This is a genomic window from Blautia sp. Marseille-P2398 (assembly GCF_964240315.1).
GTDB classification, from domain to species: Bacteria; Bacillota; Clostridia; order Lachnospirales; family Lachnospiraceae; genus Blautia_A; species Blautia_A wexlerae.
Map to the genome: position 1 here is coordinate 57,672 of NZ_CAXSTD010000013.1, position 57,671 is coordinate 115,342.

At 41.7% G+C, this 57,671-nt stretch carries 56 protein-coding genes, 1 pseudogene and 3 riboswitches (1 of these 60 only partly in view); of the genes and pseudogenes, 21 read left to right on the forward strand and 36 right to left on the reverse strand.

Annotated elements, in window-relative coordinates:
- Window positions 1-211 precede the first annotated feature (211 nt).
- A complete protein-coding gene (yicI, locus tag ACESZG_RS14440; RefSeq protein WP_008706990.1) occupies window positions 212-2,566 on the reverse strand; it encodes an alpha-xylosidase in 2,355 nt (784 codons plus the stop codon).
- A gap of 268 nt (window positions 2,567-2,834) precedes the next feature.
- Between yicI and bsh the strand changes: the two genes are divergently transcribed.
- Window positions 2,835-3,812, forward strand: coding sequence for a choloylglycine hydrolase (bsh, locus tag ACESZG_RS14445; protein WP_008706993.1), 978 nt, complete (start codon window positions 2,835-2,837; stop codon window positions 3,810-3,812).
- A gap of 122 nt (window positions 3,813-3,934) precedes the next feature.
- Window positions 3,935-5,446 carry an ATP-binding protein gene (locus ACESZG_RS14450; RefSeq protein ID WP_008706995.1) on the forward strand — a complete coding sequence of 504 codons (1,512 nt, stop codon included), beginning with the start codon at window positions 3,935-3,937 and terminating at the stop codon, window positions 5,444-5,446.
- Between the two features lie 111 nt (window positions 5,447-5,557).
- On the opposite strand, the gene atpC is transcribed toward ACESZG_RS14450, so the two are convergent.
- The 8 genes from atpC to ACESZG_RS14490 form a co-directional block, all read right to left on the reverse strand.
- Entirely contained in the window at window positions 5,558-5,971 is a 414-nt protein-coding gene (gene atpC, locus ACESZG_RS14455) for an ATP synthase F1 subunit epsilon (RefSeq protein WP_008706997.1), read from the reverse strand.
- Between the two features lie 12 nt (window positions 5,972-5,983).
- Window positions 5,984-7,381: a F0F1 ATP synthase subunit beta gene (atpD, locus tag ACESZG_RS14460; RefSeq protein WP_008706999.1), complete on the reverse strand. Its 1,398-nt coding sequence runs from the start codon at window positions 7,379-7,381 to the stop codon at window positions 5,984-5,986.
- A 5-nt stretch (window positions 7,382-7,386) separates the two neighbouring features.
- Window positions 7,387-8,277, reverse strand: a complete 891-nt coding sequence (atpG, locus tag ACESZG_RS14465) for an ATP synthase F1 subunit gamma (RefSeq protein WP_008707001.1) — start codon at window positions 8,275-8,277, stop codon at window positions 7,387-7,389.
- Window positions 8,278-8,285: 8 nt separating this feature from the next.
- Entirely contained in the window at window positions 8,286-9,785 is a 1,500-nt protein-coding gene (gene atpA / locus ACESZG_RS14470) for a F0F1 ATP synthase subunit alpha (RefSeq protein WP_044951755.1), read from the reverse strand.
- Between the two features lie 16 nt (window positions 9,786-9,801).
- A complete protein-coding gene (gene atpH, locus ACESZG_RS14475; protein WP_008707004.1) occupies window positions 9,802-10,305 on the reverse strand; it encodes an ATP synthase F1 subunit delta in 504 nt (167 codons plus the stop codon).
- Complete coding sequence (atpF, locus tag ACESZG_RS14480) at window positions 10,286-10,786, reverse strand: F0F1 ATP synthase subunit B (protein ID WP_020993266.1); 501 nt, start codon at window positions 10,784-10,786, stop codon at window positions 10,286-10,288. Before atpF ends, atpH begins: the two co-directional genes overlap by 20 nt.
- 40 nt (window positions 10,787-10,826) lie before the next feature.
- Window positions 10,827-11,045, reverse strand: coding sequence for an ATP synthase F0 subunit C (gene atpE, locus ACESZG_RS14485; RefSeq protein ID WP_008707007.1), 219 nt, complete (start codon window positions 11,043-11,045; stop codon window positions 10,827-10,829).
- A gap of 262 nt (window positions 11,046-11,307) precedes the next feature.
- Window positions 11,308-11,970: a F0F1 ATP synthase subunit A gene (locus ACESZG_RS14490; RefSeq protein ID WP_008707008.1), complete on the reverse strand. Its 663-nt coding sequence runs from the start codon at window positions 11,968-11,970 to the stop codon at window positions 11,308-11,310.
- A 431-nt stretch (window positions 11,971-12,401) separates the two neighbouring features.
- Between ACESZG_RS14490 and ACESZG_RS14495 the strand changes: the two genes are divergently transcribed.
- Both ACESZG_RS14495 and ACESZG_RS14500 read left to right on the forward strand, forming a co-directional pair.
- The gene (locus tag ACESZG_RS14495; RefSeq protein WP_008707009.1) at window positions 12,402-13,100 is read left to right on the forward strand and encodes a GDSL-type esterase/lipase family protein; all 699 of its coding nucleotides are present in this window, start codon (window positions 12,402-12,404) and stop codon (window positions 13,098-13,100) included.
- A 100-nt stretch (window positions 13,101-13,200) separates the two neighbouring features.
- Complete coding sequence (locus ACESZG_RS14500) at window positions 13,201-13,977, forward strand: GNAT family N-acetyltransferase (protein ID WP_055150171.1); 777 nt, start codon at window positions 13,201-13,203, stop codon at window positions 13,975-13,977.
- Window positions 13,978-14,306: 329 nt separating this feature from the next.
- Here ACESZG_RS14500 and ACESZG_RS14505 read toward each other — a convergent pair whose 3' ends face one another.
- The gene (locus ACESZG_RS14505) at window positions 14,307-14,867 is read right to left on the reverse strand and encodes a folate family ECF transporter S component (protein ID WP_118571672.1); all 561 of its coding nucleotides are present in this window, start codon (window positions 14,865-14,867) and stop codon (window positions 14,307-14,309) included.
- 86 nt (window positions 14,868-14,953) lie between these two features.
- Window positions 14,954-15,058: riboswitch (THF riboswitch) on the reverse strand.
- A gap of 537 nt (window positions 15,059-15,595) precedes the next feature.
- Between ACESZG_RS14505 and ACESZG_RS14510 the strand changes: the two genes are divergently transcribed.
- A complete protein-coding gene (locus ACESZG_RS14510; RefSeq protein ID WP_008707014.1) occupies window positions 15,596-16,774 on the forward strand; it encodes a hypothetical protein in 1,179 nt (392 codons plus the stop codon).
- Window positions 16,775-16,957: 183 nt separating this feature from the next.
- Here ACESZG_RS14510 and ACESZG_RS14515 read toward each other — a convergent pair whose 3' ends face one another.
- Window positions 16,958-17,836, reverse strand: coding sequence for an amidohydrolase family protein (locus ACESZG_RS14515; RefSeq protein WP_008707016.1), 879 nt, complete (start codon window positions 17,834-17,836; stop codon window positions 16,958-16,960).
- 138 nt (window positions 17,837-17,974) lie between these two features.
- Complete coding sequence (locus tag ACESZG_RS14520; protein ID WP_020993267.1) at window positions 17,975-19,126, reverse strand: alanine--tRNA ligase-related protein; 1,152 nt, start codon at window positions 19,124-19,126, stop codon at window positions 17,975-17,977.
- Between the two features lie 473 nt (window positions 19,127-19,599).
- On the opposite strand from ACESZG_RS14520, the gene ACESZG_RS14525 reads away from it, so the two are divergent.
- From ACESZG_RS14525 to ACESZG_RS14535, 3 genes are read left to right on the forward strand one after another with little or no spacing between them, the layout of a single operon-like run.
- Window positions 19,600-20,106 (forward strand): RNA polymerase sigma factor, encoded by a 507-nt coding sequence (locus tag ACESZG_RS14525; RefSeq protein WP_161331677.1) that lies wholly within the window; start codon window positions 19,600-19,602, stop codon window positions 20,104-20,106.
- Window positions 20,107-20,601: a hypothetical protein gene (locus ACESZG_RS14530; protein WP_008707022.1), complete on the forward strand. Its 495-nt coding sequence runs from the start codon at window positions 20,107-20,109 to the stop codon at window positions 20,599-20,601.
- Between the two features lie 4 nt (window positions 20,602-20,605).
- The gene (locus ACESZG_RS14535; RefSeq protein ID WP_118614070.1) at window positions 20,606-21,370 is read left to right on the forward strand and encodes a hypothetical protein; all 765 of its coding nucleotides are present in this window, start codon (window positions 20,606-20,608) and stop codon (window positions 21,368-21,370) included.
- A 63-nt stretch (window positions 21,371-21,433) separates the two neighbouring features.
- Here ACESZG_RS14535 and ACESZG_RS14540 read toward each other — a convergent pair whose 3' ends face one another.
- The 11 genes and pseudogenes from ACESZG_RS14540 to ACESZG_RS14590 form a co-directional block, all read right to left on the reverse strand.
- Complete coding sequence (locus tag ACESZG_RS14540; protein WP_118614072.1) at window positions 21,434-22,402, reverse strand: biotin--[acetyl-CoA-carboxylase] ligase; 969 nt, start codon at window positions 22,400-22,402, stop codon at window positions 21,434-21,436.
- Between the two features lie 177 nt (window positions 22,403-22,579).
- Entirely contained in the window at window positions 22,580-22,801 is a 222-nt protein-coding gene (locus ACESZG_RS14545) for a hypothetical protein (RefSeq protein ID WP_118614074.1), read from the reverse strand.
- A 406-nt stretch (window positions 22,802-23,207) separates the two neighbouring features.
- Window positions 23,208-23,900 (reverse strand): LrgB family protein, encoded by a 693-nt coding sequence (locus ACESZG_RS14550; protein ID WP_022380929.1) that lies wholly within the window; start codon window positions 23,898-23,900, stop codon window positions 23,208-23,210.
- Window positions 23,897-24,265 carry a CidA/LrgA family protein gene (locus tag ACESZG_RS14555; protein ID WP_020993269.1) on the reverse strand — a complete coding sequence of 123 codons (369 nt, stop codon included), beginning with the start codon at window positions 24,263-24,265 and terminating at the stop codon, window positions 23,897-23,899. The genes ACESZG_RS14550 and ACESZG_RS14555 overlap by 4 nt, the downstream gene beginning before the upstream one ends.
- 19 nt (window positions 24,266-24,284) lie before the next feature.
- A complete protein-coding gene (locus ACESZG_RS14560) occupies window positions 24,285-24,752 on the reverse strand; it encodes a hypothetical protein (RefSeq protein WP_020993270.1) in 468 nt (155 codons plus the stop codon).
- Between the two features lie 328 nt (window positions 24,753-25,080).
- The gene (locus ACESZG_RS14565) at window positions 25,081-25,512 is read right to left on the reverse strand and encodes a hypothetical protein (protein WP_008707032.1); all 432 of its coding nucleotides are present in this window, start codon (window positions 25,510-25,512) and stop codon (window positions 25,081-25,083) included.
- Window positions 25,513-25,577: 65 nt separating this feature from the next.
- A complete protein-coding gene (locus ACESZG_RS14570) occupies window positions 25,578-26,036 on the reverse strand; it encodes a metallophosphoesterase (protein WP_161233258.1) in 459 nt (152 codons plus the stop codon).
- Between the two features lie 69 nt (window positions 26,037-26,105).
- Window positions 26,106-27,332: pseudogene (locus ACESZG_RS14575) on the reverse strand (endonuclease Q family protein); the annotation flags it as partial.
- 76 nt (window positions 27,333-27,408) lie between these two features.
- Entirely contained in the window at window positions 27,409-27,996 is a 588-nt protein-coding gene (locus tag ACESZG_RS14580; protein ID WP_177964551.1) for a YgjP-like metallopeptidase domain-containing protein, read from the reverse strand.
- Window positions 27,971-28,774, reverse strand: coding sequence for an HD domain-containing protein (locus ACESZG_RS14585; protein WP_227295593.1), 804 nt, complete (start codon window positions 28,772-28,774; stop codon window positions 27,971-27,973). The genes ACESZG_RS14580 and ACESZG_RS14585 overlap by 26 nt, the downstream gene beginning before the upstream one ends.
- A 39-nt stretch (window positions 28,775-28,813) precedes the next feature.
- Window positions 28,814-29,797 (reverse strand): DUF3878 family protein, encoded by a 984-nt coding sequence (locus tag ACESZG_RS14590; protein ID WP_062807091.1) that lies wholly within the window; start codon window positions 29,795-29,797, stop codon window positions 28,814-28,816.
- A gap of 327 nt (window positions 29,798-30,124) precedes the next feature.
- On the opposite strand from ACESZG_RS14590, the gene ACESZG_RS14595 reads away from it, so the two are divergent.
- From ACESZG_RS14595 to ACESZG_RS14630, 8 genes are all read left to right on the forward strand, one after another.
- Window positions 30,125-30,511, forward strand: a complete 387-nt coding sequence (locus ACESZG_RS14595; RefSeq protein ID WP_044996646.1) for an AbrB family transcriptional regulator — start codon at window positions 30,125-30,127, stop codon at window positions 30,509-30,511.
- On the forward strand, window positions 30,508-30,804 hold the full coding sequence (locus tag ACESZG_RS14600; RefSeq protein ID WP_008707048.1) for a type II toxin-antitoxin system RelE/ParE family toxin: 297 nt from the start codon (window positions 30,508-30,510) through the stop codon (window positions 30,802-30,804). The genes ACESZG_RS14595 and ACESZG_RS14600 overlap by 4 nt, the downstream gene beginning before the upstream one ends.
- Window positions 30,805-31,019: 215 nt before the next feature.
- The gene (locus ACESZG_RS14605) at window positions 31,020-32,609 is read left to right on the forward strand and encodes an AAA family ATPase (RefSeq protein WP_055059458.1); all 1,590 of its coding nucleotides are present in this window, start codon (window positions 31,020-31,022) and stop codon (window positions 32,607-32,609) included.
- Between the two features lie 565 nt (window positions 32,610-33,174).
- On the forward strand, window positions 33,175-33,897 hold the full coding sequence (locus ACESZG_RS14610) for a LytTR family DNA-binding domain-containing protein (RefSeq protein WP_055053386.1): 723 nt from the start codon (window positions 33,175-33,177) through the stop codon (window positions 33,895-33,897).
- Between the two features lie 249 nt (window positions 33,898-34,146).
- Window positions 34,147-34,830 (forward strand): hypothetical protein, encoded by a 684-nt coding sequence (locus ACESZG_RS14615; protein WP_147418846.1) that lies wholly within the window; start codon window positions 34,147-34,149, stop codon window positions 34,828-34,830.
- Window positions 34,814-35,644 (forward strand): sensor histidine kinase, encoded by an 831-nt coding sequence (locus ACESZG_RS14620; protein ID WP_055053339.1) that lies wholly within the window; start codon window positions 34,814-34,816, stop codon window positions 35,642-35,644. The genes ACESZG_RS14615 and ACESZG_RS14620 overlap by 17 nt, the downstream gene beginning before the upstream one ends.
- Before the next feature lie 18 nt (window positions 35,645-35,662).
- Window positions 35,663-36,550, forward strand: coding sequence for an AraC family transcriptional regulator (locus ACESZG_RS14625; protein ID WP_022380938.1), 888 nt, complete (start codon window positions 35,663-35,665; stop codon window positions 36,548-36,550).
- A 170-nt stretch (window positions 36,551-36,720) separates the two neighbouring features.
- Window positions 36,721-38,988: a glycogen/starch/alpha-glucan phosphorylase gene (locus ACESZG_RS14630; protein ID WP_144136898.1), complete on the forward strand. Its 2,268-nt coding sequence runs from the start codon at window positions 36,721-36,723 to the stop codon at window positions 38,986-38,988.
- A 177-nt stretch (window positions 38,989-39,165) separates the two neighbouring features.
- On the opposite strand, the gene ACESZG_RS14635 is transcribed toward ACESZG_RS14630, so the two are convergent.
- The gene (locus ACESZG_RS14635; protein WP_373218621.1) at window positions 39,166-40,377 is read right to left on the reverse strand and encodes an MBL fold metallo-hydrolase; all 1,212 of its coding nucleotides are present in this window, start codon (window positions 40,375-40,377) and stop codon (window positions 39,166-39,168) included.
- A 378-nt stretch (window positions 40,378-40,755) separates the two neighbouring features.
- Here ACESZG_RS14635 and nth point away from each other — a divergent pair, with 378 nt between their 5' ends.
- Window positions 40,756-41,403 (forward strand): endonuclease III, encoded by a 648-nt coding sequence (gene nth, locus ACESZG_RS14640; protein WP_025579857.1) that lies wholly within the window; start codon window positions 40,756-40,758, stop codon window positions 41,401-41,403.
- A gap of 139 nt (window positions 41,404-41,542) precedes the next feature.
- On the opposite strand, the gene ACESZG_RS14645 is transcribed toward nth, so the two are convergent.
- The gene (locus tag ACESZG_RS14645) at window positions 41,543-41,833 is read right to left on the reverse strand and encodes a hypothetical protein (RefSeq protein WP_022380138.1); all 291 of its coding nucleotides are present in this window, start codon (window positions 41,831-41,833) and stop codon (window positions 41,543-41,545) included.
- A 68-nt stretch (window positions 41,834-41,901) separates the two neighbouring features.
- On the reverse strand, window positions 41,902-42,708 hold the full coding sequence (locus tag ACESZG_RS14650) for a DNA-3-methyladenine glycosylase (RefSeq protein WP_008707063.1): 807 nt from the start codon (window positions 42,706-42,708) through the stop codon (window positions 41,902-41,904).
- Window positions 42,709-42,832: 124 nt separating this feature from the next.
- Here ACESZG_RS14650 and ACESZG_RS14655 point away from each other — a divergent pair, with 124 nt between their 5' ends.
- The 3 genes from ACESZG_RS14655 to thiC all read left to right on the forward strand — a co-directional run bounded on the left by ACESZG_RS14655 (window position 42,833) and on the right by thiC (window position 46,120).
- Window positions 42,833-43,111 carry a type II toxin-antitoxin system HicB family antitoxin gene (locus ACESZG_RS14655; RefSeq protein WP_008707065.1) on the forward strand — a complete coding sequence of 93 codons (279 nt, stop codon included), beginning with the start codon at window positions 42,833-42,835 and terminating at the stop codon, window positions 43,109-43,111.
- Between the two features lie 166 nt (window positions 43,112-43,277).
- Window positions 43,278-44,285 (forward strand): fibronectin type III domain-containing protein, encoded by a 1,008-nt coding sequence (locus tag ACESZG_RS14660; RefSeq protein WP_195480835.1) that lies wholly within the window; start codon window positions 43,278-43,280, stop codon window positions 44,283-44,285.
- A 101-nt stretch (window positions 44,286-44,386) separates the two neighbouring features.
- Window positions 44,387-44,495: riboswitch (TPP riboswitch) on the forward strand.
- Window positions 44,496-44,809: 314 nt separating this feature from the next.
- The gene (gene thiC, locus ACESZG_RS14665) at window positions 44,810-46,120 is read left to right on the forward strand and encodes a phosphomethylpyrimidine synthase ThiC (protein WP_008707069.1); all 1,311 of its coding nucleotides are present in this window, start codon (window positions 44,810-44,812) and stop codon (window positions 46,118-46,120) included.
- Window positions 46,121-46,179: 59 nt separating this feature from the next.
- Here the strand turns inward: thiC and ACESZG_RS14670 are convergent, their stop codons facing one another.
- The 10 genes from ACESZG_RS14670 to nagB all read right to left on the reverse strand — a co-directional run bounded on the left by ACESZG_RS14670 (window position 46,180) and on the right by nagB (window position 56,614).
- Window positions 46,180-46,755: a thiamine phosphate synthase gene (locus ACESZG_RS14670; RefSeq protein ID WP_373218624.1), complete on the reverse strand. Its 576-nt coding sequence runs from the start codon at window positions 46,753-46,755 to the stop codon at window positions 46,180-46,182.
- A 1-nt stretch (window position 46,756) separates the two neighbouring features.
- Window positions 46,757-47,998 (reverse strand): 2-iminoacetate synthase ThiH, encoded by a 1,242-nt coding sequence (thiH, locus tag ACESZG_RS14675; RefSeq protein WP_008707072.1) that lies wholly within the window; start codon window positions 47,996-47,998, stop codon window positions 46,757-46,759.
- 266 nt (window positions 47,999-48,264) lie between these two features.
- On the reverse strand, window positions 48,265-49,044 hold the full coding sequence (locus tag ACESZG_RS14680) for a thiazole synthase (RefSeq protein WP_008707074.1): 780 nt from the start codon (window positions 49,042-49,044) through the stop codon (window positions 48,265-48,267).
- A 51-nt stretch (window positions 49,045-49,095) separates the two neighbouring features.
- Window positions 49,096-49,299 (reverse strand): sulfur carrier protein ThiS, encoded by a 204-nt coding sequence (thiS, locus tag ACESZG_RS14685; protein ID WP_008707075.1) that lies wholly within the window; start codon window positions 49,297-49,299, stop codon window positions 49,096-49,098.
- 253 nt (window positions 49,300-49,552) lie between these two features.
- A riboswitch (TPP riboswitch) is annotated at window positions 49,553-49,661 on the reverse strand.
- A 45-nt stretch (window positions 49,662-49,706) separates the two neighbouring features.
- Window positions 49,707-51,527, reverse strand: a complete 1,821-nt coding sequence (locus ACESZG_RS14690) for a DUF6320 domain-containing protein (RefSeq protein WP_373218627.1) — start codon at window positions 51,525-51,527, stop codon at window positions 49,707-49,709.
- A gap of 63 nt (window positions 51,528-51,590) precedes the next feature.
- Window positions 51,591-52,529, reverse strand: a complete 939-nt coding sequence (locus ACESZG_RS14695) for an alpha/beta hydrolase (RefSeq protein ID WP_055057705.1) — start codon at window positions 52,527-52,529, stop codon at window positions 51,591-51,593.
- A gap of 104 nt (window positions 52,530-52,633) precedes the next feature.
- Window positions 52,634-53,365 (reverse strand): histidine phosphatase family protein, encoded by a 732-nt coding sequence (locus ACESZG_RS14700; RefSeq protein WP_055057683.1) that lies wholly within the window; start codon window positions 53,363-53,365, stop codon window positions 52,634-52,636.
- A gap of 500 nt (window positions 53,366-53,865) precedes the next feature.
- A complete protein-coding gene (locus ACESZG_RS14705) occupies window positions 53,866-54,570 on the reverse strand; it encodes an N-acetylmannosamine-6-phosphate 2-epimerase (protein WP_373218629.1) in 705 nt (234 codons plus the stop codon).
- 85 nt (window positions 54,571-54,655) lie between these two features.
- Complete coding sequence (gene nagA / locus ACESZG_RS14710; RefSeq protein WP_118338965.1) at window positions 54,656-55,759, reverse strand: N-acetylglucosamine-6-phosphate deacetylase; 1,104 nt, start codon at window positions 55,757-55,759, stop codon at window positions 54,656-54,658.
- A gap of 111 nt (window positions 55,760-55,870) precedes the next feature.
- Window positions 55,871-56,614, reverse strand: a complete 744-nt coding sequence (gene nagB / locus ACESZG_RS14715; protein WP_055053331.1) for a glucosamine-6-phosphate deaminase — start codon at window positions 56,612-56,614, stop codon at window positions 55,871-55,873.
- 274 nt (window positions 56,615-56,888) lie between these two features.
- Here nagB and ACESZG_RS14720 point away from each other — a divergent pair, with 274 nt between their 5' ends.
- Window positions 56,889-57,671, forward strand: the 5' portion of a protein-coding gene (locus ACESZG_RS14720; RefSeq protein WP_026649752.1) for a MurR/RpiR family transcriptional regulator. The gene runs 45 nt beyond the window's last position; 783 of the gene's 828 nt are visible here — the first part of the coding sequence; its start codon is at window positions 56,889-56,891; its stop codon lies off the right edge, out of view.

The following is a 57,671-nucleotide window of genomic DNA, read 5'->3' on the forward strand; positions in this document are numbered from 1 at the left end:
GAACTCTGGTGAGTATTATTATAGGACCGGACAATTGATTTGTCCAGTCCTATTTTTTGTCGAATTTCTAAAATATTTATAAACTTGTTACCTGTCCACACGCTGCTATCCCGAAATATACTATGCGAAGTGTATTACTGAGAACAAATTGAACAGTAACATAAACCCGGCTATAATGCACTTCACAGAAAGAATATCATGCACCTGTCAATTAGAGTTCTATTTCCTGTCTGCATCCTTCCGGTACAATGATAATACCATTTTCTGTATCTTTCACTATGCTTCCACCAGTAACATTGGCTATTTCATGAATATTTCTCAGCAGATAGGTCATACCTCCATTTTCTGCTGAAGCTTCCAGAGTGAGTTTATTTCCCTGTCTTACAGCTTTTACTGTAAAAGCTGTCTCTCCTTTACGCGTCACTACCTCACAGGATGCAGTTTCATTTACTTCATAAACCTGAATCTGTACATCTTTCTCCAGTTCATAATCAACGGTAGTATCTACAGCACCAATCGGAAGCAGAGTATTCTCTCTTACAAATACAGGCAGTGAAGAAAAATCATAATCTTCTTCATACCATCTTCCGCCTTCTTTGACTTCTCCGCTTAAAAGATGAGTCCATTTTCCTGCCGGCAGATAATATTCTGCATGACCTTCTTTGTTGAAGATTGGTGCAACCAGAATACTGTCGCCTAACATATACTGCATATCCAGATATTTGGTTGCAGGATCATCGTTAAATTCCATGATCATTGCACGCATGGACGGAATACCTGTCTTGTGTGATTTTACGGCCATAGAATACAGATATGGGAGTAATCTTAATTTCAGCTTTGTAAACTTACGGCATACATCTACAGCTTCTTCATCAAACAGCCACGGTACACGATAACTCTTGGAACCATGGAGACGGCTGTGTGTGGAAAGAAGACCAAACTGCAGCCAGCGTTTGTATACATCCGGTGCTGCTGTCATTTCAAATCCGCCCATATCATGACTCCAGAAAGAGAATCCTGATAAAGTAAAGGACAGACCACCTCTTAAGCTCTCAGCCATGGAAGCATAGGTTGCAGAACAGTCACCACCCCAGTGAACCGGGAACTGCTGTCCGCCTGCTGTAGCACTTCTCGCAAAAAGGATTGCTTCACCTTCACCCTTTACTTCCTTCAGCAGATCAAATACTGCCTTGTTGTAAAGGTATGTATAATAGTTATGCATAGAAACCGGATCTGAACCGTCATAATATTTCACATCGACCGGAATTCTCTCGCCAAAGTCTGTCTTGAAACAGTCAACACCCATATCAAGCAAAGTTTTCAGCTTATTCTGATACCACTTCACTGCATCCGGATTTGTAAAGTCAACCAGGCCCATGCCAGGCTGCCAGTTGTCGATTTGCTTGATTCCTCTTCCGTCTGCACGCTGTACCAGGTATCCGTTCTTCAGACCCTCTTTAAAGAAGTTAGTTCCCTGTGCAATATATGGATTGATCCATACACAGATCTTAAGTCCTTTATCCTTATAACGTTTCAGCATTCCCGGTACATCCGGGAAGATTCTGGAATCCCATTCAAAATCACACCAGTGGAACTCTTTCATCCAGAAGCAGTCAAAATGGAATACACTCAATGGAATATCTCTGTCTGCCATTCCCTGGATAAAGGAATTGGTCGTCTCTTCATCATAGTTTGTTGTAAAGGATGTGGAAAGCCATAATCCAAAGGACCATGCAGGCGGCAATGCCGGTTTTCCTGTAAGATCTGTGTAGTTCTCGATTACACCCTTAATGTCATCTCCGTAAATAATATGATATCTGATTTCTTCACCTTTCACAGAGAATCCCACATTCTCAACCTTTTCACTTGCAACTTCAAAGGAAACATGATCACTGTGGTCTACGAATACGCCATAATGTTTGCTTGTTACATAGAACGGAATATTTTTATAAGAAATCTGAGAAGCTGTACCGCCGTCTTCATTCCAGATATCAACAACCTGACCGTTCTTTACAAACGCTGTAAATCTCTCACCCAGACCATATACACATTCTCCAGGTGCAAGAGAAAGCTCTGTCACCATATATGGCTGATACTGTGCTGCCATATAGTTTGGTTCCGGGAATTTTGTCAGAGTAGCCCTGTCATACTGCATATAGCCAAGATTGCGGAATCCGATGTTTGTGAGAACTTTTCCATCTGCTTCATATGTGATCTTAAAGTCTTTCAAGTCCACTCTTACTGTCATTCTTCCGGCTTTCATCACAGCTTCATCTTCTGTAATCTCAACCTCTGTTTCCTGCGGATCCTCATTCAGCTCATACCTTGGCTCACCTTTTACATAACCTTCATAATGATAACTTCTTACACTTATGATATCTTTACGTACAGAAATAAATTCTGTAGTGATAGTTCCGACATCCAGAGCACCGCCTCTGTCTGTGATCTGGCGAAATGGAGAAACAATTCTCATTCCTCCCGGAATTGCCTCCGCTGTAAAAGCCTGCATCGCATAGGATGCGTTTGCGCGTTCATTTTTCTCCCAGTAACCTTCTGTGAACTTCATTCCTGATTCTCCTTGCTTTTAATCTTATGATTTGCTTATTTTCCAAAATTGAAACTCTTTCAGTACCTCGCGGGATAACGGACTGCTGAATAATTATCTGATACCAGTATACATCATGATTCTTTTTCTTACCAGCAATATAACCTAATTTTATCTGTGCAAAAAACAAAATCTGTATATTGCATAAAAACAAAAGATTGTGGTAATATTCTTCAAAATATACACGTTCTACAAGTATATCTATTTTGGCACCAGGAGGTAAGAAAATATGTGCACAGCAGCAACTTATAAAACAAAAGATTTCTATTTCGGCAGAACCCTTGATTATGAATTTTCCTACGGTGATGAAATCACCATCACACCACGAAACTACCCATTCCATTTCCGTCATTCTGATAAAGCCCCTGACTCTCACTATGCCATCATCGGAATGGCTCATGTGGCCGGAGACTATCCACTCTACTATGATGCCATTAATGAAAAAGGTCTCGGCATGGCAGGTCTGAATTTCGTAGGAAATGCAGTCTATGCAGAACCAGTATCGGACAAAGAAAACGTAGCCCAGTTCGAATTCATCCCATGGATTCTCAGCCAGTGTGCCACCTTAAAAGAAGCCCGCCAGAGACTCTCAACTATGAATCTCACCAACACACAGTTCAGTGAGAACTTCCCATGTGCTCAGCTCCACTGGATCCTCGCAGATGCTTCCGGCTGCCTCGTTATCGAATCCATGCAGGACGGCCTCCATATCTACGAAAATCCTGTAGGGGTACTAACCAATAACCCACCCTTCCCACAGCAGATGTTCCAGCTTAACAACTACCAGTCTCTCTCCCCTCGCCAACCAGAAAACACCTTCGCTCCAGGATTAGAACTCCAATCCTACAGCCGCGGTATGGGCGCCCTCGGCCTCCCGGGAGACCTTTCCTCCGCCTCCCGCTTTGCCAAAGTTGCCTTCACAAAAATGAACTCCAGATCCGGCGACTCCGAACTCGAAAGCGTCAGCCAGTTCTTCCACATCCTCGGCTCCGTAGATCAACAGCGTGGCTGCTGCGAAGTAGCAAAAGGCAAATATGAGATCACTCTCTACACTTCCTGCTGCAACACAACAAAGGGAATTTATTATTATACCACCTATGAAAATCATCAGATCAATGCTGTCGATATGCATCGTGAAAATCTGGATACAACAGTCCTAATCCGATATCCTGTACTCGCAAAACAGAATATCTGTTTCCAGAATTAATGTGAAGCACTCTATACCTGTGGCAATTTCGACAAATATTCTTTAATTATAGCCATTGCCATTTTTCAGTTCTGTACGGTATAATAAAGACAAATTATTGGTTTCAAAAAGAGGTAATAACAATGGTACATTTTTTTGATATTACAAAGTTCAACTTATATAAAGAAGATAACCGGCGCGAAGTAAAAAAAGCAAATGGCGGCCTTCCTTCTTCTTTATGGGAGACTTACTCTGCTTTTGCAAATTGTTATGGCGGCGTAATTATTCTGGGAGTTGCCGAAAACAAAGATGGAACCTGGAGAACTACAGGTTTAAAAAGTACAGACAGGGACAAGCTGTTAAAACATTTCTGGGATACAATCAATAATCGAAAAAAGGTCAACGTAAATCTTCTATCTGATCAGGATGTAGAGATATATGAGAAGGATGAAGATACTATCATCGTGATTTATGTTCCTATGGCAAACAGAGAACAAAAACCTGTGTATATTAATGATGATATATTTGGCGGAACATTTCGAAGAAATCACGAAGGAGACTATCATTGTACCAAACTTCAGGTGAAAGCCATGCTCCGCGACCAGACAGACAACACTATGGATATGGATGTACTGGATGATGTTCCAATAAGCGACCTAAATTATGAAACCATTCAGGGATATCGCAACAGACATCGAGCCCTTAAACCTGCACATCCATTTGGCCGTTTAAATGATTCTGAATATTTACGCAGCATAGGAGCTGCTGCCATTTCCAATATTGATAAATGCCTTCATCCAACAGCTGCAGGAATGCTAATGTTTGGAGATGAATATAACATTGTACGACATTTCCCTGAATATTTTTTAGATTATCGTGAAATTCTGGATCCAACTATACGCTGGACCGATCGCTTACAGTCAAGTTCCGGTGAATGGTCCGGTAATATATGTGATTTTTACTTCCGAGTATATAATAAACTTGTTAAAGATATCAAGGTACCTTTTAAAACAATCGATGGAAACCGTATTGATGATACTCCCGTACATGAAGCATTGAGGGAAGCCCTCGCAAACTGTTTGATAAATGCAGACTTTTATGGTGTTCGAGGCATTGTAGTCCGAAAAGAAGCTGACAGAATAGTATTTGAAAATCCAGGATATTCCAGAACAGGAAAACAACAAATGAAAAAAGGGGGAATTTCTGATCCTCGCAACAAAGTACTCATGAAAATGTTTAATCTGATCAATATCGGCGAGCGTGCCGGCAGCGGAGTACCCAACATTTTTAACACATGGGAGGATCAAGGCTGGGTTGAACCAGTTATAGAAGAACAATTTGATCCAGATAGAACTCTTCTGATTCTTAGCTTCGATAAAAAACAAGCGATAAAAACAAGCGATAAAAAACAAGCGATAAAAACAAGCGATAAAAAACAAGCGAATAAATCCTGTCATAAAAAACAAAACCAAAAAACTTTGGAAAATATAGAAAAAATCAGAGAGTATTTATCTAAAAACAATATCTCAAAAACCAGTGATATTGCTGAATATATTGGATTAAGTCTTCCGCGAACCCGGGCTATTTTAAAAGAAATACCTGATGTATCTCCAATTGGAAATAATTCAAACAGAAAATGGACTCTGCAAAAATAATTTTCACCAGCCAAGAAATAAGTCAGAACATGGTACAAAGCAATAAAAGCATCTACGGAAAGCCTTCATCAGACCATCCAAAGATGCTTTTTATTGATATATTTTGTTTCTTTAAATTTCTTTATGACTCGTAACCCTAAGTCGTGCCATAGCTCTGGACAGAGCCAACTGATTCATATGATACTCCTGAATACTCTGCTTCTGTCTCATCTGCTCTTCTGCTCTCTCCTTCGCTTCCTGTGCCCTGCGGATATCAATCTCCTCAGGACTCTCTGCCGTCAGACAGAACAGCTTCACACGGTTATTGATCATCTCCACAAACCCACTGCTCACAGCCAGAACATGCTTTGTGCCATCAGCTTCCTCGAAACGCATTTCTCCCGGAATGATAGCAGCAACAATATTCTCATGCTGTGCCAGAAAGGCCTGCTCACCGTCAACAGCCGGGATTGTCAGGGTTTTGGCACGTCCTGCAAACGCCAGCTTATTACTGGCATAAATCTCAAGACCAAATGTATCTGCCATAAAATCCGCTCCTTATTCCTGACCCATCTCAGTCTTTGCTTTCTCGATGACATCCTCAATTGTACCAACATTGAAGAAAGCATTTTCCGGATACTGATCCATCTCACCATCAACGATTGCCTTGAATCCACGGATGGTTTCTTTCAGAGGAACATATTTACCCTTGATACCTGTGAAGTTCTCAGCTACATGGAACGGCTGAGAAAGGAACTTCTGGATCTTTCTTGCACGGAATACAGTGCTCTTATCCTCTTCAGAAAGCTCTTCCATACCAAGAATAGCAATGATGTCCTGAAGTTCTTTATATTTCTGAAGGATTTCCTGTACTTTACGTGCTACTTCATAATGTTCTTCACCTACAACATCCGGCTCCAGGATACGGGAAGTAGATTCCAACGGGTCAACGGCCGGATAAATACCCTGCTCTACGATCTTTCTGGAAAGAACGGTTGTTGCATCCAGATGAGCAAATGTAGTTGCAGGAGCCGGGTCAGTCAGGTCATCGGCAGGTACATAGACAGCCTGTACAGATGTTACAGAACCATCCTTAGTAGAAGCGATACGTTCCTGAAGTTCACCCATCTCAGTAGCCAGTGTTGGCTGATAACCTACGGCTGAAGGCATACGTCCAAGAAGGGCGGAAACCTCGGAACCAGCCTGTACAAAACGGAAAATATTATCAATGAAAAGAAGCACATCTCTGTGTTCCTCATCTCTGAAGTACTCAGCCATTGTCAGTCCGGTTTCAGCAACACGCATACGGGATCCCGGTGGCTCGTTCATCTGTCCGAACACTAAGGCTGTTTTTTCAAGAACACCGGACTCTTTCATTTCTGACCATAAGTCGTTACCTTCACGGGAACGCTCTCCAACACCTGTGAAAATGGAATATCCGCCATGCTCTGTGGCAATGTTCTGGATCAGCTCCTGGATCAGGACTGTCTTACCAACACCGGCACCACCGAACAGACCGATCTTACCACCTTTTGCATATGGTGCAAGAAGGTCGATAACCTTAATACCTGTTTCCAGGATTTCTACAGCCGGTTTCTGATGTTCGAAATCCGGCGGATCTCTGTGGATGACCCATTTCTGTTCTCCCTCAAGGGAAGGACCGTCATCTACTGTATCACCAAGTACGTTAAATAAACGTCCCAGTGTCTTATCACCTACAGGAACCTTAATGCCGCTTCCTGTGGCGATGACTTCTCTGTCACGCTGTAAGCCTTCGCTTGCGCTCAGCATAATGCAGCGTACCATATTGTTTCCCAGATGATGGGAAACTTCCATTACACATCTTTTACCGTTGTTCTCTACCTCAAGGGCATCCTTGATCTCAGGAAGATTTCCATCTTCAAAAACAACGTCTACAACAGGTCCCATAACCTGTACAATTTTACCTTTGTTCATCGTCGTCACTTCCTTTTTTGTGCTTTTGCACCGCTGACAATCTCAGTGATTTCCTGTGTGATGGCAGCCTGACGCGCACGGTTGTACTCAATGGATAACTCCCTGAGCATCTTCTTTGCACTGTCCGTAGAGGACTGCATTGCCATCATTCTGGCATTATTTTCACTGGCATACGCTTCTACAAGACATCCATAAATCAGACCGGTCAGGTAATTTGGGATCATGGTATTCAGAAGTACATCGGCTGATGGTGACAGCACGATTTCCTCCTGTGGCATATCCGCAAGCATTGCCTGATTTGGCAGGAACTCTGCTTTCTTCAATGGAAGAAGCTGCATATTCACCGGCTCCATGGCAACTGCACTCTGCATCTCCGTATAGAAAATACGGACTTCGTCCAGTTCTCTGTCCAGGAACGCTCTGACAATCTCCTCTGAGATCAGGCGCGCTCTGTGCATGGTCGGTTTCTGTACTGTATATGGAAAGTTCTCTGCGATATCCATATGTTTCTTCGTGAAATACTGACGGCCTACCATACCCAGCACATAAAGCTTGCAGTGCTCATGCTCTGCCATAAACTGTTCTGTCATTTTCTGGATATTATGGTTATAGGCACCTGCCATACCCTTATCACCGGTAACTACGATACAGCCGATCTTACGGTCTTCCTCTGCGATCTTATGACGGATACTGAAAAAAGGATGCTCTGTATCCGGCATATGACGCAGGATTCGGGAAATTGCTGCCTGCATATTATAGTAATACGGCTCTGTATCGGACAGGATTCTTTTGGCCTTCTGCATCTTGGATGAAGAGATCATATACATGGCATTAGTGATCTTCATGGTGTCCTGAATGCTTTTCATTCGAGTCTGAATCTCTTTCGTACTGCCCATATCAACACCTACCTGCTCTTATCTGCAAATTCTTCTGCCACTTTCACGATCTTTTCTGCCAGTTCATCCGGAAGCTGTCTCTTCTCCTCGATCTCTCTTCCGATTTCCGGATAAGCACTGTCAAAGTAGTCCAGCATATCTCTCTGATACTTCTTCATCTTCTTGGTTTCCACGTGCATCATTGCCTTGTGTGTTGCCGCACAAAGAGTGATGACCTGCTCATGAAGACTTAACGGGCTTGAAAGCGGCTGTTTCAGAAGTTCCATAAGTCCACTTCCGTATTTCAACTGCTGAGTTGTAGCCTCGTCCAGATCAGAACTGAACTGTGTAAAGATTTCCATCTCACGATACTGAGCCAGATCGATACGGACACTTCCTGCTGCTTTCTTCATGGCTTTTGCCTGTGCAGCACCACCAACTCGGGATACGGAAAGACCTACGTTAACCGCCGGACGCATACCGGAGTTAAACAGGTCACTCTCCAGGAAGATCTGACCATCTGTGATGGAAATAACGTTTGTAGGAATATATGCGGAAAGGTCACCTGCCTGTGTCTCAATGATAGGAAGAGCAGTGATAGAACCACCGCCAACCTTTTCATTCAGACGGCTGGAACGCTCCAGTAATCTGGAATGGAGATAGAATACATCTCCAGGATAAGCCTCACGTCCCGGTGAACGTTCCAGAAGCAATGACAGTGCACGATATGCAACTGCATGCTTGGATAAATCATCATAAACCATTAATACATCTTTTCCCTTATACATAAAGTACTCAGCAAGTGCAGTACCTGCATAAGGAACAATATACTGAAGCGGTGCACAGTCACTGGCTGTAGAGGAGAATACTGTTGTATAGTCCATAGCACCATGTTTCTCCAGAGTAGATACGATCTTAGCTACTGTGGAAGCTTTCTGTCCGATCGCAACATAGATACAGATTACATCTTTGCCTTTCTGGTTCAGAATGGTATCCAGTGCAACGGAAGTCTTACCTGTCTGTCTGTCACCGATAATCAGCTCACGCTGGCCACGGCCGATGGGGAACATGGAGTCAATAGAAAGAATACCTGTTTCCAGAGGAACTGTTACAGATTTTCTGTCAATAATTCCAGGTGCCGGATTCTCTACCGGACGATACCCGTCTGCCTTGATCTCACCTTTACCATCGATCGGCGCTCCCAGAGCGTTTACGATCCTTCCGATAAAAGCGTCACCTACAGGCACACCTGCCTGCTTCTGGGTTCTTGCTACCTTTGTTCCTTCTTTGATTCCTGTATCTTTACCGAACAGGATACATCCGATGCTGTTTGCACGGATATCCTGAACCATACCTTTCAGACCATTCTCAAAGGTTACAACCTCGCCATACATAGCATGATCAATACCATGTACCGTGGCAATACCATCTCCGACGGAGATGACTGTTCCTACTTCCTGGTCCTTGCTGATTTCGTCATAATTCTTAATTTCTTCTTTCAGAATCGAAATGATTTCATCTGGATTCATTGCAGCCAACTTTTATTCACCTCCGTGTCAATTTCTGTCTTAAATTGTTATAACGTCCGCGGAGACTCCAGTCGAACTCTTTGTCTCCGGCAGAAAGAATGAAGCCTCCGATCAAAGATTTGTCTTCTCTGAGAGTAAGGATTACTTCCTTTGCTCCAAATTCCCTGCGAAGGAAATCTTCCATCTTCTCTTTCTGGGCTTCTTCCGGTTTTGTTACATATGTGAGAACAGCTTTCAGGATTCCTTTCTGCTTGCGGCTGTAATTGCCATATGCTTCCAGGATATCATAAATGCTGCTGATTTTCTGATATTTACAGGTCACCTTCAGGAAATTTTTCATCTCCTGCGGGAAGACTCTGTCAATTACATGTTCTTTTTCTTTTAAAGAAACCAGTGGATTCTCAAGGGCACCTTTTAACTGCGGGGTACCCCTGAAAATCTTTTCTGTCTCCAAAACAGCTTCTTCCGGGACAGAAAGCTCATATAATGCTTTTGCATAATTAATGCTTGTTTCCGTCATTGGAATCACCTGCCTCTTTTATAAACTGGTCATAAAGGGACAAATCCTGCTGACTGCTGTTTTTCTCTCCCATGATCTTTGAGGCTGCATCCAGCGCGATCTCTGCCACTCTGCTTTCCATAGCCTTCATAGCATTTTCCTGCTCTGTCCTGATATCTGCCTTTGCTTTGTCAAGCATTGCACCAGCCTGTGTGTTTGCATCTTTTACAATACGCTCAGCCTGTACTTTTGCCTCATCCTTTGCCTGGTTTACAATACGCATGGATTCGTCTTTCGCAGATTTCAGTGCATCTTCATATTTGCCTTTCAGTTCATATGCCTGTTCTTCTGTATCTTTGGCACTTGCGAACTGCTGGTCGATCATGTTTTTTCTCTGCTCCATCACATTGAGGATCGGACCAAATAAGAACTTTTTCATTAAAAGATAAAGAACAATCAGGTTAATAATTGTAAAGACCAGGTTGATGTTAATCTCGATCACCTGTCCCACCTGCCTTTCTTAGTTATTCTTTATCCATTAATTAGCCAAGCATGATAACGATCAGAAGACCGATAACGAAACCGTAAATAGCTGTTGCCTCGGCAAGGGCACATCCTAAAAGAAGGGATTTGCTGATCTTGCTTTCTGCTTCCGGCTGTCTTGCGATTGCTTCTACTGCTTTAGATGTTGCCATACCAATACCGATACCAGCGCCAATACCTGTTAAAACTGCGATTCCTGCTCCAATAGCTACTAACATAACTTTTTCCTCCTGTTGTTTAACTGAAATAAACTAAATATTACAAATCTTTCTTCACAATATGCTATCCTGTCGATATTCCGATGAGATCATTTGATGCCTGTACAACAGATGTCTGTACCAACGGTTGTTTATGACCGTTATGACCCACCGAATATCCGGGCAGCATTTAAGTGCTGTTCATAACTGCTGTCTTATCCCTTATGTCCCGCGTCTCAGGTCTTATATAGGTGTCATATTCCTGTATGAACAGTAATCTTTTTTATTCAATAGCTTCTTTGATAAATAAAGAAGTTAAGAATACAAATACATACGCCTGAATGAATCCGTCAAAGAAATCAAAATACAGGCTGAATGGAATAGGAAGAACTGCCGGGCATATAAACTCAAGAAGTTTCATAACCACATAGCTTCCTAACACATTACCAAAAAGTCGCATACAAAGTGATGTCGGTCGAATAACGACCTCCAGAATATTAATCGGCAGCATAATCGGTGCCGGCTCTGCGAAGCTTTTAAGAAAGCCTTTCAGACCTTTCTTATGGAATCCTGCATACTCGATCAGAAAAATACTTGTGATTGCAAGACCAATCGTACAGTTTAAATCCTTTGTAGGCGGTACAAATCCAAACACACCGAAAATGTTTGCAATTCCAATGTAAATGACAACTGTCATCAGATAGGGAATATACATTTTTCCCTCTTCTCCAAGGATATCCTTAAAGAAGTTATGAAGAAAACTGACACCGGTTTCCAGCAAAAGCTGTTTCTTACCGGGGTTTTCCACACTCAGGTTTCTTACGAGCACCAATGACAAAATTAAAAGCACTGCCATGATCACCCATGTCACTGCTACTGACTCTGCAACTGGTATTCCTCCAAACACCGGTATGGTAAAAACTGTCTTACATTGAAGTTCTTCCATTAACGTGTCTGCTAAATTACCCGTTTCTTTTCCCTCCTTTTTCTATTTAAATCTCCGGAAGATATTCTGGCTTTTTATGCTGTCTGCCTCAGATGCCTCAGCCAGGATTCCTAAACTTATGTCTGTAAAATATTTCATAAGCTTTCCATCGATTCAAGATTTTGAGATTATTATATTAAAATCCGTTAAAAAGTCAACAATTATTTTGACTATTTCTGGCAAAAATAGATTTTCTTTTTGTGCATTTCATCCAGACATTTTGATTGAAAAATAGATTTTCATAATTTTTTTAATGCATTTTCACGAAAAAAAGGCAATTTTCATTGACCGAACTGTAAGCAGATGATATTATTTTATATGGTTTTTATATAAATTTTATATCTCTGCACTTACCAATCCTTATATTGGTAATACCAAACAGGAGGTTTTTTATGCAAATCATTTGTCTGGGAGACAGCATTACGGACTGTAATCATTTATTTGAAGATTTTCCTCTGGGAAATGGGTATGTACAGATACTCTCAGAAATGTTCCGTAATCAAACTCCTTCTTTCTCCATATCCGCAAATACCGTCAGACGCTCATCAAGCGCTGTACAGTTAACAGATAAATCAACAGGTGCCATACATTTCAGGAACTGTGGAATAGATGGCTTCACTGTGACAAGAGTCCTTGAAAATATCCGCCAACACCGTATTTCTTTGCATCACTCTCCTGTTGTAACTCTGCTGATCGGCATCAATGATATCGGTCTGATAATGAACACAGACCGGATGGATTCTCAGAAAGAACAGATGATAAGAGAGTTTGCCACTCATTACAATGAATTATTGGATCTGCTCACTGCAGATGCCAGGCAGGTAATCCTTATGGAACCCTTTATCTTTCCACATCCGGAAGAATATGAGACATGGATTCCCTATGTCCATACCATGTCTGATATTATCCGACAGCTCTCTGTCAGATTCAGACTTCCATTTCTGCCTCTGCATAACTATTTTAATAAGGAAGCAACTCAATCGGGATTTGATGCCATAACAACGGACGGGATTCATCTTACTTTGTATGGGCATAAGCTTCTGGCCGAGAAACTGTTCCCTCTCCTTCAAAGCATTGATAACAATCCCTGAACAGATAAACTATTGCGCATTTTCCCGGAACTTTGTATAATAAATCACTGTCCTCGCTCATATCTGCGGACTTATTATGGAAAGGAGTCTTCCTTATATTATGGAAACTACAATTAAACAGATTGAAGATATGTCTCTGAATGCCTGGCCATCTCACAAGATGGAATTATACGACGGCTGGATCCTGAGATTTTCTTATTTTTATACACACAGAACCAACAGCGTAGAACAGTTCGGCAATTCCACCCTCACCTGGCGGGAAAAAATCCCATATTGTGAAAGCGTATATAAGCGTCTGGGAACCCCCGCTGTATTTAAGATCAGTCCTCTTGTCTCTCCTGACTTTGATTATGTTCTGGAAAACCGTGGATATGCTATCCAGCATACCACCAATGTCATGGCAATGAGCATGAACGCCGCACGGCTGGATGCTCCATATCCTGATGTAACCTTCTGTGACAATATTCCCTCCGAATGGATTGAAAGTCTGTTCCGTTTAAAAAACACCACCAATCCCATCCACCGGAAGGTTGTTCCATCTATGTATCAGGCAATCCTCAAGGAAACCATCTGTGCTTCCATCCGCATGGACAACCAGATCATCGCAACCGGACTTGGTATTCTGGACAGAGATTATATCGGCATCTATGCCATCCATGTCAAAGAAGAATACCGCAAACATGGCTATGCCCGTCAGATCTGCACCGGACTTCTGAAAGAAGGAATGAAAAAAGGTGCACAGAATGCATATCTTCAGGTTGTAGAAGGAAATGACAATGCCCGCGCTCTTTATAAATCGCTGGGGTTTCATCAGCTATACACCTACTGGTTCCGCGTGCAGCCGGATGAAAACGGAAATTTCCCGCCTGAGAAATAAAAAAGAACTATCTGTAAAGCATTTTCATTTTCTGCTTTTACAGATAGTTCTTAATTTTTATAGATTTTAACTTTTCTTTTTCGGGGAATCAGTTGATTCATTTAACATAGTTCGCGCCAACTATGTTGTATATCATTTTAATATTCAAGTCTTATTCTGTATTTTATCTCTGACTTAATTATGTTACTGTTCACTCCGTTCACAGTAACGTAGCCAAAATTCATTCCAGATTGCCTGCGGCAATGGAATTTTGGCTTGTATGTCTCGGGATTTTGGCATATTCATGCCAAAACACCTCGCGGAATAGTGGTGTGTGAACAGTAACTCAATTATACTGTTTTGTTTTTCAGCACTGCAGGTGATGTATTACCTACCACCATTGCTGTCAGCGGACTGAAATACAGCAGACATGTTAATACACAGTAAATCGGGATCATAATTACAAACTGTACCAGTCTTCCGGGCATGATCGCATAGAAGTTATATCCAAGCATGATCACAAGTCCTGCTGTTGTAAGAACCAAAGAGCTGAGAACTGCAGTTACCACGATAGATACGCAGATACCAACTGTCTTTCCTGTTTTCTTTCTGTTTGCAAATAATGGTTTTGCAAGGGCAGGAAGCACACCCCAGAGGATTGCTGCAACTGTGATAAACGGATTTACAGCATAGCCTTTCATAAAGCACCCGATAATATCTGCACATAATCCACAGACACCGCCTGCCACCGGTCCCAGCCACAGACCTGCAAGGATTGTACATACACTTCCCACAGAAATACGGTACGCACCAAGATCAATGACCAGAACTCGTGTGAGTACCAGATGCATGGCGATCAGAAGAGCCATGAACACCAATGTTTTTACGTTCCAATATTGTTTTTTCTGCATAATAAAAACACCTCCATAATGTGTTTAAAAAATAGAGTAGTTACATAAATAATAATCCCTCCACATTATGAGATGCTCTCATATGTAGCAACGGGTGCGGAAATCATATCGTAAGCAGCACGCTTTCTGCTTTTCGTTTCACGGCGACTCCCCAGCCTGTGAACACTTGACGCATAAAATCCTACTTCGCTATTATTTATTTATCGAAATTATAACACAATCCATAGAAATTGCAATATATTTTCCGTTATTATTTTCACAAATTTGAATGCTGTTTTTTGTTCATTCTATACGAATGGTCTGCTTTTTTTACTTGAGAATATTGCTGCAAACACTCGTAAGTCTATGAATAAAACAGCCGCATATACTAATACTATAACATTATGCAGCAGTCCGGCATCTTCAGAAATGAGAAATTACATGAATACAGATATCCCGCCCCGGTCTGCTATAATCATGGAGGTAAAAAATGTCAGAAATATGTAAAAATAACTGCCAAAATCCTTATAATATATGTTATGATAATTACCTGAATACCAACGCCTGTACGGAATGTACCGGCCTGATATGCACTCCTGCCAAAGATAATGACGAATGGGAAAGCTACCGGAAAATTTTTGATTTTATCCCCGAACCGCCGGAAAGCAATATCCCTCCCTGTAAATAATTATTGCATACGGCAGGAATCATGTTCAAACGAATGATTTATCGGAGGTCCTGTCTATATTATGAAAAAACTGCTTGCTGCATGTGTCTGTGCCGGCCTTAGCTTTTCTTTTGCCGGATGCAGCCCTGAAACCATACTGGAACAATTCACATCCACCGGAGACACATCCGTCCGGGAACTTACTTCTTCATCTGACACCACAACTGAAACCGAAACAAAAGACCGTATCTATATGGATGAACTTTCCGGTACCCTGCAGGATTTTTCAGGAAGCCAGCTTATTCTGAACACGGACAGTGCCTCCTATGTATTTAATGTTTCCAATGCCACCCTGGAATGTAAAGGCGGCATGATCACCGGCGATGAGATCAGTATCATTTACGAAGGTCAGCTTTCCGGTACTGACACAGGCAGTGTACATGTTCTGAAGGTTGTAGATGAATTTCATAAAAAAAATAAGCTGAAAAAGCGCACTGCGCATGGGCAGGTTATTTCCCTGACTTCCAATACCATCACAATAAAATCAAAGAAAGGAAAAACAGCCACCTATCCGATCACAGGAACAAAACAGTATTATCAGAATGGAATCAAAGCCGGTGACTGGGTTTACCTTACATTCAAGGGGAAATTCCCGGATACCTCCAATGATTCTTCCGTATCCTTAAATGCCAGTCACCTGAAAGTACTGAGTATTTCTGATCTGAAAGATCTGGAAATACCGGATCCTACCCCAACTCCGGATCCAAAACTCACACAGACACCGGAGCAGATAGAAAATAAAGAAAAACAGCTGCTGGCAACTGTACAGGGAGTAAATCTGAATATCCTCCGGATTCTTCCTGCCGGAAGTGACACCTCCTTTAATCTGGATATGTCAGCAATCCCCGCTTACTTCAAGGGAGGAATTGCCCCGGGATCTCATGTTAATGTTACTTATATCGGAGATCTGGAAACAACATCCCTGGAAGAAGTCCGTATTATTGCTGTGACAGGTGAGGATCCTGATACCATTAATGACAAACATATTTCCTTTACAGTAACCGGCACGATCATTGGAAGTACTGCCAACACCATCACTGTACAGACAGATGACGGTGCCATAGATACCTTCCGTACAGAAAACGCGCAGGATCTCACTGCAGGCGGTATGGAATACGGCGACTATGTGTGTGTTACCTTCCATCCATCCAAATCAAAATCTTCTAATATTTATACAGCAATTAAGGTACAGGATGCGTAAATTGTTACTGTTCACTCCGTTCTCAGCAACACGCTTCGCGATGCAGGAAATATGAACCTCCTTGTGCAATGCCCAAGGAGTATCGTTTGCTTCACAAACTTAATTTATGCTAATCGCATAAATCCGCGCGGTATGTCTCGGGTTTTCTGTGACCTTCGCTCACACAAAACACCTCGCGGGATATCACCAGTGAACAGTAACCGTAAATTTCTTCTTGATTTCCGCTTCACCTTCCGCAAGCCAGCGGTATGCAGCATCCTGATCTCCCAGAATTTCTGCAAAGGACTGAACTTCATCCCGGATTCCTTTTCCATGAAGAACTCTGTAAGCCCCCGCATCACTTCCGGGGGCTGTTTTTATTCCCAGCCGGAATGCTTTTCTGATATTCTCTTCTGCGGATTCTATGATCGGTTTCAGAGTCTCATCATCATAACGCCCGTCTCCCAGAAGATTTCTCACTGTAACCAGAGTCGGAACCCAGACTGTATCACTCTCCGCCAGCATGGCAAGACTTTCTTCATTCATATAGTTTCCATGCTCCAGACTGTCCACTCCGGCAGCCACCGCTGCCTGTACTCCGTAATCTCCGTTGGTATGGGACATGACAGCCATACCTTCCTCATGTGCAATATGTACCATTTCCTTTACCTCTGACCCATCCAGAGGTGTTCCGGTAATCGCTCCATGTTCATTAAAATCCAGAATCCCGGTAGTCATGATCTTAATAAAATCTGCCCCTGCCTGTTTCGCCTCCAAAACACGCTTATGAAATTCCACCATTGTGGCAAAACCTTTTCCCACAATCGAACCATAATGCCCTTCTTTGTGAATGGCAAATATCGGAGTTCTGTAATCTATCCCATACTCTGGTGCAAGCTCCTTCGCTCTCGCAGAAACACCCAGCGCATCACCACCATCACGCACAAAAGCAATTCCCCGTTCCTGGTATGCTTTCAGATGCTCTCTTATGATCTTATCGTCCAGTCCATTTTTATGCATATCAATTGCATGGCGGTAATTCACGCCATCCATAATGATATGCGCATGACATTCTCCAAACATTTCCTGTTTCTCTTCCTCTTCCCTGCTGCTTTCTTAACTCAAAGCATAGAGTCAGACAGATAAACTCATCCGCTTCGCTATGCAGCTCTATACTCAATAACGCTCCACAATTTTACTTAATCTTTTATCTACCGTTTTTTATTTCTCGAAAAAATTTCGGATTTCGTCTTCTGTTGCCTGCACAGACCCCTGGACAAAGAATGGTTTTCCGCCGCCTCTTCCGTTTAATGCAGCATTCATTTCCTTTGTATACTGCCGTAAATCCCCGTCAATCTCGCCCATGGCATACTTATAGCTTCCATCCTCATTTCTGGAAAATACTGCACAGCAGCCCTCACAGGTATTCATCACTGCATCCGCAAGTTTACGTACAGAATCTGCTTCCAGACCTTCTTTGAAGATCAGGACACTTCCTGCACCTTCCCATTTCTTAGCCTCTGCCCTAAACATCTCTTCTTCCATACGGGCAACCTGGCCTTTCATACGGAAATTCTCATCCTGAAGACGCTGTACTGCATCTGCTGTTCTGTCCATCTTTGCAGAAAGCTTCATGGAAATCTGATGATTCTGCTCATTCACCATATTCAGATAATCCAGAACACGTTTACCGCAGATCATCTCCATACGGATACCATCATGGAATTTCACTACAGAAAGAAGCTTCACCATTCCAATCTCACCTGTATGTGTCACATGGGTTCCACAGCAGGCGCATACGTCTACTCCCGGAAACGTTACGATACGAACCTGTCCTGTCAATTCTTTCTTACTTCTGTAATCAATAGTCTTCAGTTCCTCAGCATCAGGATAAGTAATTACAACTTCCCTATCCTCCCACACTCTCTCATTCACTTCCCGCTCAATTTCTGCAAGCTGCGAGTCATCCAGCATACCATTCAAATCTACAGTGATCACATCGCTTCCCATATGGAAACCTACATTATCATAACCATACTTCTCATGAATAATACCGCTGACCATATGCTCACCGGAATGCTGCTGCATCAGATCAAAACGCCGCACCCAGTCAATCTTTCCCTCAACCTTCGCACCCACTTCCAGAGCCTTATCAGTATAATGAAGTAATTCTCCATCTTTCTCATGAACCTCTGTCACCTTTGCATCCCCCAGTGTTCCCACATCACTTGGCTGACCGCCGCCCTCCGGATAAAAAGCACTCTCATCCAGAATGACAGCATAACCTTTCTTTTGCTCTCTGCACTCTACTACGGTTGCGGTGAATTCTTTTTTATATACATCTTCATAGTATAAACGTCTTGTTTCTGTCATGATCTGTCTCTCCTTTTTCATCTGTCATATTGCCCCGCATTATCTTCCACATAAATATAAATGCCATATTTTATTTCATTGCAATCAAGTATAGACCAAATCAAAAAGCTTCGCAAGACCGTCACTCAGAGATATTTTCTATAAAAAAATCCGTTAATCAAAACAGCCAATAACCAGTGCAGAAAAATAGTTTGTTTTATGTGCATTTGCAGGATACTTAGATATTCTTAGCCGGCAAAAATCTGCGTTATGAGAAAAATGACACACTGTCTGAGCCGCCATGCGGCGAGTTTGTGGCATTTTTCTCATGCCTTTAGCAGATTTTTGCCAGCTTAGAATATCTTAGTGTCCGAAACCGCACACAAAACAAACTATTTTTCTGCGCGTCCCCTTTTTATCAAAATTCCCAATATCTGAATCCATTTCCCCACCTCCTGCGTTATAATTAAATGAACAGGGAAAAGGAGACAGTAATGACCACAGAAAAGCAATATCTGGAATATCTTATCAAGCAATACCAGAACTTAATATACTCGATCTGCCTGAAATCTGTCGGTAATCCATTTGATGCCGAAGATCTCACTCAGGAAGTCTTTCTGTCTGCCTATAAGAACCTTTCCCGCTTTGATGGTAATTATGAGAAAGCCTGGTTAAGTAAGATCGCTGTCCGAAAGTGTCTGGATTATCTGAAAGCAGCCGGGCGGCGAAGTATTCCAACAGAAGACACCTACTTTTCCCAGATTCCGGACAGGCAATCCTCTCCCGAAGATGAATATATGAAAACTGCAGCCAACACTCACGTAGAAGCATTGTGTATGCAGTTGAAAAGTCCTTACAAAGAAGTCGCTTACGCGCATTTCTGCAAAGAATTATCAGTACCTGAGATTGCACAGCAGACAGGGAAAAATCCGAAAACAATTCAGACACAGCTCTATCGCGCAAGGGCAATGCTGAAAAAAATGCTTGAAAGGGGTGATTAGATGCATATTAATAAGAAGGATTTAATAGAATTTGACAACGGAAATATGAACACACAGGAAGTCATTGAGTTTCTGTCACATCTTGATCACTGCGATTTCTGTCTGGATCAGATGATGGAACAGGAAAACAACAGTACGGATACTGCTCCCTCCTATCTGATGGAACAGATTTTGGACAAAGCAGGCTCCGGTGAAGTGCAGCTTGCCCGGGCAGCAAATAAAGCATCCCGCAAAATCCAGCTGCTCCATTACAGTCTTCAGACTGCTGCCGGTGTGATGGTTGCCCTGTTGCTTTTATTCAGTATCCCAAATCTGGATTTCACTTCCTTATATCAGGATACTTCCTCTCAGACAGACAGAATATTACCCGAACATGAAAACGGCAGACTCTACCAGTTCACCAGAGAACTCGGACAGAACATTGGTGATGGCACCAGCTCTTTTATAAAATATGTCAGTGATTTTTCCAGCAAATTAATGAATGGAGGCAAATAAAAGTATGCAAAAACAAAAACGTGGATTCTGGCTTTTTATCTTCTCCCTGATCCCAGGCGCAGGAGAAATGTACATGGGATTCAAAAAACAGGGAATCAGTATTATGTTCTTATTCTGGGGTGTCTTTGCCATCGGAGCATGTACCGGAATGGACTGGCTTGTGTTCCTGATTCCGATCATATGGTTCTACAGTTTCTTTAATGTGCACAATCTGAAGTCTCTTTCTGAGGAAGAATTTTACTCCATAGAAGATTCCTATGTCCTTCATATGGATGAACTGGCAGGAGACATCAGTTCTCTGCTCAAACATCACGGAAAGATAACTGCGATTCTGCTGATTTTCCTTGGTGCTTCTATTCTATGGAACACTCTGGTAGATTTCCTCTATATGATCTTACCCGGATATCTGGCTGATGTTATCAGCAGATTCACATATCATCTGCCGCAGCTTGTGATTGCAGCTGCTATCATTTTTACAGGGATTTATATTCTCACCCGCAAGAAGGATGCACTGGATGAAGAACAGCCTGACAGCTTTACTGAGGAAGAACATTACTGGACACCTTATCGTCCGTATCAGCAGAATGTTCCGAATATGGAAACTGACGCGGTTAAAAATACCACAGACACAGTAAATCCTGATTGCTGTACAGATATCGATGTCACGGACACCGCAAACAACAAAAGCCCGGTATCTCTGAAAAAAGAGTCTGCCGCCGAAGTGTCTCAGGAGGATGCTTCATCACAAACAACAAATTCTGAATCATGACACAAAATGGGATTGTCACATCAAGGAATCTACCTTCATGTAACAATCCCATTCTCATTATCCTCACATGGATACCGAAACTTCTCCAAAGGACAATATTGTCTCCTGTCCATCTTCTTCCCGTACTTTCAGCCGTCCGTCCCTACATATCTCCAATGCAAATGCCTGTCTGGAAGAGTTTCCGTCTGTAATTGTGATCTGATGTCCCGGGATCATGTTATGTGTCACATAATCCGGAGATAATTTCAGATCTGCTGTTTCTTTTCTCAACTCGTTCACGATCATTGCAGTCAGTTTATTACGGTCAGTCTGTTCCGCATCTTCTTTTGTCTCATAAAGGGCTCCTGCTATACTTCTTAATTTCTGCGGCAGGTTCTCCTGGTCCAGATAGAGGTTCAATCCCATGCCAACTACCACAAACTCAATATTTCCACTCTCAAAATCTGTGACAGCCTCTGTGAGTATTCCACAGACTTTCTTTCCTTTATGAAACAGATCATTAACCCATTTAATATCAAGCTGGATTCCACAGAGCTGAGCAACTGCTCTGTAGACTGCCACTGCTGCCGCAGTTGTGATCAGCAGACTGTCATGTATGGTTCCCTGTGGCTTCAGGATCACACTCATGTAAAGACCTGTATCTGCAGGAGAATAGAATTCCCGGCCTCTGCGCCCCCTGCCTGCAGTCTGGCTCCTGGCAATGACAAATGCCCCATGTCCGGCCTCTCCCATCATAGCTTCTTTCTTGGCAGTCTGGTTCGTAGATTCCAGTTCATCATAAATATCTATCTTAACCTTCGGATCATCCAGAAACAGGCGGATTCCCTCCTGCGACAGACGGTTCGTATCCTTCGCAAGCATATATCCTTTATTCGGTCCTGCTTCTATATGATACCCTTCTTCCCGGAGCGACTTTACTGCCTTCCACACTGCTGCCCTGGTACATCCCAACTCACCGGCAATGCTCTCACCTGAAAGTATCTCCCCTTTATTCTTCTCCAGCATTTCCAAAAGACTTGATTTTACAGTCATAATTTCCCTTTCTTACTTTCTGTCCCATTATTTTCACGTTATCTCTTCTCTGATCATCTACTGCTAATCATATCATCTGGTATGCTTTTTGTCTAATGTTCTACCGGAAATATCTTATCACATAATTTTCCGGTGTTACTGTTCACTCCGTTCTCAGTAACATTTTCCGTACAGTAATCAATTGTCTGTCAGGATTGCCACAATCCCCGCATATAACACCATAAATCCCATAATTACTGCAACCATGTCAGCAGAATGAAAATCAATATTAAATATCATACCACCTGCAACCATCACTTCCAAGGTGACGATCAGCCCCAGGATTACTGCCATTGTCCTTGAAAATTTATGTCTTTCCTTTCTTCTCATTCTCTGTGTGGTATTTACTGCATTCATCATTTTACTCCTCCTTCATGTCAGACAGATAAAAATCGCCCTTATCCTCTGATCGATTATGTCCGAACATATTTTCCGAACATATATTCTCTTTCTTTTGATATATAATAACATACCCATTTCAAAAATGGAAGAGTTTTTAGAACATTTGTTTGCCGTTTTTTTCATTATAAATTTTTCCGGATTCTGAAACTTAAAATTAAGAAAGAATCCTGCTTGCAGGATTCTCCGCCTGCGACGGGTCGCTTCAGCGACATAATTCCTCCCCGTCGCAGTGCGATCCTGCCCGGAGGGCTTTTTTATGTTATAGGAACATTACGGAGTAATTTCCTATAACATAAAAAAAGACTGCCGTGCCACTCATCACCTGCCACGACAATCCTCTTATCTGATTTTAATGTTATATTTTTTACATAAACTGAGCAAACACAGATGCACCTACAACTGTCAGCAGACCTGCAACCGCAATCGCAAGGCTGCTCATGGCACCTTCTATTTCTCCCAGCTCCATTGCCTTTGCAGTACCGATAGCATGGGCAGAGGTTCCAAGTGCCAGGCCCTTAGCGATTGGTTCTTCAATACGCGCAAGTTTGATCACAGTCTCTGCGATCATATTTCCAAGAACACCGGTAATAATAATAACTGCAACTGTAATAGTCACAATACCTCCAAGTTCTTCAGAAACGCCCATTCCGATGGCAGTTGTAATAGACTTCGGAAGAAGTGTTACATACTGTTCATGACTCAGGCTGAACAGCTTTGCAAGGATCAGCACACTGACCAGACTGGCAAGCACACCGGAAACAATTCCAATGATTACAGCTTTCAGATTCTTTTTCAGAAGTTCCATCTGCTGATACAGCGGAACTGCCAGGCAGACCGTTGCAGGTGTGAGCAGGTAGCTGATATACTGACCGCTCTGATTATAGGTGTCATAATCAATATGCAGTAAACAAAGCACCGCTATTACTGCAATGATCGCAATCAGAAGTGGATTAAAAATTGCCATCTTAAATTTTCTTTTCAAAAGAAGTCCTGCCTCATATGCGATCAGACTGATCGCTGCACCAAAAAACAGGGAATTACTCATAAATTGTGTCATGATCTTTTCTGTCCTTTCTTTCTGTCCATACGAATAACTGCCTGTGTGACACGACCTGTCACAATCATTACCACAACTGTGGTAATCACTGTGATCAGAATGATCGGCACACATACCGGTTTCAGTATGCCCCAGGCTGTCAGCAATCCGACACCTGCCGGAATAAACATAACCGGCATGATCTCTATGAGAAATTCAGCTGCTTCTTTGACCTGTTCCAGCCTGATAATGTGTGTTCCCAGTGCGATCAGCATGATCACCAGTCCGTACACACTTGCAGGTACAGGAAGCGGGATCAGAACATGTAATGCCTCTCCCATTGCGGATATCAGTAAAATAATCCAGAATTGTCTTACGTATTTCATTTTCAGTCTCCTCTAATCCTTACTGAACGGCTACAGGCTTCATCATTCCAGTTACCTGATCTTCGTACTCCTGAGTTTCCTCGAGAGATGCTCGACCGGTTCTCTGGATCTTTGTCACGCCCGGATACTGTCCCGGGAAAGATTCCAGCATGATCCCATCGCCGTATATCTTTACTTTATCCCCATTTTCCAATACATCATCGGAAATTAATTTTCCTTTTTTATTGTAAATGCCCTCTGCCGGTATGTCTGCGCTGAAAATAGTTCCATTGTTCAGATCCACAAAAACTCCGGTCTTCAAAAATTCTCCTGTCTCGATATAGATTGCAGAAATAGCATTTGCTTCCTCTTTCTGCTCTTCCTCCCTGACCATCTGTGCCTGCTTTCCTACCATATTCCAGAAAGCACCTCCCATTACAGCAAAAATGGCGAGCAGAACAATCATACCGATGATAAACTTCCAGTCTCGTTCTTTTTTATTTTTCAAATATTCAACTCCTTTATATTGGTCTAACCAATCTCGGTTCATTACGTTTTTTAATTATAGCGTATTCATCACAAATTGCAAGGTTGTTTCTGCGTAAAAAAAAAGTTTTTACAGAATCCTGATTCTTTTCTGCAAAAACTTTTTCTTCTATATATTATACTGATATTATACTGTGGTAAGCAGTGCTTCCATCCAGACTTCTTTACGAAAAAGAATAAATACGATATACTTTACATAAATTATAAAGGCTTTATCCAAAGGATTATTGAAGTAGAGACTGTGCTGTTACACACCCCTTGGGTCAAAAAAAATGTGGGAAAGGGCACACCTACCAATAATTCTTCTCTCCCATATATCCGAAAATCGAACGCCATCGAAGTTTAGATGCACATACCAAAGTTCCTGTGTCTCCATCTTCCAGCTCTGTTTTATCTTCGCAGTCGCTCCAAATGATACAATCCTCTTTCAGAATTATATTGGAATCGAGTATTTCGCATGAATAGCGTTCGTCTGCCGGAAATAACTTTAAGTATTTTAATCCCTGAAATTCCATTTCAATCATTGAATCTTCTTCATACTGCCGTTGTATTATTACTCTCAGAATCCTGCGATCGTTTACAGGATACATATCCAGGTTTTCATTAACATATGCTCCGCTCAGATAATGCATCTCTTTGATACAGCTATCATGGAAAAACGACACTCTTTCCATAAATTCCTTCAGCGAATTCTCATCTGTAATCTCATTCCACTTGTGCATATTATCACCACTTTCATTACTGTGTATTTCTTCTTCCCTCCTGACCAATCTACTTTGTCTTCTGTTTACTTTTCAGGAATCATGGCAACCTTTTCCCACTGATAGGTTCCATTGTCAACTGTCATTACTGCCATGGTAATCTCCTGGTCGAAGCGTCTGGGGCCGCAGCTTCCCGGGTTTAGCCATAGGCGGCTGTCTATTATTTTTTCGAAATATTTATGGGTGTGTCCGAAGATGACTATCTGTGTATCTTTTAAGTCCCAGTCTACATCTTTTTTATTGTGAGTCATGAAAAATTTTACCCCTTCTATGGTAAAGTGTAAGGTTTTCGCCATTCCCTCTGCCCAATCTTTGTCGTTATTTCCTCGGACTACATAAATAGAACCCATCATACGCAGTGTATCCAGAATTTCCGGTTTGTTTACGTCACCTGCGTGGATAATACAGTCGCAACCCTTTAAAATTTCCAGTATTTCCGGCCTGAGCAGGCCATGGGTATCTGAAATAATCCCTATTTTCTTCATACACTATTTCCTCGCTAATCATTCTCTTATAGGCCGTTTTATAATTTCATCATTCTATGTTTAATTTTCATCAAACAATTCAATCTTTCCATATTCCCCATCATACCCCGGAATTCTCTTCACATTTCCGGTTCTTACATTTTCAATTCCTTCCGCAATCCGTTCTCCTGCACAGGATTTAATATCTTCTGACGGTACATTTCGCAGAATGTCGAATTCTGTCCCCAGTGTCTGAATCATCTGTTCAAAACACCCCTGCACTTTCTTACTTGCAGTGGAATAGCCCATACATGTAGAAATCACTTCCGGCAGAGGTACAAGGCTTTCATATTTCTTACCATCTTTTTTCACAAAACCTTCCGCTCTGTCTGCAAGCTGTTCTACTCTGTGATCTACGCCCATGGTCAGCTTCTTTCCGCAGACAGGGCAGATTCCTCCAAGCCGTTCTGCTTCCACCGGGCTTAATGATACACCGCATTTTCTGTGACCATCGAAATGATATTTCCCCTCTTCAGGAAAAAATTCTACTGTTCCTTCCAGCCCTTCGCCAGTCTGGATTGCCCGATAAAGTCCTTCATAAGAACAGTCAATATCCAACAGATTCGCCTCGCGCCCCAGCTTAGATGGGGAATGTGCATCTGAATTGGATACAAGCTGATAGCGGTCCAGTTTGGAAATTCTCCAGTTCATAGCCGGGTCAGAGGAAAGCCCTGTTTCCAGTGCATGTATATACGGTGCCAGTTCCTCGAAACATTCCTCTACAGAATCAAATCCTGATTTCGCACCTAATACAGAGAAATGCGGTGTCCAGATATGAGCCGGAATCAGAATTCCTTCCGGGCATACATCCAGCATCATTTCCAGAAGATCATGACTGTCCAGACCAAGAATCGGACGACCATCTGAGTGAATATTTCCGATTTTTTCCAGACGCTGTGCCATGGCATCTGCTGCCTCCAGACTGGGAAGCAGGATTACATTGTGTACTTTTCTGGTCTTTCCATTTTTCTTATAAATAGAACTGATTTCCCCGGAGACAACAAAACGTGTTCCTTCTCCCGGGAATTTCCGGCTTTCTTCTTTTACATATGCATCTCTGAGGCGATACAGGCCGTTTCCCTCTGAAACAAGTCTCTCCTTCAGTTCTTCTCTCCATACCGGATGCGTGAAATCACCTGTTCCAATCAGTGAAATTCCTTTCTTTCTCGCCCAGAAATCCAGATTTTCAGGCGTGCCCTCTTTGCTTGTCGCCATGGAAAATCTGGAATGAATGTGCAGATCAGCTATCATTTTCATTAACATTTATCCCCTTAAATTCACATCAAAGTATTTCTTTTCAAGAGTTATAAAATATCAACACCCAAAGATATATTTATAACTTCCATCCGTTTTCTTTCAGCCACAACTTGTACGTCTCATACTCCGGCATTACTTTCCCGACCTCGTCCCAGAATGCCTTCGAATGATTCATTTCCTTCAGATGGCAGAGTTCATGTACCACTACATAATCCAGCACTTCCGGAGGTGCCAGTATCAGTTTCCAGTTAAAGTTCAGATTCTTCTCACTGCTACAGCTTCCCCATCTTGTTTTCTGTTCTCTGATGGTGATATTGCGGTAAGAAACGCTCATGAGTCTGGCAAAATAAGAAACTCTTTTGGTAATCGTTTCTTTTGCTTTTCGTATATAGACATTTCGTTTCGATTCGCTCAGATCTGCGCTCAGCGGCTTCTGTTCCCGGTATTCTTTTGTCCGTTCCAGACATCCCAGAACCCACTCCTGCTTCTGGTTTACAAATCTTTTGATCCTCGGCAGACCTGTACGGAGAGGTGCGCGAACGATTACGTTTCCATCCCTGCGAACCTCCAGAGTCATGGTTTTTCTGGCACTTCTTATGACCTGATATTCGAATTCTCCGCAGGTGAATTTCTCCTGATTATTTTTTGTTTCGAATTCTCTCATCCATATATTCCTCCATCTCTGCTGCCAGAATATCCATCTTTTCCTGTGTTTCCGGCAATGCATAAGGAACCCTGTCCATGATCCTTTTCACATAATCATGTTCACGCATGATCTCATAGGTTTCCGGGAAATTGATGTCATAATACTGAGCAATATAGGAAATCCAGTAGTCCACTTTTGAAACTCTGTCTGAAGATAATACAGATTCCTTTGCCATACAGGACTCCCATACCTTTGGTGCGATTACTCCTTCACCAACACCCTTCTCATCCACTCCCAGAAGTGTTTCCATTGACTCTTCCAACTTTACCCTGCAATTATCCAGCTTGTCTGCATCTCGGATTAACTTTGCATGAAGCAGGGTTCTCTCGTCCGTAATTCCTTCCAGTTTGAAATCACTGTGCTTCTCAATCGCAGTGCAGATCAGACTGTCAAACCTGTCATCCTTCACAAATCTGCGGATCATTTTCTCCGGTCCGAACAGAAGCTGTGCACCATATGCTGCATGCTCCATGGTTCCCGGTTCAAAGCTGTCAAATCGTTTAATCTGTTCAAATCTTCCAATATCATGGAGCAATCCGATTACCTTCGCCAGCTGTACATCTTCCTCACCCAGCCCCATACGGCGGGCAATGTCCTCTGCTGCATCAACCACTCCATAAGTATGTACGATTTTCAGATGAATCTTATCATCCGCTCTGTCATATTCATCCAGATATACTTCAAAAGCAGCTTTCGCTACATCAAAGTCTCTTGTTAAGTCTAATAATTTATCCATTATTATTATAATCCCTTCTTTATTCCTGTTCGGACTACTTTATATTTTCTCAACCATTATTTTCTGCTTCCATACACCTTTTCTCACAATCATAAGATATACCTGAAACGATATGGAATCACAGTCATAAATGAAAGGTTCTTCTCTGTAGATCAGAGTCTGAACATTCTCTGCTTCCAATTCTTCTTTTCTTCGTTCAGCTTTTTCCATCAATTCATGTAGATATTTATTCTGTTTTCTGCCAAAATCTCTGTCCGGATAGACCGATGCTGCTTCCCTGATTTTTTCTCCCAGCAGAGTAATCACCGGTAAATGACTGCTCCTGCAAAGCATTCCGGCTATCTTTTTGGCATTTGATATATCCGGATTTTTTTCATAACGCCTGAGCATTTTTCCCAGTTTTTCATCTCCTGCTTCCGTTGCCAGTTCCTGCATAACTGCCAGTGCTTCCGCCGTTACCTCCCATGGGTTGTCCACCGGAACAATATACTTCTCCGGTACTGCCGGATAAAAAAGATAGTTTAACGGCGGGAAATCACGCAGCATTGCCAGCTTTCCTTCATACTCAGTGCAATATTTTTCTCCCAGATACTCATATTTATCACGCAATATGGCAATCTGATACTCCATTACCCTGAGATTTTCATAGCCCTTCACCCAGAAATGTCCCAGCTCTCCATAATTGTACAACTGTGTTTCCAGCAAAATATCTTCAAAGAATACAGTAAACACATTATGCCCCTGATGAATCACCAAAATATACTCTGCTTCACATAAATCCCAGTCCGCTTTCTCTACAGAGCCCTCAAACTCTCCTTCATAATCCCTGACATAATTTCCCGTCATCCTGGCATTTTTCAGAACCAGAAAACTCTCCACCGCATCATTCATCAGATAGATCAGTCGTAATTCTCCACTCTCCGTCTGTCCGGTAAAACCATCTGGAATATCCACAAATTCACACTGTTCCTGCTCCAGAAGCAGATTTAATTTTTCAAAATTGTCTTCCATTATATCTTCCATCCTTAACTCCTGCTGTTTCTGTACAATGTCTTTCGCCGATTCTGTTTAACACACTTGATAGAAGAATCCATTGCATCGTTTCATGGAATTACCGCAATGCAGAAGCAGGATACATTTGCACAATTTTACAGATATATTTTTATGATATCACTAATCATATTTTCTGCCAAATAGAAAAATTTTTCTATTCAATAAAGAAACTGATTTTACTTCTCTGTAATTGACATCCCAAACATAATATTTTACAATATAACAAAGAACAAAGAAACCAAGCAGTATGTATATTACAGAATAAACAAACATAAAATAGGAAGGAGGCATACACGAATGGCAACAGCAACAATCCCATTGAAAGGCAGCGCATCCATGGAATCAAAAAAAGTCAGTATTTCATCTAAACGCCAGATTACTATCCCGCAAAAATTTTTTACGCTTCTGGGTTTTAATACGGAAGCAGAATGTATCATGCGTGGAAACGAACTGGTTTTACGCCCCGTTAAAGAAAATACCAGTGGTGAATTTGCCGAACAGATTCTTGCCGATCTGATCAGACAGGGATATAGCGGTGAAGAATTACTTGAGAAATTTAAACAGACACAGCGAAAAATCCGTCCGGCAGTTGAAGCAATGCTTGCCGAAGCAGACCGGGTCGCAGAATCTAAATCAGGAGGATACTCCTTAGAGGATGTTTTCGGAACGGAGGATGAAAAATGACACAGGTACAGATCCTTCCACCTGCAGCAAAATTTCTGAAAAAACTTAAAGATAAAAAGCTGAAATCTCTGTACAAAGAAGCTATTGAAATGATATGTGAAGATTATTCCATCGGCGAAGAAAAGACAGGTGATCTGGCAGGAATGTACGGTTATGACATTTATTATAATAAAACTAATTATGAACTGGCATATCGGGTGAGACAGCTTGATGATTTGATAATCATCGTTATCATGGCCGGAACCAGAGAAAATTTTTACGAGGAGTTAAAACGTTATATACGCACTATATAACAGTACATATTTGTATCACAAGATAATCCCCCGGAAGTTAATCAGTACTTCCAGGGGATTATTCTATTGACAAAATTTATTCCTGCGCTCCCGTATCAGATGTCAGATATCTTTGCCATGTCTCATTGACATTCTGAATATAGCATTTTACAATAGAACAAAGAAACCAATCAGTATACATGATAAAAAACACTGAACAGAAAGGAGTCATTTCCATGGGACGATTTGTAAATTCGGGAAACAGCGCTTTTCAGGTTGCGCTGAATTCAGAAATCTATGTAGATAAAACCGGTTTACTGGCATATACAAATAAGGTTATGGACACCACTGCAAAATTCATATGCAACAGTCGCCCCCGTAGGTTCGGGAAATCCATCACTGCCGATATGCTCACCGCATATTACTGTAAAGGCTGTAGTTCCGAAGAAATGTTCTCATCTCTGGAAATCGGTCAGGCACCTGGTTTCACGAAATATCTGAATCAATATGATGTGATCCATCTGGATATTCAATGGTGTATGGAACCAGCCGGCGGTCCGGAGAATGTAGTTTCCTACATCACTGAAAAAACGATTCTGGAATTAAGAAATTATTACCCTGAAATTCTGCCTGACTCCATAAGCTCTCTGCCTGAGGCTCTGTCCTGCATTAACACTGCCACTGGTCAAAAGTTCGTAGTAATTATTGATGAATGGGATGTTTTAATCCGAGATGCCTCTACCGACCTGGTAGTCCAAGAGGAATACATCAACTTTCTCCGCGGTATGTTCAAAGGTTCTGAACCTACCAAATATATTCAACTGGCTTACCTCACCGGGATTCTTCCAATCAAAAAAATCAAAACACAGTCAGCTCTGAACAATTTTGCGGAGTTTACAATGACTGACGCCAGGATCTTTTCCAGATATATTGGCTTTACGGAGGAAGAAGTACGAATGCTCTGCGAAAAATACCACCGGGATTTCTCCAAAACCAAGCACTGGTATGACGGTTATCTGCTGGAGCAATATCAGGTATACAATCCTAAAGCAGTAGTAGAATTAATGATCTGGAATAAATTCCAAAGCTACTGGTCGGATACCGGAACCTACGAAGCAATTGTGCCTCTGATCAATATGGATTTTGACGGACTCAAAACTGCCATTATAGAAATGTTGTCCGGTAATTCCGTAGAAATCGATCCTACGACTTTCCAGAATGATATGGTGAACTTTACCTGCAGAGATGATATTCTTACCTGCCTGATCCATCTGGGATATCTGGGTTATGATCAGGACACTCATTCTGCATTTGTTCCAAACGAAGAAATCCGTCAGGAACTTGCCAAAGCTGTTAAACGAAAGAAATGGAATGAATTTCTGACATTCCAGCAGGAATCCTCAGAGTTGCTGGATGCCACTCTGGACATGGACGCAGACACTGTGGCCAGATCCATTGAAAAAATACACAATGAATACGCTTCAGCTATTCAGTACAACAACGAAAACTCCCTCAGCAGCATTCTGTCCATCGGTTATCTCAGCACTATGCGGTATTATTTTAAACCTATACGTGAATTTCCTGCAGGCAGAGGTTTTGCAGATTTTGTCTACCTCCCAAAACCAGAATATTCCAGAGATTACCCTGCACTTGTTGTTGAGTTAAAATGGAATCAAAATGCCCAGACCGCAATCCGGCAGATAAAAAACAGGCAGTACCCTGAGGCTGTTACAAATTATACTGACAATATTTTACTTGTTGGAATTTCTTATGATAAAAAACAGAAAACACATAATTGTGTAATCGAAAAATACTCTGAGAAATAATAAAGGGGCTGATTGTCCTTTACGAAGAACATCTTACCGATTATCTATACGAGAAAAGAAATGCAGGAATGGGAAGCTCTTGTAAGCTAACCCATTCCCACTCTCTGTCTATTCCTTCGTCATTTGTATTATTACCAGAAGTTTCCTGATACTTCCAATCACTTTATATATGTCCATAATGATTTTCAGACAGTCATTCTTATAATATTTTTCTTCTCCCATGGAAACAATACCGCTTTCACATATATTCTATATTCAGCGCTTGAAAGTACCAGGAATTAATAATTTTTCACGCACAAAATCTTTAAAATCGCTTCTTTGTTTCCATATCCTGATTGTATCACACAGACTCCCGAAATCGCATGCATTCACACAAACAACTATATTTCACTACATATTTAACCGATTTTTTCCAATCTTCCTCACAGACAAATTGCATCCCGTTATTTTTTATAGTATGATTATTGGAAATACAGTTCATTTTATCCATCTGGCATATCCGACAGATATTGTCACTGACATAAGAAACTACAACCACTTTAATCCAAAGGAGCTTAATCCAATTTTGAAACTTGCAATCTGCGAAGACAACCCTTCACATTATGAAATAATACATACTATTCTGCAAAAGTATCCTCCGGGAGCTTTTGAAATAACACATTTCGCATCCGGTGATGAATTTCTCCGGACTGTTGCTGAAAATGGATGTCCTTATTCCATTGTACTGACAGATATTGATCTTGGTTCTGACAATGTAAATGGCATCTCACTTGCAGAAAAGATCAACTATATCAGCCCGGACACTCAGATTATTTTTATCAGCCAGTATCTGCAATATGCTACCGCAGTATATGAGACAGAACATGCCTACTTTATCCATAAACAGCAGATGGAAAAGTATCTTCCTCTGGCTCTGAGGACAGCATGCCAGAAGCTCGAGAAACTGCATACACGGTATCTGTATTTCTCCGGAAATTCACGCAATTATCAGGTGCTCTGCTCCGATATTCTTTATCTGGAACGAAATCTGAGGCAGACCACGATCTATACCAGAACAGGAACATATACAACAAAAGAAAGACTGACAGCTCTTACAGAAAGAATGAAACCAGATTTCTGTCTCTGCCATAACAGCTTTGCCGTTAATCTTCATGCTGTACGTACTTACAGTCATAAGGGCATTATACTTTCTGATAATACAGAGATCCCTGTCAGCAGATCTTATTACCAGCAGTTTAAGGACGCGTTTGCTTTCATGATGCTTGCCGGTCACAGGGAGGTGCAGTAAATGAGCAGTCATATGATCAATCTATTCTTGTGTATTCTATCCAGCCTTTATCTGTGTTTTGGACTGCTTTACTTTTGCTGCAGGATCCTGCCAAGCAAACACAAGATCTCACTCCCGCTGTTTTTGTGTCTGTCAGTATTTATGGCACTGTTATTTTGGATCAAACGTGAATCACAGCATAATGGAATTACAATCGTATTTCAGCTTACAACATTTCTTGTAACACTTTTTTTATTCCAGGCATCTTTTATGAAAAAATTAGCCGTTTATTTTATTTTCCAGCTGCTGATAATCTGTCCGGAAATTTTATGTACCAGTGTTTTCATTGCACTTCATAATCTTTTTATACCGACCGATACCTATACTCCGCACAACCTGATATCCAGTTGTTCACCTGCAGAATATTTCGTTATCGAACTCTCCAACATCCTGCTTGGCCTGTTTCTTCTCTGGAAAATATCAGAAATCCTGCGGCAGTGTATAGATTATTTGAAAATACTCACCTTTTTACAACTGTTACTGCCACTGATCGCTCCGGTTTTTCTCAATGTTATAATTTCCCTTCAGAAAAAGCCCGAAGCAGTTCTGGCTCTGAGCATCATTTACTGGATCATATGCATCGGCAGTTATCTGTTGTTTCTGCGTGCAGTCCGTTCTTTAGCCCAACAGCACAGGGAATATTTACAGAAAAAAATGGAAATTAAGCTGATGAAAAAGCAGATAAACGATTCCGTTCAGTTAAGTAATGAATATGCCAGTCTCCGGAAATGGAATCACGATATTGAGAATCACATCATGTCTGTCATGTATTTGATGGATATGAAAAAATATGAGGAAGCAGAAACATATACCGCTTCTGTTCTGTCCCGGATTAATTGCAGACCACAAGAAAAACAACCAGAGGAGGATTGCAGTCATGAGAAAGAACATTAAATTGATTCCTTTATTTCTCTTCCTCTTTGTATTCCAGCTACTATATTTTCTGTCTACAATTTATACAGAAAAAATTGATCATATGTTTCTGATCCTAGCAGTATTTATGGTCCTTATCTGTATCCTTTTATACTGCGTTCTTTCTGATGTGTTAAAGAAATCCAATACTGAAATGGAACTGGCTTTTCTTCAAAAGCAGAAACAATTAAAACAGGAACAGGATTACAGTCTTCAGATTCGCAGACAGGATACTCGGGATTTTCAGATCAAAACTGTACAGGGACTTCAGGACTTCCAGTCACTCCTGGAACAGGAAAAATATGAACAGGCTGATACTGCCATCAGAAATCTGAATCAGACTTTTCAGAAGGAACGCTTTCATCCTTACTGTCAGAATAACCTGTTGCAGGCAATCCTGGAAGGGAAACGGCTTCGTGCAGAACAGAAACATATCCAGGTATCCTACGAGATCCTTTTACCGGAAAAGATTTCCATTAATACGACTGACCTGAGCAGTATATTTTTTAATCTTCTGGACAACGCTATCGAAGCTTGTAGCGCTTCCGGCAATCCTGATCCTGAAATCCGGCTGTCTGCAAACATTTCCAACGGATTTCTGACTGTGTATATGCACAATACCAAGAACCCGATGCAGACTTTTACACATAAGACTACGAAATCAGAACCGGGAGCTCATGGATATGGGCTTTCTATTATTGAAGATATCTGCCAGAAGTATAATGGCTCTTATCAGTGGATCGACCATAATAATACTTTTGATTCCATTGTCTTACTACAGATAAAAAATCTCTGAAAAAAGGAGGCGCTTTCCATGCCAGTTACTCCCACGATCGAAGTAGATGATACCCTGAAAGAACGAAGTTCTCACGGCTCCTTTGAACTTCCCATAGAAACTTATACAGACAACTGCGAAATCTTCCATTCCCTCTACAACCACTGGCATGACGAGATGGAACTGATCTATATTGAATCTGGCAGCGGACTGGTCCGTCTGAATAAAGAGATCCTCCGCGTCAAGGCCGGTGACCTGATCATTGTGAACCGTGGGGTTCTCCATGGCATAAAAACAGATCTGAAGAATATCCTTTATTTCCGTAGTATTGTTTTTGACCTGAACTTTCTGTCAGGCCCGGCGGGAGATTTATGTCAGGAACGTGTCATTTCCCTGTTGATGGATAATCAGGCGGAATTTACCCATATTATTTCCAGATCTGATGACAATTATGGGAATATCTGCCTGCTTTTTGACAGGATCCATTCCTGCCATAAAGAAAAAAAGCCGTATTATTTCGTAAAATTAAAGGCTCTGTTCTTCAGCTTTTTCTACGAAATGCTCATGGGAAATTACATCACTCCCGCAGATAAGGAAGAGAACAAAAGTCTTGCTTCTATTAAAAAGATCCTGGACTACATCAACCTCAATTATTCACAGTCACTGACCGCGGCAGAGCTCACTGCGCTCTCCAATTACAGCGAATACTACTTTATGAAACTGTTTAAGCAATATACCGGCAAGACTCTGATCGCCTACATCAATGACCTGCGCATCGAGAAAGCCAAGCCTCTGCTTCTGCATTCCGACTCCTCTGTCACAGAGATCGCACTGGAAGTAGGTTTCAACAACACCAGCTATTTCATCAAGAAGTTCCAGCAGGCAACCGGAATGTCTCCTCACAAATTTCGCAGAAACCTGTCATAAAATCGCAATTTTGTTGTATTTTTTTTAATAGACTGCTGATATAGTTATAGATGTCAGCAAGAGAACTTCTCTTCCTGATATAAATCAAAAACAATACACTATTCAAAACTAAAAAATAAGCAATCTAACTCATAAAAAAACACATATTCATTTCAGAAAGGGAGATTACGATGGAAACTTTAGAAAAACTCATCTACGACCTGTATAAGAAAAACGCACGTCAGTGCACAGACGAAGAAATCTACAATGCATTATTAATCTATACAAAGAACCAGCTCTTCGAAAGAGGCTATCAGGACGGAAAGAAGAAGATTTATTATATTTCCGCTGAATTCCTGATCGGTAAATTATTATCCAACAACCTGATCAACCTTGGAATCTACGATGATGTTGCTAAATTCTTAAAAGAAAACGGCAAAGAAATCGCTGCTATCGAAGAAGTTGAACCGGAACCATCTCTTGGTAACGGCGGTCTTGGACGTCTGGCAGCATGCTTCCTGGATTCTATCGCAACTCTGGGACTTCCGGGCGAAGGTATTGGTCTGAACTATCACCTCGGACTGTTCAAACAGCTCTTTGAGAACAGACTTCAGAAAGAAACTCCGAACCCATGGATTGAAGAACACAGCTGGCTCACACCTGCAGGTGTTTCCTATACTGTACCGTTCCGCGGATTCTCACTGAAATCTTCCCTGTACGATATCGATGTTGCAGGCTACAATAACAAATCCATTCATCTGCACTTATTTGACATTGATCTGGCAGATGAATCCATGGTTCACGACGGAATTTCCTTTAACAAAAAGGACATCCTTCACAACCTGACACTGTTCCTGTATCCGGATGACAGCGATGACGACGGACGTAAGCTCCGTATCTTCCAACAGTATTTCATGGTATCCAATGCCGCTCAGTTCATCCTGGACGAGGCAACAAAGAAGGGCTGCAACCTGCATGACCTTGCAGACTATGCAGTGATCCAGATCAACGATACTCACCCAAGTATGGTCATTCCGGAACTGATCCGTCTCCTGACAGAGCGCGGAATCGACTTTGATGAAGCTGCTGAAATCGTATCCAAAGTATGTGCTTACACAAACCATACCATCCTTGCAGAAGCTCTGGAAAAATGGCCGATGGACTATCTCCTTGATGTAGTTCCTCACCTTGTACCAATCATCGAGAAACTGGATGAGAAAGTCAAAGAGAAATATCCACAGGAAAATGTAGCGATCATTGACAAGAACAATCTGGTTCACATGGCACATATGGACATCCACTACGGATTCTCCATCAACGGTGTTGCTGCCCTGCATACAGATATCCTGAAAACAAGCGAGCTAAAAGCTTTCTATGATATTTATCCGGAGAAATTCAACAACAAAACTAACGGTATCACATTCCGCCGCTGGTTAATGCACTGCAATCATCCGCTGACAGACTATATTACCTCTCTGATCGGTGATGAGTTTAAAACAAATGCAACTGCTCTGGAAAATCTCCTGAAATATAAGGATGATGAGGCAGTTCTGAACAAGCTTCTTGAGATCAAAACAGAAGCTAAGAAAACCTGTAAAGAATTTATCCTCTCTAACACAGGTGTTGAAATTAATGAGAACAGCATCTATGATATCCAGATCAAACGTCTCCATGAGTACAAACGCCAGCAGTTAAATGCTCTGTACATCATCAGCAAATATCTGGAGATTAAGGGTGGCAAAAAACCATCTCAGCCTGTAACCTTTATCTTTGGTGCAAAAGCAGCTCCTGCTTATGTGATTGCAAAGGATATCATTCATCTTCTGCTCACACTCCAGGATCTCATCAAAGATGATCCGGAAGTTGCACCATACATGAAGCTTGTTATGGTTGAAAACTACAATGTATCCGCAGCCGAAAAATTATTCCCTGCATGCGATATTTCTGAGCAGATCTCCCTGGCTTCCAAAGAGGCAAGTGGTACAGGTAACATGAAGTTCATGCTGAACGGTGCCGTTACTCTGGGAACTATGGATGGCGCTAATGTTGAGATCAGCGAACTGGTTGGTGAAGATAACATCTATATCTTCGGTGAATCCAGTGAGAAAGTTATCGAACATTACGAGAAAGCTGACTACTGCTCCAGAGATATTTATGAAAATGACAAACACATCAAGGAATGTGTTGACTTCATTGTAAGTGAAAAGATGCTGGCACTTGGCCACAAAGAAAATCTCGAAAGACTGCACCACGAACTGATAAGCAAAGACTGGTTTATGACACTGCTTGACTTCAACGATTATGTTGAGAAGAAAGATCAGGCACTGGCTGATTACGCAGACAGAAAAACATGGGCAAAGAAGATGCTGGTTAATATTGCAAAAGCCGGATTCTTCTCTTCTGACAGAACTATCGAACAGTACAACAACGATATCTGGCACCTGACACCGGCAAAATAATCCAATAAAATTTGTGATCATATAAATTCTGTAAAAAACAAACAGCAGGCATTGTATATTCGATGGAATATACAGATGTCTGCTGTTTTATGTTTATCAGATCATAAAAATCTCCCACTGTGTTAATTCAAATCAGACTATAACTACGGCAACCGAATCCGAGCAAAATATACCGCTTTATATATCCTTGTAATAAGCAGGAGAGATAACATCCGCCTCCTTACAGGAACATCCGTTCTCGTAACTATCGCAGCAGTCACAGTTTGAACAGTACATATGAGTATCCGGGATATAAAACAAGCCTCCATAGAGCGGCGAAGTACGGAGTTCTTTTGACTCTTTCTTGCTGTTGGCAAAATGGATTCCATTAGAGATCAGCATATTTTCAGGTTCATACTGAGAGAAATCAAAATAATGTCCCTGTGTTCCATGATGGGGCACCTTGATACACCAGTAATGTTCGTATAATGGCAATTTTCCATCATAGTTCTCTGCGATCATTTTCAGATGCTCAGGCTGTGCATCCCCGGTAAACAAAAGATTTAATTCTCCGTCTCTGGCATTCTGGAACACAATACTGATCTTATGCTTGAACTGCCGCAGATTTATCTGATTCTCATTCAGCCATGCCAGCAGTTTCTTAAAATCAGGAAGTGCTTTGATTCTGCGAAATTCACGCTCATACACATATGCCCGGACAATTTTCTGACGGACCTCCGGCTGTTCTGTCAGCTCAGATGCTGTTAAATCTGTTTCTTTTTCCACAGTTTCCGCCGGTTTATTGCCTTCAGCAGTCATAGACCATACGATCAATCTCAGTTTCTCTGCAAATTCAAGCAGAACATCCATTACTTCTTTAAATTTCCCGTCTTCACAGATTCTGTTATAGACTTCGTCCGTCTCCTTCCGGATTACATCTGTATCCGGCCAGAGTGCCTGATATTTGTTTTCAAACAGTTTTCCCCTGCTTAACAGTTCCACGTTCTGTTTGTTCTCCAAAAGTGCATCCACCAGTGCAAACAGGCTGACCTGACGGCTTGGCAATCCGGATTCTTTTAACAAATCTGCCAGAAGCAGCAGCACCAGTGTTCTGCTCATTTCTTTTTTTGAAAAAACATCGGGAAGATAAATTTTCCCAAAGTCAACAGAAATATCTTTTTTCTTCATCATATAAAGAAGCCCTGACAGATGATCCATATGAAAATGTGTCAGAAGCAGATTTTTACTCTTGATCGTAGACAGATCTGAGATGATCACATCAAATATTTCTCTTCTGGAGCGCCCCTCTATCCTGCTGTTATTTGTTCCGAAATCTACCAGCAGACTCTTCTTTCTGTCCCGGAGACAGAAGCAGTCTCCGAAACCTACATTATACATTCGTACCTTCATTCTTTTCCCTCTTGTTTACAATGGTTAGTTTTATTTTAATATAGGGAAATTGGAAATGCAAGAGGGTGTTGTTTGTGTTATTATAGTGTCGTATGATTACTGGTTACTGTTCACATATCACTATTCCGCGAGGTGTTTTAGCATAAATATGCCAAAATCCCGAGACATACAAGCCAAAATCCCATTGCCGCAGGCAATCTGGAATGAATTTTGGCTGCGTTACTGAGAACAGAGTAAACAGTAACTCATCTGAAATAAAAGAGCGTGTTTGAAAAATGTTTTTCGCAAGATGTGTGTCACAATTTGTGAGAATGATTTTTCAAATACACCTGAGGAAAAACAAATATAAAATATCAGCAGAATGGAGATAGAACACTTATGACAAAACAGGAACTGGCTCTCGAGGTCATTGAACGGTTAAAAAAGGAATATCCTGATGCAGACTGCACTCTGGATTATGATAATGCATGGAAATTACTGGTAAGTGTGCGTCTGGCTGCACAATGTACAGATGCAAGAGTAAATGTAGTTGTACAGGATCTGTATGCAAAGTTCCCTACTGTAGAAGCTCTTGCAAATGCAGATGTTGCAGATATCGAAGCAATCGTTCGTCCATGTGGTCTGGGTAAGAGTAAAGCAAGAGATATCAGTGCCTGCATGAAAATCCTCCACGAACAGTATCATGACAATGTTCCCGGGGATTTTGATGCTCTGCTGAAGCTTCCCGGAGTCGGAAGAAAGAGTGCCAATCTGATCATGGGAGATGTATTCGGCAAACCGGCGATCGTGACAGATACCCATTGCATCCGTCTCTCCAACCGCATCGGTCTGGTCGATAATATGAAAGAACCTAAGAAAGTAGAAATGGCTTTATGGAAGATCATTCCGCCCGAAGAAGGCAATGATCTCTGTCACCGCCTGGTCAATCATGGCCGCGATGTCTGTACAGCACGCACTAAACCTTACTGTGACAGGTGCTGTCTGAATGATATCTGTGAAAAAAATGGTGTAGACAGCCAGGAATAATTATTTTATACACATATAACCAAAATAATCCATACCATTATACACATTATCCCAAAGAAAATCCCCATCTCTGTGTTTCTTTAACCAGAGCGTGTTTGAAAAATGCTCTAGCTCAGCAGATGAGGACTTTCTTATTTGCCTAAATGTGCTCCTCAAGGCTTGCGAAGAAAAGTTCATAGAAATCGTCTTCCCCTGCAAGCTTCGGAGAGTTTTCACCTCCACCGTTGGTACTTCTTCGCATGGTAGCATAAAATTCTTCTCCGGCTGTGATCAGATCCATCTCATAAATCTGATATCCCAGTTCCCGACACTTCGCGCAGAAAGCGGCAAGCGGCTGTTCTGCCTTTCTGGTGTCCATCAGTTCCTGCCAGATGTTACGGTCTTTCAGCGCTTTTTCTCTTAATTCGTCTAACATTGCTCCGATTTCCATAATAACATTCCTCCTCTTTGTTTTCTGACCTTCATCAAATAACTATTCCATCGTTATCTGCAGAATTGTTACTTCATCAGTTCATAATAAAATATATACTGCTGCATCACGCCCCGGCAGCCCTTATAACGTCTGTTTGGAAATCCCCGTTTATAATGAGCATCCAACGCCTGGCGGATGTGAGTATCTACAGGAAATGCATCCAGCTGATGCAATCCGAAAAGACAGATACAGTCAGCTACTTTCTCACCAACTCCATACAGTCCCAGCAGTTCTTTTCGTGCAGCTTTATAAGTCATATCATGCAGACTGTTAAGTGAAATATCTCCGAAACAGACTTTTCTGGCTGTGTCCAGCACATATTTTGCTCTGTATCCCAGATTGCACTCCCGAAGCTGTTCTTCCGTTGCCAAAGCCAATGCCTCTGCAGTCGGAAACGCATAATATTCTGCACCTGTGCTGCTTGTTTTTCTTACTCCAAATTCCCGGCTGATATTTTCAATACACTTCTTTATTCTTGTAATATTATTCTGTTGAGAGATCAGGAATGAAATAATCATCTCCCACAGATCCTGCTGCAGAATGCGGATTCCGCTTCCCATCTCTCCTGCTGCTGTCAGATATTTATCCCTTGGATTGATCATGTTTATATATTCACTGTAATCACAATCCAGATCAAAATACCGGATCCAGAAGAAAATGAAATCTTCTTCCGGACAAAAGAAATTGACAATTCCTCTCTCCTGAGTCAGTTCCAGATATTTATCTCCCGCAATCACCCGGTAACGATCATCACCGATCTGATCCATCCGAAAGCACTGCCCGGATCTGCAGATCTGCCCCAGGTCAAAATTATCCATTTCTATTGTCAGCATACTATATAACCCCTTATCCTTCTGTTACCAATGTTACTAATAACTCTTTTTTTTCTTGATGAATATATGAATGTATTATATACTATTCTAAGTATAAACGTAAAGCAGAAAGGGGTTCTTACCAATGAAATTTATATATCCTGCGGTTTTCCGCAAAAATGAAGAAGGCAGATATAAAGCATTTTTTCCGGATCTTGCCTGTTGTGAAGCTGAAGGCGACACTCTCGACGATGCGATTGATAATGCAAACGAGGCTGCTTATAACTGGATTTATGCAGAAGTAATGGAAGATGAAATGGATCTCCCTGCAATTTCCGATGAATCCGATCTGGATCTGCTGGAGGGAGATATTGTAAGAAATATTCAGGTCAACATCCGTATGTATGACGGATGGGATGAGTAACCACTACCCGCAACGACAAATTACAGAAATTCAGCTCCGTTATGTTACAATAAAACAAACATTAACGGAGCTTTTTTATTATTTAAATCTGCTCAGACACACTTCGGTGTACTATCTGCAAAACAATTTTTTTCTCTCGTTTTGCACTTCAAAAGGAGGTTTTACTATGAAAGCAAGAAGTTTTAAAAAATTCTTTGTGAGTATTGCACTCAGTGCTGTTCTCACGTTATCGTCCGCTTCCTCTGTATTCGCAGCCACAGCACAGCTGGCACCCGCTGAACAATCTGTGGAACTGGCTCAAAGTGACGATTCTGACACCCCTGCCATTGAATCATCCGATGCACAGAATGCCTGCGCTTCTCTTACCGCCCAGCCAGGGATCAGACAGACAGCAGCTTCCGAGAATTCTGTAACTATTCAGTGGAACCCTGTTACCAATGCTTCCAAATATGCTGTCAATATCAGCCCTTTAAGTTCCTCTTCCTATCGTTTTCTCGGCTATATTGGCAATACCCGCAACAAAGCTAAGATCAATAAGCTAAAAGCAGGAACTGCTTACGTTATTAAAATCACAGCACTGAATTCATCCGGCATTGCGATTTCTTCCCGTACTGTGGGATGTACCACGCTTTATTCAAAGGTAAAGATTAAATCTTCCTATGCATCAACCGGCAGATATACCTTCAATATGCAGACTGTAAACCCTTCAAACTCCATTACAGGTTATAAGGTTGTATACCAGAGTTCTGCAGCCCACAAACTTATAACTAAATATTTTAATACCAGATATTCCTTTACCATTCCAATATCCGGCAATACATTTTATCAGGTGAAGATTTACCCTTACCTGGTTCTGGGAAATAAACGGTATGTAAGTTCAACCTCTACGGACAGATATATTTCCAATGTCATCACTCTTCAGAAAGCAGGCAACACAAACAGCTCCATGAGCGTAAAATGGAACAGAACTGCCGGTGCAGACAATTACAGTATTTACATAAAATATCCGGGAAGCAGTTCTTTCAAAAAAGTAAAAACAACAACTTCCAATTTCTTTACACTCACCGGAATGAAAAAGAATACCAAGTACGGCATTAAGGTAATTGCCAATAAAAAAATGAAAAACAAAGTATGGCATTCTGATTCCAAAGCCTATAATATGTCCTTAGTCTGACCATAGTTATCCATAGCAATTGCATAAATCCGGCTACGTTATCAATGACGTAGCCAAAATTTTATATTGACTTTCCCATATCTAAGTGATACACTGGTTGTAATTGAGACAAGGGGTGCTTGTGTAAACAGGCTGAGAGTAAGCTGTATCGCTTTAACCCATTACCTGATTTGGATAATGCCAACGTAGGGAAAGTTATAGTTCTTCCACACTGCAATATGCTTGTTGGCATATTGCAGTTTTCCTTTTACTCTGAACGGGCATATCATATTATCTCCCCCTTGTTTTAATTGCGGACAAATAGTCAGGCAAATGATTTCATACGCCTGAAAGGCAATAAAATATTGCCACGACAGACCGGGGGCACCACTCTCTGTCACACCAGTAGTTTACTTAAAAACTTACGAATATGCGCAGGTGCAAGTCCCTGCTGTATGCAGGAGGCGCAGTTCATTTAATATTGCTGTTTATCTATTACTATGTGCAGCAATTAAGAGCCCACAGTGCAGGGCAAGGAGGAAAAAATGACACAGTATACAACGCAGATGGACGCGGCACGTCAGGGAATCATCACACCACAGATGGAAATCGTAGCAGAAAAAGAACACTTTGACGTGGAAGAATTAAGAGAACTGATTGCAAAAGGACAGGTAATTATTCCCTGCAACAAAAATCACAAGAGCATCAGTCCGAGCGGTGTCGGTGCAAAGCTGACCACCAAGATCAATGTAAATTTAGGTGTTTCCAGAGACTGGAAAGACGTTGATATGGAATATGAAAAGGTACATTCAGCAGTAGAAATGGGTGCAGAAGCCATCATGGATCTCAGCTCCTACGGAGATACCAGAAGCTTCCGCCGCAAACTTACATCCGAATGTCCGGCAATGATCGGTACTGTTCCGATCTACGACGCAGTAGTATATTATCACAAAGCACTTGGTAAGATTACTTCTGAAGAGTGGATTGATATCGTACGTATGCACGCAGAAGACGGCGTGGATTTTATGACTATCCACTGCGGTATGAATCGTGCAACCGCAGCACGTTTCAAACAGAATAAACGTCTCATGAACATTGTTTCCAGAGGTGGTTCTATTATGTTCGCATGGATGGAAATGACAGGAAAAGAGAACCCGTTCTATGAACATTTTGATGAAATTCTTGATATCTGCAGAGAGTATGATATCACTTTAAGTCTGGGAGATGCATGTCGTCCCGGATGTATTGCAGATGCAACTGATACTGCACAGATTGAAGAGCTGATCACTCTCGGTGAGCTTACCAAACGTGCATGGGAAAAGGATGTTCAGGTTATGATCGAGGGACCTGGCCACATGCCGCTGAACCAGATCGCAGCTAATATGGAGATCCAGAAAACTCTTTGCCATGGCGCTCCTTTCTATGTACTTGGACCGCTTGTAACAGATGTTGCTCCCGGATATGACCACATTACTTCCGCAATCGGCGGTGCGATTGCTGCTTATTCAGGTGCTGCTTTCCTCTGCTATGTAACACCTGCAGAACATCTTCGTCTGCCAAATGCAGCTGATGTAAAAGAGGGAATTATCGCTGCCAAAATTGCTGCTCATGCTGCTGATATTGCCAAAGGAGTTCCCGGTGCCGCAGAATGGGATTATAAGATGAGCGAAGCGAGAAAACGTCTTGACTGGGAAGAAATGTTCAAACTCAGCATGGATCCTGAGAAAGCAAGACGCTACCGCGCAGAGGCCAAACCTGAGAAAGAAGACACCTGCAGTATGTGCGGAAACTTCTGTGCCGTAAAGAATACAAACCGTATTCTGGATGGTGAAATTGTTACTATTTTTGATGAATGATGCTTTTATAAAAGCCGTATTTCAACATGTTTGATTGTTGAAATACGGCTTTTTATTTACTATATCTTCATCATATCTGACATAATACATCCACCGGCTGAATCATGTTCCATAATCTCATTTAACTGTCCTGTTCCCGGATGTATCCCTCCTATGGCATATACAGGAATCTTTACTGCTTTACAGACATTCTCCAGAAATTCCAGTCCTCTGGGTGGAAGTCCTTTTTTACAGTCAGTTGTATAAATATGTCCTGCCGTAAGATAATCAGCTCCCAGACTTTCTGCTTTCAATGCATCTTCTACGGAGTGGACCGAACTTCCGATCTGCCGGAAACCTCCAAGCTTTCCCTCATATTTTTCCAACAGAAATATTGGCAGATGAATGTATGGATGATGCAGTTTTTCTGCTACGTTTACATAGGTATGTAATATGCAGGGAACCTGATATCTCTTACAGATTTCCAGTATCTGCTCTGCCAGACGAGAATATTCTTCCTCCGGCAGATCCTTTTCCCTCAGAATAACCGCCTTCGGATGAAGGCTGCATACACGCTCGATCTGTTCTGCAAAGGGACGCTGACACAGGGAGCGGTTGGTCACTGCAATTACATTTTCATAAGGATTTTTCTGCATTTTAGAGGTACACATAATCATTCATAACCGGCTGAAGATCATGATCCAAAAGTGCCTTATAGACTTCATCTACAGACCTTCCGTCTGAAATCTCAAACTGGTCATCTCCTTTATCTTCGATATCCTCCACATGACTTCCGATTCCTGTGCTGACTCCTGCTGAAATCTTTGTCGCAGCAATTCCAACCAGGTTATCGCGGACACGCTCACACTCTCTGGTAGATACCGTAATGCTTGCAAATGGCATGAACAGACGATAGGCGCAGACCACCTGAAGCAGCTGTGGTTCATGTACATCCATAGGATTAATACGGTCATTGTTGATGATCGGCCGAAGTCTCGGACAGGAAAATGCAATCTCTGCATGAGGATATTTTCTCTGCAAAAGATATGCATGATATCCGGTGGCAAAAGCATCCTTACGGAAATCATCCAGTCCCAGAAGTGCAGCAAATCCTACTCCTCGCATACCACCCTTTAAAGCACGTTCCTGTGCGTTCAGACGATAAGGAAATATACGCTTGTGCCCTGCAAGATGCAGAGTTTCATACTTATCTGAATTATAAGTCTCCTGGAATACCGTTACATAATCAGCTCCGCATTCATGGAGATGTGCATACTCATCTGAATTCATAGGATAAACTTCAAGTCCGATTACTTTGAAATATTTCCGGGCAATCTTACATGCTTCTCCGATATATTTTACATCAGATTTTGCTCTGCTCTCTCCTGTAAGAATCAGGATTTCCTGCAGTCCTGTCTTTGCGATAGCAGCCATTTCCTTATCAATCTCTTCTGCATTCAGCTTTGCTCTGCGGATCTTATTATGGCAGTTAAATCCGCAGTAAATACAGTAATTCTCACAGTAATTTGCAATATAAATAGGGGTAAACATATACACACTGTTCCCAAAATGTTTCCTGGTTTCTTTCTGCGCAGCCTGTGCGATTTCCTCCAGAAGAGGCAATGCAGCCGGAGACAGCAGTGCCTGAAAATCCTCTGGTGTACGGTTATCATGAGCAAGTGCCCTGCGTACATCTGCCTCTGTATATTTATCATAATCGTAAGCATTCATGGCAGAAATAACCTGATCCATCACGTCTGATTCTTCCAGTACTTCCATTCCCGGAAGATATTTCATATGATCGATCCTGTTCTTTTTCATATCTTCCAGAATCACTTCATTGACAATACTTTCGTTGAAGTGTTCCCCATGTTCCATATTTTTTTCTGTTGTTTCCATTGATGTTTTCTCCTCTTTATTACCATTTGGCAACTTTCGTTTTCCTATAAATTAATACCTACTCCGCAGTTATAGCAATCCTCTAAAATAATGCATCTTAATCCAGCCCATCAGAGTGTGAAATCCTGCGTCAGATATCTTTGCCGTGCGTCAGCACGCCTGCAGATATCTTCCTTGTCTTTCGCACGCCGCTGAACTGTCTTAAATGCATTATTTACGAGGATTGCTATAATCAAAAATCTCATTTTAGAATGATTTTTTATTTATTACTCATGAAGAAAACCAGTCAGTGGAGAGGATGCGCTTGCACCTTTTTCCAGGGTTCTTCCCAGTCCGGCAAGGTATGCACTTCGTCCTGCTTCAATAGCTTTTTTAAATGCTTCAGCCATTATCTGCACATCACCTGCTGTGGCAATCGCAGTATTTGCCATAACTGCAGATGCCCCCATCTCCATGGCTTCACACGCCTGAGAAGGACGTCCGATTCCTGCATCTACAATGATCGGGAGCTCAATTTCGTCAATCAAAATCTGGATAAATTCTTTAGTGCACAGACCTTTATTAGAGCCGATCGGAGAACCCAGCGGCATGATGCAGGCAGCTCCGGCATTTACCAGATCTCTGGCTGCATTCAGATCCGGGTACATATAAGGCATTACTACAAATCCTTCTTTTGCAAGAATTTCTGTAGCTTTAACAGTTTCATAGTTATCCGGAAGCAGATATTTTGAATCATGGATCACTTCGATTTTTACGAAATCACCGCATCCGATTTCTCTGGAAAGCCTGGCAATACGAACTGCTTCTTCTGCATTTCTGGCACCTGAAGTATTGGGAAGAAGAGTAACATTTTTCGGAATATAGTCCAGAATATTTGCCAGTCCACCTTCATTGGCACGACGCAGAGCCAGAGTGATGATCTGCGCATCTGCCTTTTCAATACATGCTTTCACCAGATCCAGAGAAAATTTTCCGGATCCCAGAATAAAACGGGAAGTAAATTCATGACCTCCCAAAATCAGTTTGTCTTCATTATTTGTACTCATAATTTAAGTCCTTCTTTCGTATATTATAATGAGATATCAGGATATTCCTGTTTATCTTCCACCTCCCATGAAGCTGACTATTTCCAGTATGTCATTTTCATGTAAAACAGTAGTGCTGTACTCGGCTTTTGACAGAATTCTTTCATTTAATTCTACTGCAATCTGGCTGGGCACATAGCTGTTTTCCTCCAGATATTGCCCTATTGTAAGAGTATTCTGCAATTCTTTTGTTTTTCCATTAACAGTAATAAGCATACTTTCTCCTTTCCGGGAAAAGAAGGTCCGACCTCTACAACATAAAAAAGAGTCCACAAAAGAATACACCCGCGGTGGTGCACCCCTTCATGAACTCTGTTCACTCTCATCTTTCCCAATATTCATCTGTTATAATGTAAATTTCCCTGTAAGCCCCCGGCTTTCTCTCGCTTATTACAGATTGATTACCGGACAGCTGAATTTCTTCAAATGCATGAGATAAATAAAAAGGAGATGCCCGTCATCTCCCTTTAAAATCATATCTTATAGGTTCCTACGTTGGCATTATCCAAATCAGGTATATGGGTCGAAGTTGATGACTTCCTCTCAGCCTGCACTCACAAGCTCCCCTTTCTTTACATGGGTAAAGTATAATCTTTTATCCCATGTGTGTCAAGACCATATTTCTACATCCTCAGTTTCTTATGAAACTCCCGCATCGTATCCTTCTTGCAGAAGATAAACAGTGCAGCCAATGTCAGAAAACTGATTCCGGCACAGATTACTGAAGGTACGGCAAACTGCACGATTCCAATCCAAACCAATATCATCGGAATCAGTCCTGCAATTCCGGCCTGTACAAGATAAAACAGATATTCTTCCCTTTCCAGACGGTTTATTTTTGCGATCACAGGAACAGAAAACTGCACTGCCAATATCCCGAAAGGAATCACAAAATCCACAGACCAGCCCTTCCATCCGGTAAACCGGTCCCATAGGATTGCGATTACTGATATGAGCAAAAGCTGCCACATTTCATTCTTCAGAATATTCCTGCGTTTATAATATGCTACCATAACAACCAGCCATGCACAGGCACATCCTGCTCCTGCAAACCAGAACCAGTTCAGTACACCTGCCATCATAAAATTAATCATTCCGCAAATTACCGCAATTGCCAGACACAGGAAGCTGAAAGTCTGGATAACCTTCTGATTTTCTTTTTTCTCAAGCCTGTGCTTTTCCCCATATCCCGGAAATTCATTCTTTAATTCTCTGTGGGAAACATTCTCCTCGCCAAGCATCCGCTGGAAATTCCTCTGGATACTGTCATTCGGTATCTTGGAAGTAAATCCCAGTACCATCTCATCCCCATAAGAACAGGAACACATCTGCAAAGAATTGGTACTTGCAAAAATCCCAAAATGCTGAATATATTCTTTGTACTCCTCCGGCAAACGAATAATGCCGATATTAGAATAAACTGCCGTAATGCTCCTGCTTCCCAGATTGGCTCCGAGCATCAGAAAATATTTCTTGATCTCCAACGGAACAGCACGTACAAAAGGATTCTTCTCAATGCGCACATATCCGCTCATATGCATGGCAATCTTTTCTTTTACCAGTTCTTCTTCGAACTGTTTCTTCACAGACAAAAGTACATCTTCAAAAGTTGTTTCATCAGAAAATATATATCCCACCTCAATCCATCCAAAGAAATTTGTCATAGACTGAGACGGAAAATAATTTCTCAGATTCACCGGAATCATCAATGCTACCGGTCGTTTCTGCTGATTCTTTGGAATCTCTTCCCGAATAGAACACAACATCATTGCTGTCAGTAAAACAGTGATGGAAACTCCACAGGAGCGGGCTTTCCGGTGGATATCTTTTACAGAAAGAGCAACCTCCGTAACATGCATATCTGAGTGAACCAGCTTCTCCCCTTTCAGTTTAACAGCGGCTTTTTTCTTCTCTTTATCTTTCGGTATATCTGAAGAATAATACTGAGAAAAGCTGTCCTCTTCTTTATCTCCATGTGTAATTTCCTCTGCATGCTCAATCTGCGGAAGATCTGCCTGTGGATGTGCCAGGATCAGATAATCCTGAACCAGTTCCTGCAGGAAATGCATGGCTCCGGTGCCATCTGTCAATGCATGAAACACCTCAAAATTAATTCTGTTTTTGTCATAACTCACCTGAAATAAAAGGGATTTCTTATCCTGAATATATAAACGGCTGCATGGTGGTTCCGTCTCCGGCTTTACCACTGCCCTGATGTCTCTGTGCTCCAGATAAAACCAGAACAGTCCTTTTCTCAGAACCGCCTGGAACAATGGATATTTCTCCATTGTCTGATCCAGTGCTGCCTGAAGGATTTCCCCATTGACTTCTTCCTTTAACTGACAATAGAAACGAAACACTCTGGTGTCATTCTTTCCTGTTACCAGCGGAAATGCCAACGCTGCATTATCCAGTTTTCTCCATTTTGAGTATCCTGTATCCATAATTTTCCTGCCTTCTTTTTCGTTCCTGCTTACCTCTTTGTCCTGTAGCAATCTTCTCGGGGATTACTGTAGAATTTTCTCATAACTCTTATTCAGAAACTGGTTAATATATTTAAAACTCTCCTGTACATGCAGAAATTTGATTCCCAGCGCAAAAAATCCATGAAATGCTCCGTAAATCCTGTGTACCTCCACATGATTTCCTGCAGCATGAAGTTTTCTGCCATATACTTCTCCCTCATCGCGCAAAGGATCATATTCTGCTGTGAGAATTAATGTTTCAGGCAAATTTCTCAGATCCTTCTCCAGTATCGGTGCAAAATACGGATTCTGCCTGTCCTCTGCTGAACTCTGATAAAGATTCAGATAATCTTCCATTTTTACTGATGTAAGAAGATAATCACAGCCATTCTCCTGTACGGACCTGTAAGGAGATTCCTCTGTATAACAGTTTCCAAGTGCAGGATAGATCAGTATCTGACGGCGTGGTGTAAACTCGCCTTTGTCTCTTGCCATCAGACATACTGCTGCTGTCAGATTTCCTCCTGCACTGTCCCCGATGATCGTAATTTTCTCCGGATCAGTGTTTAAGATCAGCTGATTGGTATAAAGCGCTTTCGCTGCTGCATAACAATCCTCCAGCGGAACCGGAAACTTATGCTCCGGTGCCAGTCTGTATTCTACAGAAACTACAATATGTGCAGTTGCCTGTGCCATTCTGGCACATACACGGTCGTAATTCTCCACACTCTCAGTTACCCATCCGCCACCATGGAAAAACAGGAGAATCGGAAATGTATTTCCCTCTACGATCCCCGCCTGCATTGCCTCTTCTGTCGGAAAATACAGTCTGACCGGGACCTCATGTTCTCCATTATAAACTCTGGCATCCAGCTTTTTTACAAAAATCCGCATGGCATCCAGCTGCTTCAGATCTGCCATTCTTCTGGAAGATTCCAGCTCAATATTTCCATATGACAGCGCATGCAGAATTGCTTTCATTGTCTTTGATATCAATATTCTATATTTCCTTTCAGTTCTGTCATTCTACCCGCATCCACCGCTTATTGCTTTTCGCAGCCTCCGCAAGTGGCTTACCTGATTAATTAATCGTGGCGCTCATCCGTATTACTGTACATTTCACAGAATCTTGCAGCAAATGCCGGTGGTTCATCATGCACATATAAATGGGAAATATCACCAAATGCGCTGATACGAAAACTTGCGATTCCTTCTCTTCGTTCTTCTGTATTGACAGTTGTCACTGAACTTGGTGCTGCGCAGAATCCATGCCACAGTACCATTGGAGAAGCACCGATCAGATGCGCAAGAAGCACACATTCCAGACCAAAATGGCAGAAGAATACCAGCGTATCTTCATTTGGTTTCTCCACTCTGTAATAATGTCCTTCACGTACATAACCATGTTCGGCAAGAAGCTTATCAAACTTTCCTGTTACATAGTCATAGTATCCTTTGGCATCAGACTGCTGAAGTCTCTCGTTTTCATACCAGTGATCATACTGGTAAAATCTCTCGTCCTGTGTCCAGTCCTGCGGAAGCCAGTCCCATAATCTCTTTTGCCTGTCAGTAACATCCGGGCGATCGATCAGAACATCAAATTCCCTCAGCCAGTCACACTCAACTGCTGTACGGTTCATTTTCTTCAATGTAAAAGAGGCTGTATCCTTTGCCCTTCCAAGAGGTGATACATAGAAATCCTTTACATCAAGTTTTGACAGTCTTTCTGACAGATATTCTGCTTCTTTCCAGCCTTTTTCTGTAAGAGAATCAATGGAATAATCCGGATCTCCATGTCGCACGATCAATAATCTCATTCGTATTGTTCCTTTCTTTTGTCTCAGTTCTTCTATTATCTCAGATCAGATCGTATCCAAATAGTCTGGCATCTTCCATTCATAAATCTTATCTGAGTTTTTTTAATTTCCACATTCTTCTGTAATCGGAGGGATTGTTTCCTCATAAATATCGTTACTGTTCACAGTAACGTAGCCAAAATTCATTCCAGATTGCCTGCGGCAATGGAATTTTGGCTTGTATGTCTCGGGATTTTGGCATATTCATACCAAAACACCTCGCGGGATAGTGGTGTGTGAACAGTAACTAAATATCTTCTGATGTGGATAAGTTCTGCTTATCATATGACGCTTCTATTCTAACACCAAGTTCCGGTTTCTGCACCAAAAATTCTCTGCAGTCCGGTTCAGTTACTGCAAAAGTCGGTCGGCTGTTTATTTATAGCCATTCCATAAAATACTGCACTTGCTATAACAAAAAAAGGATGTGCAACTCTGACACATCCTTTTTTGTTCGCATTTTATTTACCTGCTTCAATTGCCTTCTGAAATCTCTGTGCGATTTCCAGCGGACGTGTGATCGCTCCGCCTACCACGATCGCCCATACACCTGTCTGTAGTGCTTTTACAGCCTGATCCGGATAATGGATCTTGCCTTCTCCGATAACCGGAATATCTGTATCTTTTGCAAGCCTCTCCATCAGTTCATAATCTGGTTCGTCCTTTTTTGAAGTGTAATCAGTGTAACCGCTCATGGTTGTTCCAACAATATCCACACCACACTTCCATGCATTGATACCTTCTTCATAATTAGAAATATCTGCCATCAGGATAATATCCGGGTATTTCTCTTTGATCTGTGCGATAAACTCATTGACAGTTATGCCATCACCACGCTTGCGAAGTGTACAATCCAGAGCTACAACATCAGATCCTGCTGCTACCAGATCGTCTACTTCTTTCATGGTAGGTGTGATATATCCTTCATATCCGGGATACTGGATTTTCACCAGACCGATCACCGGAAGACCTGTTTCTTCTTTGATCGCTATGACATCGCGGATACTGCTTGTACGGATTGCAGGTGTGCCTGCGTGTTTTGCAGCGCGTGCCATCAGATACATAATGGATTTCTCTTCTACATATAATGGTTCATCTTCTACCGCCTGACAGGAAATGATCATTTTTCCATGAATCGCATCTAAAATCTCTTTTTTAGTTATCATTTTTCTCCTTGATACAGAACTGCATTCCGGCAAAATGTCCATACTCTTATCTGTGCACATTCTGTCGGAAAGCTTTTCTTTTACACTACAGTACCTTAACAATATTCAACTCTTCGTCTGTCAACACAATATCTGCCCGTTTTCCGGGAGTAAGGGAACCCACTTCATTATAAATCCCAATACTTCTCGCCGGATTTGCTGTTGCTGCCAGAATCGCTTCTCTTTCCGGTACACCCATGGAAATAACACACTTCATACAATCAAAAAGGCAGGTTGCAGAACCGGCGATCGTTCCGTCTGCCAGAGTTGCCTTTCTGTCTTTCATGGTCACTTCCTGTCCGCCCAGTTCATACAGTCCGTTCTCCATACCTGTTGCCATCATGGAGTCACTGATAAGGACGACTCTGCTGTCTCCAAATAAACGAAAGGTATTGCGTACAGTTACAGGATGGATGTGGATCCCATCACCGATCATCTCTACCATACAGTCCTGATTATCTGCTGCTGCACCGATCACACCGGGTTCTCTGTGTCCCATAGAGTTCATGGCATTATAAAGATGAGTTACATGAAGTGCTCCCTCTTTCATCGCTTCTGCTGCGCAGCCATAATCTGCTGCTGTATGTCCGATAGAAATAACCACTTCATTATGTAATTCTCTGATAAATTCCTCAGAGCCTTCCATATTCGGTGCAAGAGTTACCAGTTTGATCATTCCGCCCGCAGCTTCGTTACATGCTCTGAAAAATTCAATATCCGGTTTACGGATATAGCCTTCTACATGTGCTCCCTTTTTCACAGGATCAAGGAAAGGCCCTTCCATATTGATACCCACAATACGGGCACAGGTTTCATCCTGTTCTACATCTTTTGCAGTCTGGAAAATCTTAAGCAGCTCCTCTTTCGGAAGTGTCATGGATGTCGGGCAATAGGATGTGATTCCCTGAGATTTTTCATACTGAAGGATTGTTCTTAACCCATCAACATCTGCGTCTGAGAAATCATGTCTGACTGCACCATGGCTGTGGATATCTACCAGTCCGGGCAGAATCTTCAGTCCTGATGCATCCAGTTGCGTTTTGTCGGTTACTTCATCTGCTGAAGCCACAATTCTGCCGTTCTCTACATACAGATCTGTGACTTTATAACTGCCATCTTCCTGAAAAACTTTTCCATTCTTTATAATCATATGATTTTTGCCTCTTTTCTCGCTGAAGTGAATTATTAAGTATTTCCCTGACTTTATCTCTGTCAGGCAATTCTTTCCACTGATACTGTTATTATCACACAAGAGCCGGTATTATAAAAGTCCTTTTTCTTTAATAAGACTTAAAGCATCTTCATCTGCCACTACAGTTACATCCTGATGAAGCTGAAGGATAGATGCAGGTACATTCGGTGTGATCGGTCCGTACAGAGATTTGTACAAAGCATCTGCCTTGGCACTTCCTGTTGCTACAAGAAGAATTTTCTTTGCTGCCATAATGTTCTTGATTCCCATGGTGTATGCCTGTTTCGGAACTTCATCCATACTTTCAAAAAATCTTGCATTTGCCTTGATAGTGCTTTCTGTAAGGTCTACACAATGAGTTTCCTTCTCAAAAGCTTCTCCGGGTTCATTGAAACCAATATGTCCGTTTCCGCCAATTCCCAGAAGCTGGATATCAATTCCACCTACACTGCGGATGATCTCATTATAATCTGCACATGCTTTGTCGCTGTCTTCTTCCAGTCCATTTGGTACATAGGTTTTGTTTTTGTCAATGTTTACATGATCGAACAGGTTTGTGTTCATGAAATAACGATAGCTCTGGTCGTTGTCACCGGAAAGTCCTTTATACTCATCCAGGTTTACAGATGTGATCTGTGAGAAATCAAGGTCACCTTTGTTGTACCACTCGATAAGCTGTTTATATAATCCGACCGGTGTAGAGCCTGTTGCCAGTCCAAGAACTGCGTTTGGTTTCATAATAATCTGGGCAGACATGATATTAGCTGCTTTTCTGCTTACGTCCTGATAATCTTTACCTACATAAATAATCATAGTTTTCTCCTTTTTTGCGTGTCATCTGACACTTCCGATTTGTTATAAACTCATTATAATTCCCGTTGGTTCTATTTTCAATGAATGTATTGTTTTTAGAATCTTCTTTCATTTTTTATTATTTTGAGCCATTTTGCAGTTCGGTTTTTAAAGCTTGCCGAAATTACTTTCCTTGTTTATATTTTTCATGAAAATATTTACATTCTCCTTGTGAAACAAATTCTACAATGTTATAGTAATCTATAGCAATTCCACCATACAGAAAGGATTCCATATGTCATTAAACAAACATAAAATTATTCCTTTAATTGAATCTTATTACCATACATTCACTCCGCTGGAAAGAACAATCGCCGATTTCTTTATTCATAATACTGAAGAGCAGGATTTTTCTTCCAGAAATATTTCCGGGCTTCTTTATGTATCTGAAGCTTCACTTTCACGTTTCGCCCAGAAATGTGGATTTCACGGATACAGAGAATTTATTTATGAGTATAAGCAGAGCCTGGCACCAGGTCCCGAAGAAAATATTCCGAATTTTGAAGTATCGGAATTTAATACTTATCAGGAACTTCTGAATAAATCTAACGCTCTGCTGGACAAAGCGCAGATCACACGGATCACAAATCTGCTGGTTTCCAAACCTCGTGTTTATGTTTACGGAAGAGGCAGTTCCGGTCTCGTAGCTCAGGAGATGAAGCTTCGTTTCATGCGTATTGGACTGAATATCGAAGCAGTTACAGACAGTCATATTATGAAGGTGAATTCTGTTATTCTGGATGAGAACTGTCTGGTCATCGGTATCAGTGTCAGCGGACAGACGGATGATATTATCTCTTCTCTGAAGGCTGCACATCAGCACGGAGCTTATACACTTCTTATGACCGCAAGACAGGACAAATCCTATCAGGACTTCTGCGATGAGACGCTCATCTTCGCAAGCATGGAACATCTGGAATATGGAAATATCATTTCCCCACAGTTTCCTATTTTGCTGGTTCTGGATGTACTTTATGCACATTATCTGCAGATTGACAGGAGCAAAAAAGAAGCTCTG

Coding starts and splice junctions, on each gene's coding strand:
- nth (WP_025579857.1), top strand. CDS start 40,756: ATGACAAAACAGGAACTGGCTCTCGAGGTCATTGAACGGTTAAAAAAG.
- atpD (WP_008706999.1), bottom strand. CDS start 7,381: ATGAACAAAGGTAAAATTGTACAGGTTATGGGACCTGTTGTAGACGTT.
- ACESZG_RS14585 (WP_227295593.1), bottom strand. CDS start 28,774: ATGGATAAATTATTAGACTTAACAAGAGACTTTGATGTAGCGAAAGCT.
- ACESZG_RS14690 (WP_373218627.1), bottom strand. CDS start 51,527: ATGGATACAGGATACTCAAAATGGAGAAAACTGGATAATGCAGCGTTG.
- thiC (WP_008707069.1), top strand. CDS start 44,810: ATGACACAGTATACAACGCAGATGGACGCGGCACGTCAGGGAATCATC.
- ACESZG_RS14645 (WP_022380138.1), bottom strand. CDS start 41,833: ATGGAAATCGGAGCAATGTTAGACGAATTAAGAGAAAAAGCGCTGAAA.
- ACESZG_RS14705 (WP_373218629.1), bottom strand. CDS start 54,570: ATGATAACTAAAAAAGAGATTTTAGATGCGATTCATGGAAAAATGATC.
- yicI (WP_008706990.1), bottom strand. CDS start 2,566: ATGAAGTTCACAGAAGGTTACTGGGAGAAAAATGAACGCGCAAACGCA.
- atpC (WP_008706997.1), bottom strand. CDS start 5,971: ATGGCAGATACATTTGGTCTTGAGATTTATGCCAGTAATAAGCTGGCG.
- atpG (WP_008707001.1), bottom strand. CDS start 8,277: ATGGGCAGTACGAAAGAGATTCAGACTCGAATGAAAAGCATTCAGGAC.
- ACESZG_RS14695 (WP_055057705.1), bottom strand. CDS start 52,529: ATGAAAGCAATTCTGCATGCGCTGTCATATGGAAATATTGAGCTGGAA.
- ACESZG_RS14595 (WP_044996646.1), top strand. CDS start 30,125: ATGGCAACAGCAACAATCCCATTGAAAGGCAGCGCATCCATGGAATCA.
- ACESZG_RS14660 (WP_195480835.1), top strand. CDS start 43,278: ATGAAAGCAAGAAGTTTTAAAAAATTCTTTGTGAGTATTGCACTCAGT.
- thiH (WP_008707072.1), bottom strand. CDS start 47,998: ATGGAAACAACAGAAAAAAATATGGAACATGGGGAACACTTCAACGAA.
- ACESZG_RS14565 (WP_008707032.1), bottom strand. CDS start 25,512: ATGCACAAGTGGAATGAGATTACAGATGAGAATTCGCTGAAGGAATTT.
- ACESZG_RS14620 (WP_055053339.1), top strand. CDS start 34,814: ATGAGAAAGAACATTAAATTGATTCCTTTATTTCTCTTCCTCTTTGTA.
- ACESZG_RS14530 (WP_008707022.1), top strand. CDS start 20,107: ATGCATATTAATAAGAAGGATTTAATAGAATTTGACAACGGAAATATG.
- ACESZG_RS14670 (WP_373218624.1), bottom strand. CDS start 46,755: ATGCAGAAAAATCCTTATGAAAATGTAATTGCAGTGACCAACCGCTCC.
- ACESZG_RS14490 (WP_008707008.1), bottom strand. CDS start 11,970: ATGGAAGAACTTCAATGTAAGACAGTTTTTACCATACCGGTGTTTGGA.
- ACESZG_RS14500 (WP_055150171.1), top strand. CDS start 13,201: ATGGAAACTACAATTAAACAGATTGAAGATATGTCTCTGAATGCCTGG.
- ACESZG_RS14495 (WP_008707009.1), top strand. CDS start 12,402: ATGCAAATCATTTGTCTGGGAGACAGCATTACGGACTGTAATCATTTA.
- atpA (WP_044951755.1), bottom strand. CDS start 9,785: ATGAATCCAGATGAAATCATTTCGATTCTGAAAGAAGAAATTAAGAAT.
- nagA (WP_118338965.1), bottom strand. CDS start 55,759: ATGATTATAAAGAATGGAAAAGTTTTTCAGGAAGATGGCAGTTATAAA.
- ACESZG_RS14700 (WP_055057683.1), bottom strand. CDS start 53,365: ATGAGATTATTGATCGTGCGACATGGAGATCCGGATTATTCCATTGAT.
- ACESZG_RS14605 (WP_055059458.1), top strand. CDS start 31,020: ATGGGACGATTTGTAAATTCGGGAAACAGCGCTTTTCAGGTTGCGCTG.
- ACESZG_RS14570 (WP_161233258.1), bottom strand. CDS start 26,036: ATGAAGAAAATAGGGATTATTTCAGATACCCATGGCCTGCTCAGGCCG.
- ACESZG_RS14515 (WP_008707016.1), bottom strand. CDS start 17,836: ATGTTTGGAGAATGTCATGCGCATATCATTATGGATGGCGTGAATTAC.
- ACESZG_RS14545 (WP_118614074.1), bottom strand. CDS start 22,801: ATGATGAATGCAGTAAATACCACACAGAGAATGAGAAGAAAGGAAAGA.
- ACESZG_RS14635 (WP_373218621.1), bottom strand. CDS start 40,377: ATGAAGGTACGAATGTATAATGTAGGTTTCGGAGACTGCTTCTGTCTC.
- ACESZG_RS14630 (WP_144136898.1), top strand. CDS start 36,721: ATGGAAACTTTAGAAAAACTCATCTACGACCTGTATAAGAAAAACGCA.
- ACESZG_RS14680 (WP_008707074.1), bottom strand. CDS start 49,044: ATGAGTACAAATAATGAAGACAAACTGATTTTGGGAGGTCATGAATTT.
- ACESZG_RS14555 (WP_020993269.1), bottom strand. CDS start 24,265: ATGAAATACGTAAGACAATTCTGGATTATTTTACTGATATCCGCAATG.
- ACESZG_RS14535 (WP_118614070.1), top strand. CDS start 20,606: ATGCAAAAACAAAAACGTGGATTCTGGCTTTTTATCTTCTCCCTGATC.
- ACESZG_RS14600 (WP_008707048.1), top strand. CDS start 30,508: ATGACACAGGTACAGATCCTTCCACCTGCAGCAAAATTTCTGAAAAAA.
- ACESZG_RS14450 (WP_008706995.1), top strand. CDS start 3,935: ATGGTACATTTTTTTGATATTACAAAGTTCAACTTATATAAAGAAGAT.
- ACESZG_RS14590 (WP_062807091.1), bottom strand. CDS start 29,797: ATGGAAGATATAATGGAAGACAATTTTGAAAAATTAAATCTGCTTCTG.
- ACESZG_RS14550 (WP_022380929.1), bottom strand. CDS start 23,900: ATGACACAATTTATGAGTAATTCCCTGTTTTTTGGTGCAGCGATCAGT.
- ACESZG_RS14525 (WP_161331677.1), top strand. CDS start 19,600: ATGACCACAGAAAAGCAATATCTGGAATATCTTATCAAGCAATACCAG.
- atpH (WP_008707004.1), bottom strand. CDS start 10,305: ATGACGGAAACAAGCATTAATTATGCAAAAGCATTATATGAGCTTTCT.
- ACESZG_RS14655 (WP_008707065.1), top strand. CDS start 42,833: ATGAAATTTATATATCCTGCGGTTTTCCGCAAAAATGAAGAAGGCAGA.
- atpE (WP_008707007.1), bottom strand. CDS start 11,045: ATGTTAGTAGCTATTGGAGCAGGAATCGCAGTTTTAACAGGTATTGGC.
- nagB (WP_055053331.1), bottom strand. CDS start 56,614: ATGATTATTTATGTAGGTAAAGATTATCAGGACGTAAGCAGAAAAGCA.
- ACESZG_RS14625 (WP_022380938.1), top strand. CDS start 35,663: ATGCCAGTTACTCCCACGATCGAAGTAGATGATACCCTGAAAGAACGA.
- ACESZG_RS14520 (WP_020993267.1), bottom strand. CDS start 19,126: ATGACAGAAACAAGACGTTTATACTATGAAGATGTATATAAAAAAGAA.
- ACESZG_RS14615 (WP_147418846.1), top strand. CDS start 34,147: ATGAAAAAATTAGCCGTTTATTTTATTTTCCAGCTGCTGATAATCTGT.
- ACESZG_RS14650 (WP_008707063.1), bottom strand. CDS start 42,708: ATGCTGACAATAGAAATGGATAATTTTGACCTGGGGCAGATCTGCAGA.
- ACESZG_RS14540 (WP_118614072.1), bottom strand. CDS start 22,402: ATGACTGTAAAATCAAGTCTTTTGGAAATGCTGGAGAAGAATAAAGGG.
- thiS (WP_008707075.1), bottom strand. CDS start 49,299: ATGCTTATTACTGTTAATGGAAAAACAAAAGAATTGCAGAATACTCTT.
- ACESZG_RS14580 (WP_177964551.1), bottom strand. CDS start 27,996: ATGAGAGAATTCGAAACAAAAAATAATCAGGAGAAATTCACCTGCGGA.
- ACESZG_RS14505 (WP_118571672.1), bottom strand. CDS start 14,867: ATGCAGAAAAAACAATATTGGAACGTAAAAACATTGGTGTTCATGGCT.
- ACESZG_RS14510 (WP_008707014.1), top strand. CDS start 15,596: ATGAAAAAACTGCTTGCTGCATGTGTCTGTGCCGGCCTTAGCTTTTCT.
- bsh (WP_008706993.1), top strand. CDS start 2,835: ATGTGCACAGCAGCAACTTATAAAACAAAAGATTTCTATTTCGGCAGA.